This window comes from Anaerobacillus alkalidiazotrophicus (assembly GCF_001866055.1).
The window spans coordinates 57672-115342 of sequence record NZ_MLQS01000014.1; the positions used below are offsets into that span (position 1 = coordinate 57672).

Genomic DNA, 57671 nt, shown 5'->3' on the forward strand with positions numbered 1-57671 from the left:
ACCTACATTAACGACGGTATTAAACGAAGATAGTCATGTCTCTGCTTTAGTAAAACCTCAATTTGAAGCAGGTCGTGATGAAGTTGGAAAAAAGGGAATTGTCAGAGATGAACGAGTTCATAAACAAGTATTGGAAGAGACTATTAACTTCTCTTTAAATACTGGTTATGATGCACTAGGTCTTTCTTATTCGCCGATTAAGGGTGGTGAAGGAAATATAGAATTCTTGTTGCACCTTTATTGGAGTGGTAAAAAAGAACAAGGGGAAAATAAAATTCCTTCTATTGACGATATTGTCATATCAGCACATAAAAAGTTGAAAGAATAAAACATGAAAGGGTATACTGCATTAGTCAGTATATTCTTTTTTGCATTATACAATATTTTCATTTTATGCCCGTTCTCTTGGGCATGCAGATACGCACGGTTCCTCCTATTCTGATCGATTACTCTTCCGTTGTGCTCCATTCTCTGTTTATTTGTGCGTTCATGCAGTAGTGCACAATCGATTCTCCTAAACTGTTCCTAAACAGTGCTTGAATGAACAGCCTACCGATAATTGGTAAGAATTAATTTACACTCTTAAGGGGCAAGCAAGGCCCCCACCTCAAAACTTAAGAAAATCGAGAAGTTTAGGTGGGGGATAAACTGCCCCTAAAGGTCCGATATAGAATAACTTTCATCAGTGAAAGCTGGTGATTAGTTATTCTTATGCCCGTGGTATAAGTTGAACTAACAATCCGTGGGGGGTGAAAGAAAACCCCCACGGATTGAAGTTTAGCTTTATACAATGTTTTCCTAGATTATTTCATTGTATAATGTATAAAAATAAGTTAATATACAATTAGTTAATATATAGAATAAGGCTAAATAAATGGTTTACACTTTTTGGAGGAGATGTAATGAATAAAGGGCAACGTCATATTAAAATTCGAGAAATTATTGCTAATAATGAAATTGAAACTCAGGATGATTTAGTGGACAATCTAAAAAATGCTGGTTATAACGTTACACAGGCTACTGTTTCAAGAGATATTAAAGAATTGCACCTTGTAAAAGTACCGATGTTAGATGGTAGATATAAATACAGCTTGCCAGCAGACCAACGGTTTAATCCTTTACAAAAACTAAAGCGTTCGTTAATGGACTGCTTTGTGAGTATAGATCAAACTAATAATTTGATCGTGATGAAAACTTTACCAGGTAATGCTAATGCTGTAGGGGCTTTAATTGATAATTTGGATTGGAATGAAATTTTAGGAACAATTTGTGGTGACGATACAATCTTGATTATTTGTCGAACAAATGAAGACTGCCCTGTACTTGTTAAGCGTTTTTTAGAAATGCTCTAGGGTGAGATGTAACCAAGGAAGTGAATGATGTGTTAATTGAGCTATCGATTAAAAATTTTGCCATTATTGAAGATTTAACAATACCTTTTGAAAAAGGTCTTACTGTATTAACTGGTGAGACAGGTGCTGGGAAGTCAATAATTATTGATGCCATTAGTTTACTTGTCGGGGGAAGAGGATCTTCAGAATTTGTACGTCATGGAGCAAATCGTTCGGAAATTCAGGGTCTATTTTTTATTGAAGATCAAACTCATTATATATACAGTAAGGCACAGCAGTTAGGGATTGAAATAAATGAGGATCAAATGGTTATATTACAAAGAGATATAACAGCTCAAGGTAAAACCATTTGTAGGATTAATGGTAAGTTGGTAACTCTCGCAATTTTGCGTGAAATTGGACAAACATTGGTTGATATTCATGGCCAACATGAACATCAACATTTAATGCAAGTCGATCGTCATCTATCATTACTTGATCAATTTGCAGATGAAAAAATAAATAATGCCATTATGGAATATAAAGAAATTTATAAAACCTTTGTCTCGTTAACTAACCAAGTGAAGCAATTTTCCGAAAACGAACAACAGCTAGCTCATCGTTTGGACTTACTACAATATCAACTTAATGAAATTGAAAAAGCAAACTTGACTCCTGGTGAAGACAATACGCTTTATGAAGAGCGGTTGAAACTTTCTAATGGTGAAAAGCTTTATAAAATGATTTTTGATAGTTACCATAGTTTATATGGTGATGGGAAAGGTTTAGATTGGGTAATGCTCGCCATGAATAATGTTGAGGAAGCGGCTTCAATTGATAAGGAATTAACTTCACTCAAAGAAACGGTTGATAATTGTTATTATTTATTAGAAGAAGCATCTTATTCATTAAGAGATTATTATGAGTCAATTGAATTTGATCCTAATCGATTAAATTTTATTGAGTCTAGACTTAATGAAATATTGCAGCTAAAACGTAAATATGGGGAAAGTGTATCAGAAATATTAGAATATGCTTCTAAAATTGAAGAAGAAATTGACTCTCTGCTCCATAGAGAGGAGAAAATTGAAAAACTTGAAAGTCAATTAGAGAGTATTATTCAAGATCTTTTTATTGAGGCTAAAAATTTGACGCAATTAAGAAGAGAAGCAGCAATTGACCTCACTGAACAAATATCTCGTCAATTAAAAGACCTGTATATGGAAAAAACAAAGTTTCACATACAATTTACGGATAGGACAGCCACTGATAAGGATCCAATGATAGATGGGAAAAATATCTATTTTAATGAGGACGGGATAGATAAGATTGAATTTTTACTATCTACGAATCCTGGAGAACCATTAAAGCCTTTAGCAAAAATTGCTTCAGGAGGAGAAATTTCGCGTATAATGCTAGCATTAAAATCAATTTTTTCTACCCAGCATGGTGTAACTTCACTCATTTTTGATGAGGTTGATACTGGGGTTAGCGGGCGTGTAGCCCAGGCAATAGCTGAAAAAATCTATAATGTTTCAACAAAGTCACAAGTACTATGTATTACTCACTTACCACAAGTTGCTGCTATGGCAAATACGCATTTATATATATCTAAAGAACAATCAGATGATAAAACAGTGACAAAAGTTGCTTCCTTGCAAGAAAAGGAACAAATTGAGGAAGTTGCACGAATGTTATCTGGAGTTAAAACAACCGACTTAACAAGAGAAAATGCTAAAGAACTTTTAAGTCAAGCTAATAAAAAGAAATTTATCTTGAAAAGCTAACCAATTAAGGTTAGCTTTTTTTATTGTTTGTTAGTTATAAATGTAGTGTTAAGAGGTAACATTAATATTACAGCCAATCATGGAGGTGTAGGTTAGGAGCGAGGAGAGTGAAGGGAAAAAATGGTGGAAAAAAGAAAGATTATAGGTGTAATTCTCCTTGTTTTCGTTATAAGTATCGGATTTTACAAACCGATCCAAAAATACGTCAGTATCCCAAAGGAGTTGGTACTTATTGAAGGCCAACAAGAGGATTTGCAAAAAGCGTTTCCTGTATTTAATCTTTCCTCACAAAGTGATTTTGTAAAAGTAAATGAGGATACATTTACAGTAGAAGGTGCTAAGCAAGGTGATGCTAACGTGACAGTTACAGTGGGAGGGGCTCCTGTAAAAAATGTCAATGTAAAAGTATTAAAAGATATAAGGGTAATTCCGGGTGGACAATCAATAGGTGTCAAGTTAAATACATTAGGAGTGTTAGTCGTTGGTCACCATTTAGTTGACAGTAAAGATGGTGAAAAGTCTCCAGGAGAAATTGCTGAAATTGAAGTAGGCGATATTATTACTAAAATTAACGGCAAGAAAATAGAAAATATGACACAAGTAACTCCGTTTGTTCAAGAAGCTGGTGAAAAGAAAGAACCATTAAAGTTAGAGATAATGCGTGAAAACGAAATACTAAAAAAAGAACTTACTCCAATAAAGGCTAAAGGAGAAAGCTCATATCGGCTTGGTTTATACATTAGAGATTCAGCAGCTGGTGTAGGAACACTTACTTTCTTTCACCCAAATACCAATAAATATGGGGCATTAGGCCATGTAATTTCTGACATGGATACCCAAAAACCAATTATTGTAAACGATGGGCAAATTGTTAGTTCATTAGTTACATCAATTGAAAAAGGTAGTAATGGTGATCCAGGAGAAAAGCTAGCACGCTTTACTAATGACAGAAAAGTATTAGGGACCATTACGAAGAATAGTCCATTTGGAATATTTGGCGAATTACATGATCCAATAAAAAATAATGTTTTAGATCAAGCGATGCCAATAACGTTATCGCATCAAGTAAAAGAAGGGCCAGCGCAGATTTTAACTGTTGTAGAAGGTGAAGAAGTTAGAAAATTTGATATAGAAATTGTGAGTTCAGTTCCACAAAAATTTCCTGCAACTAAAGGTATGGTAATCAAAGTAACGGATCCAGAACTTTTAGAAGCGACAGGTGGGATCATTCAAGGAATGAGTGGTAGTCCTATTATTCAGGATGGTAAGGTAGTTGGAGCAGTAACACATGTGTTTGTTAATGATCCAACTAGTGGTTATGCTTGCCATGTTGAGTGGATGCTGCAAGAAGCAGGAATTGACATTTATAATAACGAAAAGGCAAAGGCGAGTTGAATCCAACTCGATCTAAGCCTTTTTTTTGTGGGAAAATGACTGAACCACCCTTAATATATAATAATTGTAATTTTTATTCCATTATTGCTGAATAACATGGTATTATATACGTAAGTAGTAAAGAATTTTCGACAAATCAGCATTTTGATTATTGTCAAGTATCGAATAAGGTCGAAAAGGTAAGAAAAACAGAGATTTTTCTATAAAAAATGAGAATTTTAATATTTTTTTCAAAATTTAAAGGTATTTTTACCTTGGTGTCGAAATGGTTGAGTGGATGATAACAAAGAATAAACTTATATATCAGGGAGGAACAATCAGTGCAAATAATAAAAGTTTGTATTGCGGATGATAATCGTGAGTTGGTCGGTTTACTTGAAGAATATATTTCAAGCCAAAGTGACATGGAAGTAGCAGGTGTGGCATATAATGGACAAGAATGTTTAACGTTAGTACAACAAGAACAACCGGATGTGCTTATTCTAGATATAATAATGCCGCATCTTGATGGATTAGCTGTGTTAGAAAGATTAAGTCAACAAGGTTTAGCTAAGAAACCAAACATAATAATGTTAACTGCTTTTGGTCAGGAGGACGTAACTAAGAAAGCGGTAGAATTAGGGGCTTCTTACTATATTCTAAAACCATTTGATATGGATACTTTAATTAATAAAGTGAAAGAGGTTTGCGGTAGTGGTCAACCGATCTTACCACAAAAAAACTCTTCTTCATTCAATGTTGCTAGAAAGGAACCTAAACAATTTAATTTAGATGCTAGTATAACTAGTATTATTCATGAAATTGGTGTTCCGGCACATATCAAAGGTTATATGTACCTTCGTGAAGCGATTACAATGGTTTATAATGACATAGAATTATTAGGTTCTATAACAAAAGTACTTTATCCAGATATAGCGAAAAAATTTAATACTACTTCTAGTCGAGTTGAACGTGCCATTCGTCATGCAATTGAGGTTGCGTGGAGCCGTGGTAATATAGAGTCTATATCTAATTTGTTTGGCTATACTGTAAGTCATACAAAAGCAAAACCTACCAACTCCGAGTTTATCGCAATGGTTGCGGATAAATTAAGAATTGAGCATAAAGTGAGCTGATATAAAAAAGTATTATTTGCGACAGGTTCCGTAAATAATACTTTTTTTGTTCAAAGGTAAGAAAGAATAAAATTTCTAACTTGGCAACTGTCTAGCGCAAGCGCCCTATCGACTAGAAAGCTTCCTTCGTCTCGTCTACGATAAGTCGAGAACGAAAGTCTAACGACTTTCGACTCAGTCCAGCTTATTACGTCTAGAGCTGCGGCGCTTGCGCTTTTCTTATTAAAGCACAACTATTATATTTGAGCTCCGAACCTTTTTGAAAGAACGAATGTTTAATATAAGTAATAATAATTATTGTTTTTTCATTTGCTATTGTTCTTTTTATTTATGTGAAAATTAAGTAAATTCTGTATTAGACAATTATATAACAGGTAAATGATAGATATATAACAGTAAGAGAATTTTAGGGAATATCCTCCAATAAAAATTATGAAAAAAAATTATAAAACAGTAATATTTCACGTTTTTGTCATATACATTTGAATGAAAACAGTATATAATATAACTAACGAACACGGTAATACAGCAACTGGACCTTCAGTGGAACAGGATATGGGGGGCCTGTATTAACCGGTTGTCTACTACAAAGAAGTTTTAGTTATCTAACTTTTTTTTTAGATGAGAATGTGAAAAAAATCACAACACTTTAAAAAAAGTTTTTGAACAGAGAGGGAGATGGAAATGGAAGCTATGAAAGAAAAATTGGAAGCTTGGAAAGGTTTTAACGTTGGCGAGTGGACAGAAAAAATTGATGTAAGAGATTTCATTAACAAAAACTGGGATCCTTATGCTGGTGATGATACTTTTTTAGTTGGACCAACTAAAACGACAAAAGAGCTTTGGGATCAAGTATTAGAATTAATGAAAAAAGAGCGTGAAAATGGGGGAGTACTAGATGTAGATACATCAACAATCTCTACAATTACTGCTCATGCTCCTGGATACATTGATAAAGATAAAGAAACAATTGTAGGTTTACAAACAGATGCTCCTTTAAAACGTTCGATTCAACCAACTGGTGGAATTCGTATGATGGTTTCAGGTTGTGAGGCATATGGTTTTAAATTAGATCCTGAAATCGAAAAAATTTATACAGACTATCGTAAAACACACAATCAAGGTGTATTTGATGCTTATACAAGTGAAATGTTAGCGGCTCGTAAATCGGGGATCATTACTGGTCTTCCAGATGCATACGGACGCGGTAGAATTATTGGTGACTATCGTCGTGTAGCACTTTACGGTATTGATTTTTTAGTTGAAGATAAAAAAGCAGTGAAGAAAAGCTTCGAAAAAGGTGCGATGACTGCAGATACTATTCGTGATCGTGAAGAAGTTTCTGAACAAATTCGTTCACTTCAAGAATTAAAACAAATGGCAGCATCTTACGGTTTCGATATTTCAAAGCCTGCTACAACTGCTAAAGAAGCATTCCAATGGGTATATTTTGGTTACTTAGCTGCTATCAAAGAGCAAAATGGAGCAGCAATGAGTTTAGGTCGTGTATCTACTTTCTTAGATATTTATATTGAAAGAGATTTAAAAGCTGGAATTTTAACTGAAGAGGAAGCACAAGAAATTGTTGATCATTTTGTTATGAAACTTCGTTTAGTAAAATTCTTAAGAACGCCTGACTATGATGAGTTATTTAGTGGAGATCCTACTTGGGTTACAGAATCTTTAGGTGGTATGTCTACAGATGGACGCCCGTTAGTAACGAAAAACTCATTCCGTTTCTTATATACCTTAGTAAACTTAGGACCAGCGCCTGAACCAAACTTAACTGTACTTTGGTCAACAGGGTTACCTGAAGGGTTTAAAAATTTCTGTTCAAAAATGTCAATTATGACAAGTTCTATCCAGTACGAAAATGATGACATTATGAGACCAGAATATGGTGATGACTACGGTATTGCCTGCTGCGTATCTCCAATGCGTATCGGGAAGCAAATGCAATTCTTTGGTGCTCGTGCAAACTTAGCAAAAGCTTTACTCTATACAATTAATGGTGGAGTGGATGAAAAGTCAAAAGCCCAAGTTGGACCGAAATTTGAACCAATTACTTCAGAGTATCTTGAGTATGATGAGTTAGTTGAAAAGTTTGATAAAGTCCAAGATTGGTTAGCAGAGCTTTATATTAATTCATTAAACGTTATTCACTATATGCATGACAAATATAGCTATGAAAGAATTGAAATGGCTCTTCATGACCAAAATATTTTACGTACAATGGCTTGCGGTATCGCTGGATTATCAGTAGTAGCTGATGCTCTAAGTGCAGTAAAACATGCAAAAGTTAAAGTGATCCGTGATGAGGATGGAATTGCAGTAGATTATGAAATCGAAGGCGATTTCCCTAAATACGGTAATAACGATCCACTTGTTGATGACATTGCTACTAATACTGTGAAAAACTTTATGGAAAAATTACGTCAGCACCAAACTTACCGTGGTGCATTACAAACTCAATCAGTTTTAACAATTACTTCTAACGTAGTTTATGGTAAGAAAACTGGTAATACACCAGACGGAAGAAAAGCTGGTGAGCCATTCGCACCAGGTGCAAATCCAATGCACGGTCGTGATCAAAAAGGTGCATTAGCATCGTTAAACTCTGTGGCAAAAATTCCTTTCGAACATTGTCAAGATGGAATTTCATGCACATTCTCAATTGTACCGAAAGCTCTTGGTAAAGATGAAGAATCTAGAGTTAAAAATTTATCAGCAATACTAGACGGTTATGCATCACAAACAGGCCATCACATTAATGTTAACGTGTTTGATCGTGAGCAATTATTAGATGCTATGGAGCATCCTGAGAAATACCCTCAGTTAACTATTCGTGTGTCCGGCTATGCTGTAAACTTTATTAAATTAACGAGAGAACAGCAAATTGATGTTATTAACCGTACTTTCCACGAAAGTATGTGATCTAAATGATAGGAAGAATCCATTCAGTTGAATCTTGCGGAACTGTTGACGGACCTGGTTTACGTTTCATTGTATTTCTCCAAGGTTGCAGTTTACGTTGTGCATATTGTCATAACCCTGATACATGGAAGCTTAGTGGTGGGATTGAAAAGAGTGTTGACGAGTTATTAGAAGAGGCTAAAGGGTATTTACCGTTTATGAAAGCATCCAACGGTGGTGTTACTTTAAGTGGTGGGGAACCTTTAATGCAACCTGACTTTGTTTTAGAATTTTTTAAAAAATGCAAAGAAGCAGGTATTCATACAACTTTAGATACTTCTGGTTCCGTTAAACCTAAAAATATTGATGATATTCTTAAAGTGACAGATCTTGTACTCCTTGATATTAAGCATATTAAAGAGGAAAAACATAAAGAAATAACAGGTTTGTCGAATAAGAATACGCTAGAATTTGCAAAGCTTCTTGATCAAAAGGGTATTCCAGTTTGGATTAGACACGTTCTTGTTCCTGGTTTGTCTAATGATGACAAAGATTTAAGTGAATTAGGTGACTTCTTAGGAACTCTTTCAAATATTGAAAAGGTTGATATACTACCTTATCATAAGATGGGAGAGTATAAATGGGAGCAGCTTGGGTTAACAAATACTCTTGTAAATGTCATGCCACCAAAGCAAGCTGACGTTGATAAAGCATACAACTTGTTAACGAAATCGAATAAAGTAGTATCAGTTTAAATTATGAGAAAGAGCATAGCCTGAATGGCTATGCTCTTTCTCATGTTAATTTACTTTATTTACTAAATATCATACCGGGGTTGAGCCATTAAGATATTATATCTAGTTGGATTACTTTCAACTAGATATAGTGTATGTGTAACTTGAGTAGAGAGTAGATAAAATTCCCTCATATTTAAAAGTTATAAATAATAGTAACAATAGGATGAAAAAACAGAAAATGAGCAATACTAATAATGGAAAATTTTATAAGTAGAATAGTATCTTTAATGGAGTGGAATGAATGTTTCCTTTTGAGAAGATTAAAGGCCTTGCGTATCAAGATGAAAAAACAAAACGGTTAGTGAAAAGGTTAAAAAGAAATAGTATTGCTGTTATTGATCACCAAGATATTGATGTTACTGCTGCACAAATGCTAATTGATTGTGGGGTTAAAGCAGTAGTAAATTTAAGCAATTCAATGACTGGAATTTTTATGCATGATGGTGTTGAGGTTTTACTAAATGCAAAAATACCAGTATTTGACGTTATGGAAGGCTCATTAGATATTAGTGTTGAAGGAAGGTTTTTATTAATTAAAGAAAATTGTTTATTTGTGGATAGTAATGGAACTTGGGAAGAAATATGCACGTTAAAGCTATATAATTCCTTAATTGTTAAATCGTTGAAAGAAAAAGCGAATTTACTTTTTCCAGAGCAATTTAAAGCTTTTGTTGGTAATTCCTTATACTATGGAGAGAAGGAGCTAGACGTTTTTGTTCGGGAGGTAAAAAAATTACCTATATTAAGACAGTTATTTAATAAAGAAGTTTTGGTTGTTGCTAGAGGTTCAAATTACGAAAGGGATTTAAAAGTACTAAAACCTATTTTAAAAAGAAAAAAGCTTATTACAATTGCGGTAGATGGTGGAGCAGATGGCTTACTCAAAAATGGTATAAAACCTGATTATATCATTGGTGATATGGACTCTGTTTCTGAAAAAGCATTGAAAAGTGGTGCCGTACTAATTGTACATACTTATTGTGATGGAAGAGCACCTGGAGAAGCACGAGTTAGATTGTTACAAATACCTTATGAAAAATTGACGTTTATAGGTACAAGTGAGGATATAGCAATTATTTTTGCGCATTGTTCTGGTGCAAATAAGATTTATACTCTTGGTACAAGAGTGGGAATGAATGAGTTTCTTGAAAAAGGTAGGATAGGTATGGGGTCTAGTCTTTTAACAAGAATGAAAGTTGGACATGCACTTGTAGAATTAAAAGGAATTCATACTTTACTAGAAACTAAAGAAGATAAAACATTAAATCGTGTGATGTTGCTTCCTGCCTTTTTAGTATTAGTTATGCTCAGTATTAGTCAAAGGTTTGAGTTGTTTTTATCATTAGTTTTTCAGTGGTGGAGCGGGAGGTAAATTATATGAACAAAGTCCATTTCATGCATCTGTTTACAATTTGTGTGTATTTAGTAATTGGCATTTCTATCGGACTGGCATTTGATAAAGATTGGTTAAAAGAAGAACAAATGACATATGTCCAGCAATTGAAAAATGAAAATGCACTTCTTCAAGAAGAAAAGGAGGCTTGGGTTAATTATGTAGAAGATGAAATTAATCAAATTAAAATTTTTGCTAAGGCAGATAAAGAGAATTTGCAAGATTTAATGAACGTTTTTTCAAATATAGGTATAAAATTAGAAGAATTACCAGAAACCATGGGAATTTATCAGCAAAATGGAATTATAGTATCGTTAGGTGAAGAACTTGAAGAAACATATGGGTTACCTCATCTATCACTTGAAAAAATACCTAATCATGAGACTGATTTAACAATTATGTATTTATCTTTATTGCGCCTTAAAGAGGAGTTATCTAATGAAATCGTTAACTAGTGTTGTAGTACCGGCTTATAACGAAGAAGATTTGATAAAAATAACGTTAGCGACATTGAAGCGCTGTTCTTGGGTAGATCAGTTAATAGTTGTAGATGATGGTAGTACCGATAGAACAGCTTTAATTGCTAAGAATTATTGTGATCAAGTAATTAGTTTTAAACAAAATAAAGGAAAGGCATGTGCGTTAAAAGAAGGGTGGAAAGCTTCGTTAAACGATGTTGTTATATCTCTAGATGCAGATTTAGGAATAACAGCACGGGAAGGAGAGAAACTCGTAGAAAAACTTTTGTCTTCTAAACTTGATTGTGTTATTGCCCGGCTACCGCTACAGCAAAAAAGTGGATTTGGAATGATGAAACATCGTGCACAAAAACTGATTTTTTCACAAACTGGTAGATGGTTTAATGCCCCTTTATCAGGTCAAAGGGCTATAAGGAAAAGTTGGCTTCCGTTATTGTTAGATAAAAGCTATGTAGGATATGGAGTAGAAATGGCAATGACCATTGATTTATTAAAAGCAGGGGCTGAGGTTGAAGAGGTTGAGGTTAACTTTTGTCATAGAGCTACTGGTAAAGATGTTCGAGGTTTTATTCATCGTGGTAAACAGTGGATTGATATGGAAAAAACCTTAAGGAAAATGAGATGACATGGTGATTGCAATTATTATAAACTTTATAATTTTGTTTGTTACAGCTAGGCTATTTGTCAAATTAGGTTGGACAGTTGTTAATTATAAAGGGGACAAAGTACCTTATAATATTGGATTGTGTGTTTTCATTTCATTGTTTTTACTTTTAGTCCTAAAGCAAAGCATTTCTTTGCTTGCTTTAATATATTTAGCAACTCTTTGGTTGACGGGGTTTATTGATGATTGTTTTGGGACAAAGTACCCAAAAGGATTGAAAGGTCATATTAGTTTATTTATTAGAAAAGGAAAAATGTCAACGGGGTTATTAAAGTTAGTTGGTACCATTATCATTTCGTTTATTTTTGCGACTTTTATAGATGATAGGACTATTTTAGAGAAAATAATAATATTTTTACTATTGATTATGACGCCGCACGTTATGAATTTATTTGATACTCGACCATTACGAGTATGGAAAGTTATTTTTATACATTTATTTATTTTTCTACCAGCGTTATTCAGATTGTCAGTATCTACTCAAGTTTCAGTTCTGCTTATTTTGTCCTCCTTCCTATATTATGAAGGAACTAAGAGGGGTATGTTAGGTGATAATGGTGCCACTCTATTAGGTGGGGGAATTAGTTTAGGGGCAATATACCATTTATCTTTTTTTTTACAATGTATCCTAGTACTTGCTTATATTTCTATTATACTAATTACTGAAAGAATTTCATTAACTGAGTGGATTGAGAGTAATCCGATCTTGAGTAGGATAGATCGATGGGGTGTGTCTTAACAAAGGAAGCGCTAAAATATAGGTGTCTTCCTTTTTTCATATGTCAAGAGTTTCTTTATTACATTGAGGTTAATAATTTCATTAATTTTTCAAACTATATCTATTTGATAACGCAACGACCAAGTAGATCTAGTGCCTTATACACTTAAAATTTCTATTGTGAAATTCATTAATTTCTAAAAAGTGTTTCATTTTTGTTTGTTATTAACTACATAGTGTATAGTAACTAGTGAGAACTATTATTTGTGATAGGGGAAGAATTGAATTAAATGACATGCGACGAAATGAATGGTATGGTAAAACTTAGGAAGTACAAAATAAAATTGTGAACAAAAATTTATTTTATCTTATCGATAAAGGGAATTTATTTATAGGTCATGAATTATGTAAGGTAGGTTTGTAATTGGATATTTATTGTTAGAATGGAGGATTTTTTTTGGTTTTAGATTCATTTATGCAAGAGGCAACAGGGGATCCATCGAAAGTAGTTGCTGTAGCATCGGCTGACAATGAAGAAGTAATAGAAGCAGTTGTCAAAGCTCTCAAAAGTAAGTTAGCAACCTTTTTACTATACGGACAGAAAGAAAAGATTAACTCGTTTCTTTCTGGTAAAAAATTAGATTCTACATATATGAATAATATTCAAGTTGTCGATGCCGAAAGTGTGGACGATGCGGCAAAATTTGCTGTTCAAGCAGTCAATGAAGGTAAGGCTGATATATTGATGAAAGGGATGGTTTCGACCTCTGTGATATTAAAAGAAGTCTTAAATAAAGATTATGGTTTACGGAATGGGAGATTACTTTCTCACATTGCGGTTTTTCAGATCGATAATTTTGAAAGACTAATTTTTGTTACAGATGCTGCGATGAATATAGTACCAGACATACAGCAAAAGGTTGAGATCATCAACAACTCTGTTCGTTTTGTAAGGAAATTGGGTATAGATAACCCAAAGGTCGCTGTTATTTCAGCGGTTGAAACAGTTAATCCTAATATGTCTGCAACTGTAGACGGTGCTTTACTTTCAAAAATGAATACAAGAGGACAAATAAAAAACTGTATAGTTGATGGACCGTTAGCTTTAGATAATGCGATCTCGTTACAAGCGGCAAAACTGAAAGGTATAGAGGGGGAAGTTGCTGGTAAGGCTGACATCATCATGGTTCCAAGTGTTGATGTTGGCAATGTGCTATACAAGTCATTAGTATACTTTTCAAAGGCAAAGGTTGGTGCTGTTATTTTAGGAGCTAAAGTTCCAATCGTGTTAACATCTAGATCAGATTCTACGGAAAGCAAGTTATATTCACTAGCCTTGGCAGTTCGTTCCGTTAGGTAGGAAATTATCGACTTAGTTTTGATAAAGTTAAACGTAGATCATTTTAATGTTAGAAAAGTATCTAGCTCAAAGTCTCAAGCCACAACAAAAAGCTTTCCTCGCCTCGTCTACCACAAGTCGAGATACTAATTTACATAAAATTCAAGTAATTAACAGTACAACAGGGAAAGAAGTTCAAGCATATAGTAGCTTATTTTATTTTTTTACAATAGTATGAATTCCATAATTATCAAAATTTAGCCAAATAAATCTCTTGATGGGGATAATGAATTATGAAATCCATTAAATTTTAGGGAATAAATTGTTTTGGAGGTAGTTTATGTGTTAAAAGAATATCGAATTTTAGCTATAAATCCAGGTTCTACCTCTACCAAAATAGCAGTTTATATTAATGATTGTTGTATTTTTGAAAAGAACATAAGACATGATACAACTTTGTTAAGTTCATTTAACAAAACTATCGATCAATTTTTATTCCGTAAAGAGATTATTTTAGAAACGATAGAAAAAGAAAAGTTTGATCTGTCACAATTAAATGCTGTTATAGGGAGAGGTGGATTGCTCCGGCCGATTGAAAGTGGGACATATGAAGTTAACGAAGAAATGTTAAATGATCTACGTTTAGGTTATTCAGGAGAACATGCTTCAAACTTAGGTGGGATTTTAGCATATGAGATAGCTTCACTGTTTAACATTCCATCATATATTGTTGATCCAGTTGTTGTCGATGAAATGGATAGAATTGCTAAGGTATCAGGATTTTCTCTTTTTGAAAGAAAAAGCATTTTTCATGCCTTAAATCAAAAGGCTGTAGCAAAAAGGGTCGCCAAAGATTTAAATAAAGATTATAAAGACCTTAATTTATTAGTTGCCCATATGGGTGGTGGAATTACCGTAGGAGTTCATAAAGGTGGACGAGTAATTGATGTGAATAATGGTTTGAATGGAGAAGGTCCATTTTCTCCGGAGCGGTCCGGAACGATACCTGCAGGTGATTTAGTTTCTTTGTGTTTTTCTGGACAATATACGGAAAATGAGATGATGAAGAAAATTGTTGGGCAAGGTGGTCTAGTTGGGTACTTGGGTACAAATGATGCCACACAAGTAGAAAGTATGATACAAGCTGGTAATAAAAGAGCAAAACTAGTTTTTGAAGCTATGAGTTATCAAGTAGCAAAAGAAATTGGTGCTGCTAGTGCTGTTTTAAAAGGTGAAGTTGATTATATTGTATTAACAGGTGGTTTAGCATTTAGTAGGAAATTCGTAAAAGACATATCCAATCGTGTTAGTTGGATTGCGAACGTTATTGTTCAACCAGGCGAAAATGAAATGCGGGCATTAGTAGAAGGTGGATTAAGAATTCTTCGTGGAGAGGAATTGGTAAAAGTTTACCCTACTGAAACATTAATACGAAGAAAAAAGGAGAGGTAGAAAAAGTGGCGAAAGAGTATGATTTAGTAATATTAGGAGCAGGTACAGGTGGTTATGTGGCAGCTATTAAAGCATCTCAATTAGGATTGAGAGTTGCTGTTGTAGAAAAAGGAAAACTAGGTGGTACTTGTCTTCACCATGGATGTATACCTAGTAAGGCACTCCTTAGAAGTGCAGAAGTATATTCAACTATGAAACATTCTGAAGATTTCGGAGTTACAGCTAAAGATATCACACTACATTTTGATAAAGTTCAACAAAGAAAGGAAAAAATTATTGATAATCTTTATAAAGGTGTCCAACACCTAATGAAAAAAGGAAAAATTGATGTATATGAAGGTATAGGGCGTATTTTAGGTCCATCAATTTTTTCGCCGACACCAGGTACAATTTCAGTGGAGATGAATGACGGTAAAGAAAATGAAATGCTTATTCCTAAAAATGTAATAATAGCTACTGGATCGAGACCTAAGTCTATGCCTGGAGTTGAAATCGATGGTAAGTATGTACTTTCAAGTAATGAGGCGTTACAAATGGATGAGCTTCCTAAATCAATGATCATTGTTGGAGGCGGTGTTATTGGAGTTGAATGGGCTTCAATGTTAAATGATTTCGGAGTTCAAGTTGTCATTCTTGAGTATTCTGATCGAATATTACCGACAGAGGACCACGAAATTTCAAAGGAAGCAGCACGAGCATTAAAGAAGAAAGGCGTAAAAATAGTTACAGGAGCAAAGGTGCTTTTTGAAACGATCGAAAAAAGTGATATTATTTCCGTACAAGCACAGCGCAATGGGGAAACAAAATTGTTTACAGCTGAAAAGTTACTTGTTTCTGTTGGTAGACAGGCAAACATTGAAGGAATAGGAATAGAAAACACTGATATAGTGATAGAAAAGGGTGTTATTAAAACAAACGAATTTTATCAAACAAAAGAATCCCACATATATGCTATTGGAGATGTCATTGGTGGTTTGCAATTAGCTCATGTAGCATCACATGAAGGTATTATAGCAGTAGAGCATATAGCAAACCAAAACCCTTCAGTTATTGATTATGATCTTATAGCAAAGTGTGTATATAGTTCACCTGAAGTTGCAAGTATTGGCTTAACAGAAAACGAAGCTAAAGATAAAGGGTATAAAGTGAAAACCGGAAAGTTTTTATTTAAAGCAATTGGAAAAGCGTTGGTCTTTGGAAAAACTGATGGTTTCGTAAAACTTGTAGTTGATGATAGTACAGAAGATTTATTAGGAGTTCATATGATTGGGCCCCATGTCACAGACATGATTTCAGAAGCTAGTTTGGCTAAAGTATTAGATGCCACTCATTGGGAAGTTGCAAATACTATACATCCCCATCCGACTCTCTCAGAAGCAATCGGTGAAGCGGCCTTAGCTGTTGATGGTAAAGCCATACATGGATAAATAATATGAATTTTAGGTGGTATTTCTTAAATTCAATAATAAGGGGGGCTTATAATGACAGAAAACCGCCACACTCAATTGGGGTTAACAGACACTGATGTAATTGAAATATATGAAAAGATGTTATTAGCAAGAAAAATAGATGAAAGAATGTGGTTGTTAAACCGTGCAGGAAAAATCCCGTTCGTTGTTTCTTGTCAAGGACAGGAAGCTGCTCAAGTTGGGGCAGCTTTTGCCTTAAATAAGGAAAAAGATTACATATTACCTTATTATCGAGACATGGGAGTCGTATTGATTTTTGGCATGACTGCTCGTGATCTTATGTTATCGGCTTTTGCTAAAGCTGAAGATCCTAATTCAGGTGGAAGACAGATGCCAGGGCATTTTGGTCAAAAGAAGAATCGAATTGTAACTGGATCTTCACCAGTTACAACACAAGTTCCTCATGCGGTCGGTATAGCTTTAGCGGGAAAAATGCAGCAGAAAGACTTTGTAACATTTACAACATTTGGGGAGGGTTCTTCAAATCAAGGAGATTTTCATGAAGGGGCAAACTTTGCTGCTGTTCATAAACTACCAGTTATATTAATGTGTGAAAATAATAAGTACGCTATCTCGGTTCCGATTCATAAACAGTTAGCATGTGAAAAGGTGTCTGATCGTGCAATTGGTTATGGAATGCCAGGAGTAACTGTAGACGGCAATGATCCTTTGGAAGTTTATAAGGCTGTAAAAGAAGCAGCTGATCGTGGTAGAAGAGGAGAAGGGCCAACTTTGATTGAAGCAGTAACATATCGCCTAACACCTCATTCAAGTGATGATGATGACCTGGTTTATCGCTCTAGAGAAGAGGTTGAAGAAGCAAAAAAGAAAGATGCAATCATCACTTTTAAACTTTATTTGAAAAAGTTAAATATATTAACAGATGAAAAAGAAGTAGAACTTAATGAACGTATTACCAATCTGGTAAATGATGCAACTGAGTATGCTGAAAATGCACCTTATGCACTTGCTGAAGACGCACTGAAATACGTTTATGCTGAGGAGGAATAATCAATGCCTATCATATCTTATATCGATGCCGTTACACTAGCCATAAAAGAGGAAATGGAACGAGATGATAAGGTTTTTGTTCTTGGTGAAGATGTTGGTGCTCGAGGTGGAGTTTTTAGAGCGACAAATGGGCTTTACGAGCAGTTTGGTGAGCAAAGAGTAATTGATACACCACTAGCAGAATCTGCTATCGTTGGTGTAGGTATAGGTGCTGCGATGTACGGGATGAGACCAATAGCAGAGATACAATTTGCTGATTTTATTATGCCTGCAGTAAATCAAATCGTTTCTGAAGCAGCGAAAATTCGTTATCGTTCTAATAATGATTGGAGTTGTCCACTTGTTATTAGAGCTCCTTATGGCGGAGGTGTTCATGGGGCGCTATATCATTCTCAATCTGTAGAGGCAATGTTTAGTGGCATACCTGGGCTAAAAATTGTAATGCCATCTACACCGTATGATGTAAAAGGTTTGCTGAAATCGGCTATTCGTGATAATGACCCAGTATTATTTTTTGAACATAAACGTGCATATCGATTAATAAAAGGTGAAGTGCCAAGTGAAGATTATACTCTCCCAATCGGAAAAGCTGATGTTAAGCGAAATGGTGATGATCTTACTGTCATTACATATGGATTAGCTGTTCACTTTTCTTTACAAGCTGCTGAAAGATTAGCTAAAGATGGAATATCAGTTCATATCATAGATTTAAGAACTGTTTATCCTTTAGATAAAGAAGCGATCATAGAAGCTGCTAGTAAGACAGGGAAAGTTCTTCTTGTTACAGAAGATAATAAAGAAGGTAGTGTTATGAGTGAAGTAGCGGCAATTATTGCTGAGGACTGCTTATTTGATTTAGATGCACCAATCAAGCGTTTAGCTGGACCAGATGTGCCAGCTATGCCATATGCACCTACTATGGAAAAGTTTTTTATGATTAATCCTGAAAAAATCGAAAAAGCAATGCGTGATTTAGCAGAGTTTTAATGAGGGAGGTATACAAAGTGATCTCAGAAATAAAAATGCCTCAGCTAGGTGAGAGTGTAACGGAAGGTACAATTAGTAAATGGCTTGTGAAAAAAGGAGATAAAGTTAACAAGTATGATCCTTTAGCTGAAGTGATGACTGATAAAGTAAATGCAGAAATTCCTTCCACTTTTTCAGGAACGATTAAAGAGCTAATTGCAAAAGAAGACGAGACAATTGAAGTCGGTGGTGTAATTTGTACAATAGAGGGAGATAAAGTAGTAGAAACTATTTCAAAAACTACTTCTATAGATAAAAAAACGAATTTAGATCGTACTAATACTAGTGAAAAGAGACGTTACTCCCCAGCTGTTCTTCGCCTTGCTAGTGAGCATAATATTGATTTGCTATCGGTAACGGGTACAGGCCGTGGAGGGCGGATAACTAGAAAAGATATTCAAACAATAATAGAAAATGGGGATTTATCCCATGTAGAAATAACTGAACCAGTACAAGAAAAAATAACAAGTAATGAAATAAATGATGAAAAATTGGATATACAGCCATGGGCAACTACCGTGGTAGGTGATATAGAAATCCCAGTTACAGGTGTTCGTAAAGCTATTGCAGCAAATATGGTGAAAAGTAAAAATGAGGCACCGCATGCATGGACAATGGTAGAAGTGGATGTAACTAACCTCGTTAATTTTCGCAATGAAATTAAAGAATCTTTTAAACAAAAGGAAGGGTATAATTTAACATATTTACCATTCTTTATAAAAGTAGTGGTAGAAGCGTTAAAGGAATTTCCTCAATTAAACTCACTATGGGGCGGAGATAAAATTATTCAAAAGAAAGATGTTAATATCGCGATAGCAGTTGCTACTGATGATGCTCTATATGTACCTGTTATTAAACATGCTGATGAAAAGTCAATAAAAGGACTAGCTGGGGAGATAAATGCACTTGCAAGTAAGGTTAGAAATAAAGCAGTTACGAGCAATGATATGCAAGGTGGAACGTTTACGATTAATAATACAGGTTCGTTCGGTTCAATACTTTCAGCTCCCATTATCAATCATCCCCAGGCTGCGATATTATCTATCGAAGCCATCGTTAAACGACCAGTTATTTTGCATAATGATGCCATTGCTATTAGACATATGGTCAATTTATGTTTATCGCTAGATCATCGCGTTTTAGATGGTTTGATATGTGGACGGTTTTTAGCCAGGGTAAAAGAAAAGTTAGAAAAATTATCAAAGGAAAATATAAAGGTATATTAACAATCAATATTGTTTAATCTAACGTGAACTAGTCCGTTTTTCAACTAGATAGTTTGATTTATCTCACTCTTAAGGGGCAGTAAGACCCCTGATTCAAAACTAAAGAAAATCGAAAAGTTTAGGTTGGGGATTAACTACCTCTAAAGATCCGATATAGAATAACTAATCATCAGTGAAAGCTGATGATAGTTATTCTTAGGCTTGTGGTATAAGTCAAACTAACAATCAGTGGAGGATGAAGGAACCCCGACTAAAGTTTGGCTATAAAAACACTCAGTTGTGTTGTACTAGAAAAATTTTCTAGCATGACGCAACTTTTTTGTTAAGAAAACTATGATGGTAAAATAAAAACTTTATTTACATGGTTTATATAGATATGGGAAAGATAGTAACTGTTAGATTTGTAAAGAAGAAAGGAATGTTTTGAATGAAATGTCGAAAGAAGTTACTCCTTTTATTAATGATAACATCCATACTAGTTTCATTTACATCATTACCTATTGTTAATGCAAATGAAGACGTAAACGAAGAAGCTAGTTCGCAAGTAGGGAAAATAGGATTTGAACAACGAGTGATCCGAGCGCATTTTAATTTTTATTATCAGCTTCTAGCAGAAAAGTATGCTCCAAAGCATGTAAAAGTATGGAATAATGTTATGCAGGATAGAGATGCTCTGATTAAAAAGTTCAAAGAATTAAAGAAAGATGGAATAGAACTAGATAATTTTTACGATGAGACATGGTTGAAAGAACATAACGAAATTCAACACCAGTTTTTAGAGGCAGTTGAAAAAAGGGATGATGAAATCCTTAAAGTAATTGTTCCACAAATTATAGATCACCAAAAGCAGCTTAATTCTATTCTAAAGAAACGATTGAAAGAGCTTAAATAGGTATTTAATGGAGACAAAGAATTTGTCTCCATTGTTTTTTTTATAAAATAAGTTCTATTTTGGAGAATGAAAGTATAAATAAAACTATAGGCTTTGCAATGAAGCTATAGTTTTATAAAATGAGGGTTTAAGTTTTACAAATCGTAACATTTACGATATAATCCTTTTGTTAATAAAACGTAATCGTTACGAAAGGGGATCGACATGAAAATTAAATCAAGCTTATTTGCAATTATGTTAGTGTTGTCTACATTTTTGGTAGCCTGCGGTGCAAATCAAGAGCAACCTGAAGAAAGTGCAGAAGAAAATATAGAAGTTGTAGGAGAGGTTTTACAAGTCTACACAACAATTTTTCCACTTATGGATTTTGCCGAAAAAATTGGAGGAGAGTTTGTAGAGGTAAAAAGTATAGTTCCAGTTGGTGCAGATGCTCATACGTTTGAACCTACTGCCAAAACAATGGTTGATGTATCAAACGCAGATTTATATATATATAATGGAGCAGGTATTGAAGGGTTTGCTGATGCAGCAGCAGAAGTTTTAAAAACTGGAAGTGTCAAAATTTTAAGAGCGGTAGATGGAATCGACCTTATTGATTTTGATCACGACCACGATCATAATCACGAAGAAGAAGATCACAGCCATGACCACGGCCATGGTCACGAAGAAGAAGATCATAGCCATGACCACGACCATGGTCACGAAGAAGAAGATCACAGCCACGACCACGACCATGGTCACGAAGAAGAAGATCACAGTCACGACCATGATCAAAGTCATGAAGAAGAAGATCACGGTCATTCGCATGGCGAAGAGGATCCGCATGTATGGTTAGATCCAATACGTTCTATCCAATTAGCTGAAAATATTAAAAATGCACTAGTTGAATTAATGCCTGAAGCAGCTGATGAATTTGAAAGTAACTTTAAAATTTTAACAGAACAATTTGAAACATTAGATCAAAAGTTTAAAGCCATGCTAACAGAAATATCAAAAGATACTATTATTGTATCTCATGCTGGTTATGGTTACTGGACTGATCGTTACGGTATAAGGCAAATTGGGGTTTCTGGTATTTCACCTACGAATGAACCTTCTATCCGTCAAGTACAAGATGTCATTGAATATGCTGAGGAAAATAATATAGGTTTTATTTTATTTGAACAAAATATACCAACTAACATCGCTGAAGCTGTTCGTTCCCAAGTAGGGGCAGAAGCTTTATGGATTCATAATTTAGAAGCACTAGTACAAGAAGATGTAGATAACAATGAAGACTACTTTAGTCTTATGGAGAGGAACATTGAAGTACTAAAAACAGCTTTACAATAATATAGAAAAGCTCATCGTTTTGATGAGCTTTTCTCATATAATCAGAATTTATAAATTTCTAACTTGGAAACTGTCTAACTTTTGCTGTGTTGAGGTCGGTCCTATTCCATACTTCTGGTATGTAGAAAATAAAATAGTTAATATTAATAATGCTTTTTATTTTGTAAAATGAGGTAAGAAGTGTACAATATAAACATAGTGTTAATATTCTAAAAGAGGTGAGACTTTTGCAATTTAGTTTTTATAATGATGTTATTATTGGTGCAAGAAAAGAAATGGTTGATGCCGGTTATACTGAATTGAAGACTCCTGAAGAGGTAGATGAAATTTTAGGAAAAGAGGGAACTTCGTTAGTTTACATTAATTCCGTTTGTGGGTGTGCTGGTGGTATTGCTAGACCATCTGCTGCTTATATGGCTAATTACGAGAAGAAACCTAATCATTTTGTTACTGTGTTTGCGGGTCAAGATAAAGAAGCAACGGAAAGAGCAAGAACTTATTTTAAAGGGTATGCACCGTCTTCACCATCATTTGCAATTATAAAAAATGGGGAAGTTAAAGCAATGGTTGAAAGACATGAAATTGAAGGTCATGAGCCAGTTGAAGTAGTACAGAAGCTTGAAAAATATTTTGATGAATTTTTATAATTAAGTAAAAGGCTTTCACAATAAAATGTGAAGGCCTTTTACTTAATTATAAAACCAGAATTAATAAATTTCTAACGTAGAAACTGTCTAGCTTCAGCGCCTACGAGCTCGGTCACTTCAGTCAAGCAACGGACTTCAATTACTGCTTGAGATCCTTCGTCGATTAGCTTCATGCAGCTTTGCTTCGAGGAAGTTTGCTACGAAGCTATGCTAGAAGACGCAGAAGCACGTAAACGTAAGAAGCCAAAGAGCAGCTTTGCTCTTGAGCAAACGGAGTGGCACAGGAGCAGCTGCTCGTGACCAAGGCGCTTGCGCTTTTCTTGAGAAAAGCTTTAATATTATAGTTATAAGACTATAAAAATAATTCGATTCTATCAATAAGTACTTGAAGTGGTGATTTTGTAATGCTATAATCTTTTCTTATAATAATGTAGATTCATGGAGTTAGTTAGCGATCTACTCTTAAAAAGGAGAGTGCAGCATGATGCAAGAATTATATGAAAAAATTCATTTATATTTGAATATGAATGAGGAAATTTCTTTTGATGAATTTGATGAATTTTATAAGAAAGTAATTAAATACTATAGCGAAAATGTAGAAAGTTTTACTGAAGAAGATATTTGGAAAGGTTTATTTATTGTTGAGAATGTTATGTCGAATGCAGAAAGCCGATCCAAAGAAGTGAAAGGTGCAAAGCAAAAAAAGTATAAAAAGATTGCAGAGCGTTCTTCGTTATGGGCACAAAATTTTGCTGGAAAATTATACAGTAAAGGATACACAGAAGAACAATTAAACGAGCGTTTTGAACGTATGTTTGACGATTATGAAAAAAAAGAAGCATAAAATGGCGGAATGGGAGTATTTCTCATTCCACCTGTTTTTCTTGTTGACATTTCTGAAAAGGGATGTTATATTTATTTAGCGTCACAATAAGCGCCTATAGTGAAATGGATATCACACGAGATTTCGGCTCTCGGATTCTGGGTTCGAATCCTGGTGGGCGCGCCATATACATATAATCAAAAACTTTAGGAGAACTCCTAAAGTTTTTTGTTTATCCCACTCTTAAGGGGCAGTAAGACCCCCACTGATTGAAGTTCAGCTTTATACAGCAGTTACATTATAAGTGTTATTAATTACTACTATAATAAATGAATGACAACTACAGATTTGAAGCCATTAAGAGACTATATCTAGTTTAGGAGTCCGAACTAAAATATGGTGCGACTGGATTAATGAGATTATAAAATTCATTCATTAATGAAAAAAATATTAAAATTAACACATACTAACTACAACAAAAAAGTTAAATGTAATAAAAGACTGTTGACATTTTTTTAGAGCGTGTTATTATACAAAAGGGTGAATAATCATTAATAAAAAGTAATAAATTTTTTTAGAAAAATATGGGGGTATAGAAAAAATGAAAAAGATATTATCATTTGCATTGAGTTGTGTATTGTCCATCGGAGTATTAGCTGCATGTGGTGGTCAGGCTGATGAAGAGAAAGTAACGTTAGTAATGGGTACTTCAGCAGATTATCCACCTTACGAATTTATCGATACTGCTGTAAGTGATGAAATCATAGGCTTTGACATTGATATTGCGAACTATATTGCTGATCAGTTAGGTTTTGAATTAGAAATACAAGATATGGATTTTAACGGATTAGTTCCGGCACTTACAAACAATCGTATTGATTTTGTATTAGCAGGAATGACTCCTACTCCAGAACGACTTGAAAACGTGGATTTTTCTGATATTTACTATGTAGCAGAACAAACAATCGTATTTAATGCTGAAAAAGGTTATACAAGCTTAGAGGATTTAGAGGGTAAAAAGCTTGGCGTTCAATTAGGTTCTATTCAAGTAGAATTGGCTAATGAGATTGCTGAAGAAATTGGTGGGATAGAAATATTAGAACGTAATCGAATTACTGACTTAATTCAAGAAATAAAGACTGGTCGAATTGACGCTGCCATTATTGAAGATACTGTTGGTAAAGGGCATATTGAAGCAAACCCTGAGTTAACTTCATTTGTAATTGTTGAGGAAAATGAAGCTGGTTCAGCAATTGCGTTTCCAAAAGGAAGCGAATTAAAGGATGAGTTTAATAAAGTTTTACAAGAAATGGTTGATAATGGTGAAATGGATAGACTAATCATGAAATGGTTTTATGGTGAAGAGTAAAGAAATTTTTAAATAAGAGAGGAATGAGACAGGCATGAATTTGGATTTCTCCCAAATCGTGCCTTCTATCCCTTATATAATAAAAGGGATATGGGTCACGTTACAAATTGTAAGTGTATCGCTTATATTTGGATTTATAATAGGGACTATTTTATCAATTATGAAAATTGGTAAATTTGCACCTCTTAGATGGATAGCAGATGCTTATACATCAGTTTTTCGTGGGACGCCGTTAATTTTGCAATTATTTTTAATCTACTTTGCTACCCCACAGGTTATAGGATATGATATTTCTGCCTTTCAGGCGGCAGTTTTAACTTTCGGTTTAAATTCAGCTGCGTACGTTTCTGAAATCATTCGTGCGGGTATTCAAGCAGTGGATAAAGGGCAAAAAGAAGCAGCTCAAGCATTAGGTGTTCCATACACGCCAATGCTTTTAAATATCATTTTGCCTCAAGCAATAAAAAATATTTTGCCAGCATTAGTGAATGAATTTATCACATTAACGAAAGAATCTGCAATTATCTCAACTATTGGGGTACTAGACATTATGAGGAGAGCTCAAATTGTCCAAGCTAATCTCTATAGACCTTTTGAACCGTTAATATTTGCTGCATTAATATACTATATTATGGTCATGGCACTTACACTGTTAGGTAGACTTCTAGAGAGGAGGTTAAGCCGCAGTGATTAAAGTAAACAATCTCTATAAGTCATTTGGTCAACTAGACGTTTTGAAGAATATCAGTACTGAAATTTCAAAGGGAGATGTCGTAGCTGTTATTGGTCCATCAGGGAGTGGAAAATCAACGTTCCTGCGTTGTTTAAATTTACTTGAAGTACCATCAGCGGGGCAAATTTGGATAGATGATCAAGAAATTACCGATCCAAAGACGAATATCATGAAGGTTCGTCAGAAAATTGGAATGGTGTTTCAGCATTTTCATCTTTTTCCGCATATGAGTACGCTAGAAAATATTACGTATGCACCTATGAAAGTTAAAGGGGTGGATTCTGCAACTGCTAAACAAAATGCGATTGACCTTTTACGAAAAGTTGGATTAGAGGAAAAAGCAAATGAATTTCCTTCAAGGTTATCCGGGGGTCAAAAACAAAGGGTGGCAATTGCACGAGCACTGGCAATGGAGCCAGAAGTAATGCTATTTGATGAACCAACCTCTGCGTTGGATCCTGAAATGGTAAAAGAGGTTTTGGACGTAATGAAATCCTTAGCTCTTAGTGGTATGACAATGGCTATTGTTACTCATGAAATGGGTTTTGCTAGAGAAGTGGCTGATAGGGTTTTCTTCTTAGAGGGTGGTAAGTTACTAGAAGATACGCCACCTGAACAATTTTTCTCGAATCCACAAACCGAAAGAGCAAAAGAGTTTTTAAATAAAATATTATAATTCAAGGAGTGACTTAGTCATTCCTTTTTTATTTTATTTAAATTTCGTGTAAAATAGGAATTATTACATAGAATGGAAGGAATTTTTATGTTTAAAATTGGTTACAGGACGTTAAAAACAGCTATTGGTGCTGCTGCAGCGATCGCTATTGCTCAATGGTTAGACTTAATTTTTTACGCTTCAGCAGGAATTATTACAATATTATGTGTTCAGAAAACTAAACGTAGCTCTCTTCAAATATCTTGGCAACGGTTTTTGGCATGTGCTATCGGAATGGCTTTTGCAGTTATTATATTTGAAATCTTAGGTTATAATCCGGTGTCAGTTGCTTTATTGCTTATCATATTTATCCCAACTGTCGTATTTTTAAAAGCCCATGAAGGTATAGCGACTAGCTCTGTTATCATCTTTCATCTATATATATTTGGGGAAATAACAGTTCCTATTGTACTTAATGAGCTTGCTCTAATTACTATAGGTATTGGAATTGCCTTATTAATGAATGTTTACATTCCAAGTGTTGAAGGTGAACTTGAAAAAATTCAAAGAGAAATTGAGGAGAATTATAAAAAGATTTTCCAACAATTTACTGTTTATTTAAAAGATGGAGATAGTAATTGGGATGGACGAGAGATTACCGAAACCGCAAAATTATTAAAAAGAGGAAAAGATATAGCTTTACAAAATGTTGAAAATCACTTATTACGGTACGATGATCAGTATTATCATTATTTTAGTATGAGAGAAAAACAATTTGATGTAATTGAACGAATGTTGCCATTGATTTCTTCATTAGATCATACAGTGGTACAAGGGAAGAAAATTGCTGATTATTTAAGAGAATTAAGTGAAAATGTAAAACCAGGATTTGGCCCAGTCGATTATTTAGAACGCTTATATGAACTTCAAGATGAATTAAAAGAAATGGAGTTACCAAAGGATCGTGAAGAATTTGAGATTAGATCAGCATTATTTTCTTTCGTTAAAGAGATTGAGCAGTATTTAATAATAAAAAGGCATTTTCGTAATGAAGGAAGTAAATAAAACATATTCTTCCCTTATTAAACAAATACTAAGGTTAAAAACTCCGGGGGTAGAAATTATGTTTATGAAGCTTCTGGTTGTATGTATGATGGTAATCTCACCGATTTGGCCATTGGGTAAAAATCCATTAATTGGAGATCCGTATATTATTGTAAATAAGTCCACGAATGAGATGGCATTCATTGCTGATGGTCAGGTGGTAAAGGTGTATGAAGTAGCTACTGGTAGTTTAGCAACATTAACTCCAGAGGGTGAATATAATATTGTGGTAAAAGCCATTAATCCATATTATCGCAAGAAGGATATTGCTGGTGGTTCAAAAGAAAATCCTTTAGGCACCAGATGGATAGGATTTGATGCAGAACAAACTGACGGACGTATATACGGCATACATGGGACTAATGATTCTTCAACAATCGGTGGGTATATAACAGGTGGGTGTGTTCGTATGTATAACGAGGATGTTGAAGAACTGTTTACAAAAGTGCCACTTGGGACAAAAGTGTTTATTACAAAAGCCAGTACAGATTTTAATTCTATAGCAATAGAAAAAGGTGTTATTAGTGAATAGGGCTAAATCATAATTATAGAAGAAAGAGCTCAAATAAATTGATTGTAAAAATATAGAATATAAAAAAGGCTGATTTCTATCAGCCTTTTTTACTTCAATTTTTAGAAAAGGGCAGCTGCTCCAGTAAATAAAGTTCCTAGAAGCATAGTTGCAATCATAATATATAATACAATTTTACGATATTTTCGGGGCATATTAATAACCTCCCAAATAAGTTCTCAATATTATTTTACTTTGAATACAGAAATAATACAAGCCTCCCACCAAAAACGTAGCGGATACTCGGTGTAACAAACAAAATTTCTAATCATCCTGCTCTTCGTTGGCGTAAGAACTTGAAATGGTGATACTTAGTTTTAAAGGAAGCTAGGACAAACACTTAAGTTGAGCTTTGTTTGTTTTGTTATAAGTTGGATACGTTTTTATAAAATAGTGTTAATTTACCGATGGTATTTTCAATGATACAATATTTTTATAAACAGATATGAATATGGAGGCATTTATTAATGATAAATAAAGACCGTTTAATTGCTGAATTTTTAGAATTGGTAAAAGTGGATTCAGAGACGAAATTTGAAAGACAAATTGCTGATGTATTAAAAGAAAAATTTTCTTCACTAGGAGTAGAAGTGATTGAGGATGATACGACTGAAAAATCAGGGCATGGTGCTGGAAATTTAATTTGTACATTAAAAGGAAATCAAGATGGTATTGATCCGATATATTTTACAGCACATATGGATACGGTTGTTCCTGGAAATGGTGTAAATCCAATTATAGAGAATGGTTACATAAAAACAGACGGTACGACAATTTTAGGTGCAGATGATAAAGCTGGACTTGCTGCTATGTTAGAGGCAATAAAGGTTTTAAAAGAGAATAATATGAGTCATGGAAACATTCAATTTATCATTACAGTCGGTGAAGAGTCTGGCTTGAAAGGTTCTAAAGAATTAGATCCAAGCTTGATAAAGGCAAAGTTTGGATACGCATTAGATAGTGATGGTAAGGTGGGTAACATTATTATTGCAGCACCAACACAAGCGAAGGTTCAAGCCACAATCTTAGGTAAGACTGCACATGCTGGTGTTGCGCCTGAAAAAGGCGTATCAGCGATTACTATTGCTGCAAAATCGATTGCCAAAATGCCACTAGGACGTATTGATCATGAAACAACCGCAAATATTGGTCGTTTTGAGGGTGGAAGTCAAACAAATATTGTGTGCGATCGAGTTCATATATTAGCAGAGGCACGCTCTCTCGTACCAGAAAAAATGACTGCGCAAGTCAAAAAAATGAAAGAAGCATTTGAAACAGTTGCTACTGAAATGGGTGGACAAGCAGAAGTAGAAATTGATGTTATGTATCCGGGTTTTAAGTTCGGTGAAGGTGACCATGTTGTAGAGGTGGCAAAAAAAGCAATTAAGGGGATTAATCGAGAAGCCAAATTACAAACAAGCGGTGGTGGTAGTGATGCAAATGTTATTGCTGGGTTTGGGATTCCAACGGTTAATCTAGCTGTAGGATATGAAGATATTCACACTACGAATGAAAAGATGCCTATTGAAGAATTAGCAAAAACTGCAGAACTAGTCGTGGCTATTATTAATGAGGTAGCTAACAACAACTAACTATTCACTTACCGATTAAAAAGTTTACCTATGGTTCTAAAGTGGGGTAAATTTTTTAGTCGGTTTTTTTCGCTTAAGTAGATATATGGATGTATACATGTGTAGTAAAAACGTTGTTTTTTTACAAAAATTTACTAAAATACTACCATTTTTTGGTTTTGTTATGGTAAAATATATAAAAATTGGAAGTTTAATAGATGATGGAAAGAGGAACATGAATGAAGACTACAAAGAATTTACATTCTATATTAAATTTATTGCGAGGAACTTCAAAGGTTGTTGAGGAGGATTGGCAAAAAGTAGCGCACTTAGCTGGTCTAACACAAGCAGAACAACACACTTTGTGGATTATATATTTCGAAGAGCGTGCATCGATAACCAAAATTGCAAACTATGGGTTGTGGGATCGTTCAACTGTTATGCAGGTCGTAAAAAGACTGAAAGAAAAAGGATTAGTAACTATTGAAAAAGATGAGAAAGATTTAAGGGTTACATATGTAATATTAACGGAAGAAGGGAGAAAGCGACAACTAGCCACGACAAAAGAAGACTATAGTTTGTTTAATTACCTAAATCAATTACGTATTGAAAATGAAGAAGCTTTTAATCAGTTTATAAAAATTTTAGTGAAAATAAATCAACAGTATCATGGTGAAGAATATGTACAATGGGTAGAAAAAACAGCAAAAATTTATGAAGATCAATTTTAACGTCAATTCGTAAGTTTACATCTATTTTAATTTGAATAGCTGTAATATAAAAATAAACAGGCGTGGATACGAACTATTCAGGGGGTTACTTTGATGAATGTTCGTTTTTGGGCTTGCTTTTTTTTTGCTCGTTATGTAAGATAGTAAAGGTTGAAAAAGTGATGTAAGATTTTTTTACTATTGTATAGATTTAAAGATAAATAGATTTGGTTTAGAGATTTAGGAGGACATAATTTATGAAACATTATGATGTAATTGTCGTTGGGGCAGGACCCGCAGGAATTTTCACGGCTTATGAGCTATTAGAGCAAAAAAAGGATTTAAATGTTTTATTTCTAGATAAAGGACACTCCATTTATAATAGACGATGTCCAATTAATGAAAAGAAGATTGAAAAGTGTCCACCACCAAAAGGAAGAAAAGATTTTGCTGGATGTTTACCAGCATGCTCAATTACTGCAGGTTTTGGTGGGGCTGGTGCTTATTCTGATGGTAAGTTTAATATCACAACAGCTTTTGGAGGCTGGATGCAAGATTATTTACCTCCTTCAGAAGTACTTGAATTAATTAAATATGTTGACTCTATCAATTTAAAGCATGGCGCTCCTGAGGAAAGTACAGATCCAACAACATCAGCTGTTAGGGAAATTGAACGTAAAGCAATGGGTGCTGGACTAAAGTTATTACGGGCACAAGTAAGACATTTAGGTACAGAGAAAAACTTAGAAATATTAACGAGTATATATGAATACCTAAAAGATAAAGTCGAAATGAGATTCCGTACTGAGGTAGAAGATATTCTTACAGAAGAGACGAACAATGGTTTTAAAATTTCAGGGATAGTTCTTAAAAATGGAGAAGAGATCGGTGCAGATCAAGTAGTTATTGTTCCAGGTCGTGATGGTTCAGAGTGGTTAGGAAACCTTTTAAGAAAGCGCGACTACAAAATGATAAATAATCAGGTGGATATTGGAGTCCGTGTAGAAACTTCCGATGTAATCATGGAAGAAATTAACCACCATTTATATGAAGCGAAATTTATTTTTAATACATCAGTTGGAACTCAAGTTCGTACGTTTTGCTCGAATCCTTCGGGCCATGTAGTTGTAGAGAATCATAGTGGAATAATGACAGCAAACGGGCATGCATACAAAGACCCAAAACTTGGTAGTGAAAATACAAACTTTGCTCTACTCGTTTCACATACATTTACGGAGCCTTTTGATGAGCCAATTTCATTTGCAAAGGAAGTTTCGAAACGAGCTAACGATTTATCCGATGGGTCTGTAATTGTTCAAAAGTATGGAGATATACTAAAAGGAAGAAGATCTACGGCGAAACGTGTGAAAGAAGGATTTTTAGAGCCAACGTTAAAGGAAGCAGTTCCAGGCGACTTAGGTCTTGTATTGCCGTATAATACAATGAAAAGTCTAATAGAAATGATGGAAGCTCTCGATCACGTAACTCCAGGTATTGCTTCGGAACATACATTATTCTATGGAGTAGAAGCTAAATTTTATTCAGCTAGACCAGTACTAACAAAAGAATTTGAAACACAAATTTCAGGGTTATATGCTGGTGGAGATGGTGGTGGTGTTACACGCGGACTAGCTCAAGCAGGGGCAAATGGAGTTCATATTGCCCGAGCAATAATCAAGAAGCGCGCAGAACGACTAATTCCTGTTTGGAATTAATTTAATAGAATCAATAAATCTCATTATTCTCGCCCCTAAGTTGCTATAGCTAGTTACGTTTAACCGTTCGTATCTAGCAAAAGGTTTAAGCGACTCAGTTTTGGGGATTTTGAAATTCACTCAGTATATTAAGCTTCGTGAAATGAATTTTCGCGAAGCTTTCGTATTTGTTTTTAATGCAATGTAGCAATATACTAAAGGATGAAGTGATATGTCTACACTCGAAATGTTAAATTTGAAGTAAGGTGTGGGAGAATGAAGGAATTTTATCCGAAAGACGGAAAAGTGATTTTGCACGTTGATATGAATAGTTTTTATGCATCGGTAGAAGTAGCTTTTGATCCTACTTTAAAAGGAAAACCATTAGCCATTGCGGGTAATGCGAAAGAAAGACGCGGTATTATCGTAACCAGTAGCTATGAGGCAAGAGCTAAAGGTGTTAAGACAACAATGCCAATTTGGGAAGCGCTGAAACATTGTCCATCTTTAATTGTAATGGAACCAAATTTTGAACGCTATCGTAAAGCATCATTACAAATTTTTCAAGTTCTTAAAGAATATACTCCATTAGTTGAACCTGTTTCAATAGATGAAGGATATATGGATATATCAAGTTGTTACCATTTAGGTACGCCACTACATATTGCACATACGATCCAAACTCGATTGTTGAATGAACTAAGTCTGCCATGTAGTATCGGTATTGCTCCTAATAAGTTTTTAGCAAAAATGGCTAGTGATATGAAAAAGCCTTTAGGTGTGACGGTAATTAGAAAAAGGCAAATTGGAGAAGCGTTATGGCCATTAAAGGTGGGAGAAATGCATGGTATCGGTAAAAAAACAGCGGATAAATTAACAGAAATTGGAATTTTAACAATTGGTGATTTAGCTAAGGCAGATGTAAACACGTTAATAAAATGCTTGGGGATTAACGGAAAAAAACTATTTGAGCGAGCAAACGGTATTGATAACCGCCCTGTTGATCCTGATTCTGTTTATGATTTTAAAAGTATTGGAAATTCTACTACTCTTCCTGTTGATACTACTAATTTGGATAAAATTAAGCTAGTACTTACGAATTTATCGGATTCTGTTGCTAGAAGAATGGGTAGAAAAGAAGTCTGTGCTGAAACGATTCAAATAGCAATACGTTATTCTGATCGTAAGACTGTGACAAGAAGCAAAACAGTTATTAATCCGATAGAGAATCAATCTGATATATTCAGAATTGCTTTACAACTTTTTATGAAACATTGGGATCGAGAGTCTATTCGTCTACTTGGTGTCGCGGCGCACCAATTAATAGAGAAAAAATATGCATATAAACAACTGGACCTATTTAATTTTGAAGAAGATGTGAAAAAATATAAATTAACGAAAACAGTAGATGAGTTACGAAATCGTTTTGGGGAAGAATCGCTCCTTAAAGGTTCACAACTTTCAATGTTGAAGGAAGATAGAATAACTGATAGGAAAAAGAGAGGAACTAGTTTAGAAAAGGATTTCTTTTATGAAAATCGTGATAATAAAATAGATTCTTAATTAAAAAAGGGAGAATGTTCTTTATTTAACAGAACATTGCCTTTTTTTGTATCTAAACAAAAAAATGTAATAAACCGATAAAAGGGATAGATAGCATGGACGTGGGAGAGTGAAACAATAAATGCATATTAATAGTCAGACAATTTCAAATCAATTAAAAACCCATGATAATACCCCTGAATTTCGCCAAGGTGAAATTCATCGTGCGACAGTAAAAGAAAGAAGTTCACAAAATGAGGCGATTCTTCAAATTAGAGGAAGGGACGTACCTGTAAAATTTGAAGGAAATGTACCAAGTAATGAGCGAATTATGATCCAGGTATCTGGTCAATCAGACCAATATGTTCAAGTGAGGGCAATCGCTGATAGTTCTAAAACAAATAGTTCTGCTACTCATTCAGATACAGTAAATATAAACCATGCATTACGTAGCCTAGGAGTTTCAAATCCTTCCCCTGAACTTAGGCAAGCGACACAAATCATTCTAGATAAAGGAGTCGCATTAAATCGAGAATCAGTACAAGAATTACGTACCTTTGTTGAAAAAGAAAAAGGTACATTAGAACAACGGTTAAATACAGTTCAAGCCGTTGCAAATAAACGGTTAGAAGTGACGATAAATCATTTAAGACCAGTTCATGAAGCTTTACATGGTCGACCGTTAAATGAAGTTTTAACAAATATTGTAAAAGAAATCGACCCTAATTTTAATCTTCGTAGAGAACAGACATCAATGGAAAGGCAAGTGAGTGATCAAGTCCGAGATGTTCGAGAACAAGTGCAACGAGAGCCGAATGTCCAACGAGCCGTAGAGCAAGTCCGAAATGAAGTGGTAAATAACCCGCGAGTAGATAGAGAAATTGCACGACAAGTAGACCGTGCGGTAGAAGAATCCCGGATGATGCACCAAAGTGGAAGAGAAGCAGTAGGTCGTGCCCAGTTAGTCCAAGCGTTACAAACAGCCGAACGAGAGATTGTGCGAACAGAAGCAAGGCAAGTAGAAGGTCGAGTACCAGAAAGTCGTCCGGCTGTAGAAAGACAAGTGAGTGAACAAGTACGCGAGGTTAGAGAACAAGTTCAACGAGAGCCGAATGTCCAACGATCGGTAGAACAAGTTCGAAGCGAAGTGGTAAATCATCCGCGAATAGATCGAGAAGTTGCACGCCAAGTGGAACGAACGGTGGAGGAATCTCGTGTGTTGCACCAGAGCGGTCGAGAAGTAGCAGCCCGAGAACGCCTGATTCAAGCGTTACAAACAGCAGAACGAGAGATTGTGCGAACAGAAGCAAGACAAGTAGAAGCCCGAGTGCCAGAAGGTCGTCCGGCTGTAGAAAGACCAGTGAGCGAGCAAGTACGAGAGGTTAGAGAACAAGTTCAACGCGAGCCGAATGTCCAACGAGCCGTAGAGCAAGTTCGAAATGAAGTGGTAAATAACCCGAGGATAGACCGAGAAGTAGCACGACAAGTAGAACGAGCGGTAGAAGAATCCCGGATCATGCACCAAAAGGGAAGACGATCAGCAGGTCGTGCTCAGTTAGTCCAAGCGTTACAAACAGCCGAACGAGAGATTGTGCGAACAGAAGCAAGGCAAGTAGAAGGTCGAGTACCAGAAAGTAGTCCGGCTGTAGAAAGGCAAGTGAGTGAACAAGTACGCGAGGTTAGAGAACAAGTTCAACGCGAGCCGAATGTCCAACGCTCTATTGATCAGGTCAGAAATGAGGTTGCCAATCACCCTCGTTTAAACCACGATCTAGTTCCACAGTTGGAAAAAATTTTAAATGAAGCCCAAAGTTTAAATAGAAATGGTCACGAATCAATAGCTAAAAATCACCTTGTTCAATCACTAGTAAACATAGAGAAAATGCTAAAGAATAATCACCAAACTATGGAAACGCAGCTAAGCTCAGTAGGTAAACGGGATTCTATAAACCAGGTTGAGTTAGTAAACCAAATGAAATCAACTATTCAGAAGGAGGGAGATTTCCAAAAGGTTATTTCTCAACTGCAAAATGATGTTGAAAAAGCTTTATTTGAGCATCCGATAAAAAAACAGATAATAAACTCTTTGGAAGATGCTACAAAATTAAATGAACAAGGTCGTGAATTAGCAGCAAGACAACAATTAATGCAAACTTTTACAACTGTTGAGCAGCAAGTAGCCAATACGGATCAAACAATTCAACTTGAAGCACAACAATACACAATGAATGATAATTTCCAATCTCAGCAACTAAGTAGTAAAAATATGATTGTTCAAACAATTACAGAAAAGTTAGCCCAAGCTCAAGTGGATTTTAAATCATTACAAAGAGAAATTGCAAGGAATTTGGATAATATTCAACGACTGACAGAGGCATTTAAAAGCCAATCGATTAAACAAGTAAAACCATTACTTGAAACGACGATAAAAAAGCTAGATAATACTATTTTAAAAAGTGAAATGATGCTTCTAACAGACATGAAAACAGAAAAGAGACTTATGCAAGCAAGCAGTCAGCTAGCAGAAGCAAAAAAGCTACTTACCAAAGGTAATTATCAAGAAGCTAACAAAATTGTTCAAGAAGTAAAAACAATGGTCGAAAAATTAGAATTTAAACCATCTGAAACAAAAGTGAAACATTTTATTACGAGAGAAGAACAAAACATTCAAAATCGGCCTCCTTCGCAACAAATCATACAACAATTCGATGAAATGACAAGACGAACTGCTGCTACGCAAGATTTTTCAGCACGTCAAGCCTTTGAGTTAGTACGAGGATTAGGCTTAAACAGAGACAATGAAGTAGCTCAAATGCTTGCATCAGGAAGAGAAGGTGATTCAGAACCAAATCAAAATATGAAAACCGCTCTTATGCAATTAATGAAAATGGAAGAGGAACAAGGTAGAGTTTCTCAACAAACAAATCAAGCTTTAGCTAATATTACCGGTCAGCAGTTGCTAAGTAAATCTGATTCAAATAGTAATTTACAGAGTATGTTTTTTAGTCTTCCTTTCTTACTTGAAGATGAAGTTGAAAACTTACAAGTATTTGTAAACTCTAGAAATGAAGGTCAACAAGTAGATTGGGAGAATTGTAATCTTTACTTTTTAATAGAAACTAGAAAATTAGGTGAAGTTGGAATTTTAGTTACTACAACGGACCGCAATCTTTCCTTAACTATTAAAAATGATCAACCTTTCTTTAAAGAGAGAATCGAACCATTGGCTGCATTGTGTAAGGAGAATTTAAAAGATGTTGGTTACAATATTACGAGTATTAACTTCACAAAATTAAATGCAACACCTTCTTCTAATAATGGGCAAGAAAAGGGTCGAGATGAACAGGAAAATATGACGCCGACGTTTACTGAGAAAGGGTTTGATTTTAAAATATGATGATCTCTAAGCATTTCAATCAAAAACAAAGAAGAATGGTTACCGGTCCAACAGCGGCTGTTATTCGTTATGATGAAAATTCAGATAAAGGACCTCAGGTTGTTGCTCAAGGAAAAGGTCATGTTGCTAATCAAATTATTGAGTTAGCAAAGAAAAATAATATCCATATGCAAGAAGATCCTATGCTTGTTGAAAGTCTATTGGATATGGATTTAGGTGATAATATTCCACCACAACTTTATGCAGTTATGGCAGAAATTTTACTTTTAATTGAACAAATGGAGAAAAACTATTAAACTTTGACAAATTTCGTCCGATAGTATGGATAGGTGAATGAAATATAGGGTTGGGAGGGTCATTCGTGACACTTATATCAAAAGAAGCACTTCATAAGAAGTCTCCACAAGAGATTACAACGCTTTTATATGAAGCATGTATAACTAACCTTGAAGAAGCTAAATTAGCTATTCAAGATAAAAATTTTATTTTAGCAAATGAGAAACTCCAAAAATCAAACGATATACTAGAACGTCTTGGTGCGGGGTTAAACTATGAAGCTGGGATAATCGCAGATCAGTTAGATGCGGTTTATAACTATATGGCTGATTGTTTAATAAAAGCAAACCTCAATAAAGATGTTACTATAATAGACGAAGTATTAAAACTATTAATTGAAATTTCATCAGCATGGCGTAAATCTTTAGTAGAAAATAAAAATGTTTTTCCGAAAGCAGCTAAACAAAAAGCAAATGCATATGAGCAACATTCTATCTATGGAGATTAAATAATAAAAGGGAGCTATTAATATGAAAATTAATAACAATATTCAAGCGTTAAACGCATACCGTAACTTAAGTTCAAATCAATTTAATACTTCAAAAAACCTAGAGAAGCTTTCTTCAGGATTAAGAATTAACCGTGCAGCAGATGACGCTGCTGGTCTTGCAATCTCTGAAAAAATGCGTTCACAAATCCGAGGTTTAAAACAAGCCGAAAGAAACGCACTTGATGGTGTATCATTAATTCAAACGGCAGAAGGGGCAATGCAAGAAGTACATTCCATGCTACAGAGGATGCGAGAATTGGCTGTACAGGCAGCGAATGATACCTATGAGACTGAAGATAGAACTGCTATTAAGGCTGAAATGGACCAGTTAATTGATGAAATTGATGCAATTTCTGATAAAACAGAGTTTAACAAAAAGAAATTATTAGATGGTACTTATACAACTAATGGTCTAGAATTTCAGATTGGTCCTAATACCAATCAAAAGGTAACTCTTACAATTGCTAAAATGGATACTGCAGCTACAGGTTTAGATATCGCAAAGGCGAATATTACTGTAAATTCACATGCCAATGCGGTAAGTTCTATTACTCGTATTGATGCAGCAATTACAAAAGTGTCGCAAAACCGTTCTAACTTAGGTGCTATTCAAAATCGTTTAGAACATACAATTAACAATCTACAAACGACTCATGAAAACTTAACAGCTTCTGAATCTCGTATTCGTGATGCTGATATGGCACTTGAAATGACGGAATTTACTCGTAATAACATTATTAACCAAGCAGCAACTGCGATGCTTGCGCAAGCGAACCAATTACCACAAGGTGTACTTCAGTTATTACAATAATTATTTTACTACCTAGAATAAGCTCTTCTTAAAAGAGGTAAGATCCTTATGGTCTTACCTCTTTTTAAAGGTTATTTCCTTAACCGTATTTGCTAATGAAATTATGATATAATCAATAATAATCTAAAGCTAAAGTGGTGAAATGTATGGACGTACAAAGAGTTGGACGTGCTAGTTTAAATAAAGCAGAAGCAAAAAAGACAGGACCTCAAGCCAGTGTCTCTTTCTCGGAATTAATGCAAAAGGGGCGTGATGAACAGGCCTATGCAAAATTGAATAAATTAATGGAAAAAATCGACGATCAAGGGAAAGTATTAGCTGAAAGTCGGACAGTTGATGAATTGCGCAAATACAAGGCTCTCGTTAAGGAGTTTATGGAAGATGCCGTGAACCTGGGACTAAGTCTTGAAGAAAAAAGAGGCTTTAATAGACGTGGACGTACAAAGATTTATAAGATTGTAAAAGAGGTTGATCGGAAACTTCTTGATTTAACGGATGCTGTCTTAAAAAAAGAAAAAAAAGGTTTAGAAATTCTAGATATGGTTGGGGAAATCAAGGGGCTAATTGTAAATATATATGCTTAAAACACTATAATGAGAGGGGACTGCGTCGAACAAAGCAATCCCCTTTCTTACTCTTCTGTTGGCTCGTAAGGTTCAATTTCCTTAAAAATACATGTTTTTGTGACGTCAATTTTTGGGCGGAAATTTTCAAATGCAGCTATTGGATGTACGTCTAACATATTTAATGAATATAATATTTCCTTGTCTACTTTAAGACTATAAATATATTGATCATCAACATGTCCGGTTGCTTTATTTTGAATTTGTGTATAGCCAGAAATGATGATTGTTTCACAAGTTGGTAGTAGTGAAAATACATAAGAGCATAAATATAGTGCAGTCCCACCAATCATAATTGCATAATGTTCACGCATTTCCCTTTGAGATTTTTTTTGTACTTTTAGTTTTCCAGACTTTAATATGGATGCTTTTGTTAATGGAATTTCTTCCATGGTTGGTAAATCAACATCAATGCAAGCGGTGATACTAGATAATATATCAAATGAAACATTGGTATCGAGAGGGAAATCTAGTTCTGCTAGAAAAATTTCAAGCCAAAGCTTCATGTTATTAGCATCACCATTAATAACTTTTTCTACTTGTGATAAACGGTGAATTTTTTCTTCTTCATATTCTTCTTTTGCTTGGTTATACTGCTTCATTTCAATATTAAATTGAGCAGAAGCCTCTATTTGAATTTTTCCCAGAAATTTTTTGCGATTTGTTGGTATAATTAAGCTTAACTTCTCAAGAAAATTTAAATTTTCTTCAAATTCAGCCTTTAATTCTTCAAAAATTTCTTCTTGGTTTGGTAGTAGTACGTGTAAGGAGATAGTTTCTATTGCTAAATCTCTTAGTTGTTCGGGAGAGCGTTTTGGTAGGATTTCTTTATGAAGTTGTAGTAATTTTGTCGTCTGCTCATTGATTTCTTGTTCTTTCTGTTCATAAAGTTTTTGAATATCATCGCGAAATTCCCGTTTAATTTCCTGTTCAATAGTTGCAGGAACTCTCTGATCATCTTCGTCAACAAAAACTAAGGAATAGGATTGTTTGTCATATTTTAAAGAGACTGTTTTAGGCATGTTTTTTACGTCTGTTTGATACCAAGTGTTTGAGGGACGTCCAGTTGATTTGTTTAACTTTGTGCGATAAGACAATCCACTACCTGGAATTCCTACATTACCATATAATCCACGGCGTCCAACCGTCACAGAAGCCCCTTTCCTACCAATTGAGGTACTTACACCTCGTTTACTAATATTTAAACGTAATCCCGGTGCTACTTTTACTCGTTTTTGAAATCGAAAACTCATGCAAAACACTCCTATAATACGTTATATACTTACTATCGTACTAAAAATTCACATAATATTAAAGGGAGTTTTCACAAATTATTCAAAAATATTATTTCGCTCGTTTATATGATAAATAAAAAAGGCTAAAATTTATTAATAGCCTTTTCTAAGATGGTAAGAAAGTATAATTCCTTACTTGGAAAATGTCTAGCTACAGCGCCTTGCGCTTTTCTTGTTTTATGAAGATATATATTTAGTTAATACGTATTATTGTTGTCTATTACCAACCCCGCTCATACGGTTTAGGAGTATCAATAGTTATATCCAATTCTTTTGCAAAAATTCTAGGTAGGTATGGATCACGTAAAAGTGGTCTGGCGATAAAAATTAGGTCTGCCCGCTCATTTTTTAGAATTTCCTCTGCTTTTCTTCCAGCATGTGCTAATTGAATTCCTATTTTTCCACCAAGCTCATGGACATGGTCAACTATACGTTTTAAACCTTCAATATGGGTATCGTCCCAAATTCCAAGATCTTGTTCAGAAATTCTCCCTTGTGGAGTTACAGCCGTTGCTTCAATAATAATTAGCCCTACTTGTCCGATAGCTCGACTACCATAGTGAGTATTAATAGAATTATGAAATTACCTCTAATAAATTCCTGTCTTTAAATATATAAAAAAGAAGGCTTAATCGCCTTCAAAAAATTTTTGTAGATTAATCTAAAGATTTTCTTTGAAATAACTCTTGATTTAAATAAACAAGTAAAGAGCGTCTCGTTAAAATCCCTTTAAGAGAGTCGTTAGAGTCTGTCATACAAATAAATGGATTGTTTATCGAGAGAGCAAGTGCCTTTGCAAATGTGTCTTTCATTTCCATAGTGGCTATTTTTAATTCCATAACGTCAGATACTTTAAAGTCATGGAGGCGGTCTAGTTCAATTCGCTCTAGCCCAAGAATGGAATCTAAAATGAGTGCTTTACTAATAACGCCGTTAAGTTTTGAATCTTTGTCTAATACAGGAATGGCGGTGTAACCAGATTTAACTAGGACTAATAGTGCATGCTCTAAGCTATTGTTTAAATGAACATGTGCTACTTTTTCGATAGGAATGATTAAACTCTTTATAGTTTCATCCAAAAACGTACAATTTTTTAAATCTTCTCTTTTCATAAGTTATCACGATCTTTTCGTCTAGAATTGTTAGAGTGTTGTATTTTTACTAAAAAAGTAGGCACGCACTCTAAGTCTATACTAGAAGTGAATAAAATTTTTGTCAACCTTAATTTGGAAGCGTATTCTTCGTGGTTTTCGGAAATTAAAATAGTAACTCATATTTTTACTAAGGTTTGGGCATACTACTAAAAAACTATTTAGTGGAGTGACTAACATGCATACAAAGAATACTGTGAAATATGTTTGTGAAAAGTATCCCTCAGGTAATACTTATTATTTTAAACAAGAAATTATTACTCATGACTGTTGGGATAACCTAGACTCGTTAGCATGGTCAGCGCCGAGGCCAATCTCTAAAGCTACATACTTGAAGCAAAAAAAAGCAGGGTATAAAACTGAAATGAAATTTATTAATAAATTACCAGCAAAAGTTTATCAGCTTAAAAATAAAAGCCCTCATCAAGGGCAGTGTTTAGTATATGGAGAGAAGTGATTTAATTTTAATTTAGAAAATAAGCCATGTATATTTCGTCTTGGAATTGATTGTTAATACATAATTGATCATTTTAATCCCCTCAATAACAAATCCATATTTTTTATATAACTTTTTTCGCAATTACATTCTCGAAAAAAACAGTTAAGACAACTTTATGAACTTTGTGCTGTTTTGCCTACTCCAAAGTGTATTCCATTTACTATCAATACCTTTTCCTTGACCTTCGTTTGAAAGCCATGTTCGAAAAACAGCAACATGTCGTTTCATTTCTAAGTCTCCACGAATAGACGTGCTATGCCAATAACGTCACGTTCTAATTAATGACGATATCCATATTTTCATATTTATCCCACTCTTAAGGGGTAGTAAGACCCCAACCTCAAAACATAAGAAAATCGAGAAGTTTAGGTGGGGGATTAACTGCCCCTAAAGGTCCGATATAGAATAACTAACAATCAGTGGGGATGAAGGAAAACCCCCACTGATTGAAGTTCAGCTTTATACATTTCATTAATAAAATCTATTTCTGCGTTTGTTGTTCTAACTGTTTCTTTTTGAATAAACTTCCCTTCAGAGACGATCTCTTTAGCCTTGGCAATAATGTTTGCTGCATCTGAAATTCTGCAGGGCGAATTAATACGTTTAAATTATTTTTAGTTTTAAAGGATGAAGTAATTCAGTAGCTATTTTCATTTCATTTATTTACTCTTGCCAAAAGTAATCTGGTTTTTTTTCTATTTTAGTTTCTAAAAGGTGAGAGGCAGGAACAATTTTTATATTATCACTGACATTTTTTATAGCTTCCTTTACACCTTTTACTGTTGCGTCGCCTTTAATACCAACATGGCCGATACCGATTGCTTGACCATTTTTTTCTGCAACTTTAATTAGTTTTTGCATTTGTTTATACACATGTCCGCTAGAAGAACGGGTATCATCTAAAAAAATATCACGTCTTGCCCATGGAACGCCTAGTTCCTCAGCGAGTTGTGGAATTACTGATTTAGGATTCGTACCACTGTCAATAAAATATAAATGATGTTCTTTTGCTGTCTCCATAATTATACGCATGATGTTTTCATCTTCTACAATTAATGAACCCATATGGTTATTTATCCCTTTAGCATGGGGAACACTTTCTATTGCTTCAACGACACGATTTTTCACTTCTTCTAAAGAAAGGTCTTTCGTAATCGGTTTTGGTCCTAGCCATGAAGCCTTACCCTTTTTGGGTTGGAGCGGTAGATGGATCATTACTTCTAAGCCTAAATCGTGTGCTAACTCCGCTTGTAGCTTTGATTGGTCTAAAAAAGGCATGATTGCTACTGTAATAGGAATTTCTGAGTCGAAAAAATCTTTTACTCCTTTAACATTTCCGCCAAAATCATCAATAATAATCGCTACTTTCACTTCCTCACTAATATTTTCAGCAAAAGTGGTTGTTATTGGAAAAAACATTGAATATGTAATAAGAAGCAGTATTGCAATTTTTTTTAAGTTCATAATTTCGCCCCCGTTAATATTTCTCTTAAATAATTTAACCAATTCCAATCTTTTTTATTGTAAAAATAGTAAAAGCGATCTAAAGTTAGATCGCTTTTACGTTCAGCCTATTCTTAAATGTAGGATTAAGTAATAAAACTTTCAATCAGTGCAGGACGAGGAAAACCCCACTGATTGAAAGTTTTATTTTCTTAAGTTAAATGCAGCATTTAATTGACCACGAAGCATTCTTTCTCGAAGTTCTTCTTGTCGAAGTTTCTTTTGTTCCATTTTTCTTATTTCAAATGTTTGTAAACCATCCTCCATCTTATTTGCAATATCTACCAATCGCTCCACGTCTGTAAAGGAAAACTTACGAGTTCCGCCTTTTGAACGATCTGGAAAAATTAACTTCCGCTCCTCGTAGTAGCGAATTTGTCTTTCTGATAAACCCGTTAATTCACTCACTACCCCAATTGTTATCACTTTTTTATCTTTATAGGACGACAAGTTTACCAACTCCTGTCTGTTACTTTTTATGATAAGTTTACTATAGCATTATTTACAGATTATTTTTAAAATTTGTTAGATAATCTATCAAAGAAACGTTTGTTCGTGTTAGGGTTTCTCGAAATATTTCAACACTTATGTTAATTTGGCTACCACTATTTTTGTGAATACTGTTGCTTCAAAGTGTGTCTAGTGATAAAATTTAAAATTATTAATTAATTTCATGGTCCTGAAAAAATTACAATTAGAGGTGAATACGTAATTATGAAGGTTTGTAAGTTTGGTGGAACATCTTTAGCTAGTGCAGAACAAATGAAAAAAGTGGCAAACATTGTTAGAGCAGATATAGAAAGGAAAATTGTTGTTGTTTCAGCACCAGGAAAACGTTTTAAAGAAGATACTAAGGTTACTGATTTATTAATTTCATTAGCCGATACGGTCTTAACAAATGGTGATGTAGAAGAAGCTTTACGCCTAGTTGTTAGTCGATATGAACAAATCGCTAACGAATTAAATTTACCACAGCAAGTTGTTACGATCATTAAGGATGATCTACAATCTAGAATTCAAGCGAAAGAAGAAGGAGACAAAGAGTTTGTAGACTTAATGAAAGCAAGTGGGGAAGACAATTGCGCTAAACTATTTGCATCATATTTACAGTCATTAGGTGTTGATGCACATTATGTTGATCCTAAAGAAGCTGGATTATTAGTAAGTAAAGAGTATGGTAATGCGCAAGTCTTACCAGAAGCTTATGATAATTTAATGGAACTAAGAAACAAGGAAGGTATTTTAGTATTCCCTGGCTTTTTTGGTTATACTCACGAGGGAACTCTTGTAACATTTCCAAGAGGTGGGTCTGACATCACGGGATCTATTGTTGCAGCTGGGGTTAAAGCTGAGCTATATGAAAACTTTACTGATGTTGATTCAGTTTATGCAGCTAATCCTAATGTAGTAAAGAATCCTGTTGAAATTAAAGAATTAACGTATCGTGAAATGCGTGAACTTTCATATGCTGGTTTTTCAGTGTTTCATGATGAAGCATTAATACCAGCATTTAAAAAAGGTATACCAGTGTGTATTAAAAATACAAATAATCCTTCCGCTAAAGGAACGATGATCGTTAGTGAGCGTAATTATATGGTTAATCCAGTTGTAGGTATTGCAAGTGATTCTGGATTTAGCACAATTTATGTTCGTAAATATTTAATGAACCGTGAAGTTGGGTTTGGTCGACATCTGTTACAAATTTTAGAAGATGAAGGACTCTCATATGAACATATGCCATCTGGTATTGATGATACGTCCATTATACTTAGAGGCTCTCAACTGACACCAGAAATCGAAGAAAGAATTGTTAAAAGAATTGAGACTGAGCTACATGTTGATGATGTTCATGTAGAGCATGATTTCGCTATGGTAATGATAGTTGGTGAAGGTATGAGAAAAATGGTGGGTCTAACATCTAAAGCTACAACAGGTTTAGCTAGAGCAGGCGTAAATATTCATATGATTAACCAAGGATCTTCTGAAGTCAGTCTTGTATTCGGAGTAAAGTCGGTCGACGCAGATAAAGCTGTTAGTGAATTATATCTTGACTTCTTTTCAGACGTAAAAAGTCCAGTTCTTTAAAGAACTGGTTTTTTTACTTCAATTTAAAAATAGAATAAATTAGTGATAACGACCTCGAATTACAACCTACTGAGATTTTCCTTTTTCATTGGATAAATTTATTATTAACTGTTTTAACTCTCTTACTTCATTTTTTAATTCTGCTATTTGATCTGGTTCTTCCTCAGTATTAGCAGAGTCAGCTTTTTCCACATTACTTACAATGACACCGATAAATAAGTTGAAAATTACGAAAGTACCAATGAGTACGAAGGAGACAAAATAAATCCACGACCAAGGTAATTCATTGAAAATCGGCCACATGACTCCACTTGCCCATGACTCAAGAGTGACAACTTGAAATAATGTTAGTAAGGAAAGTTGAAGAGAACCAAAATATTCCGGTGCAACATCTGCAAAAAGCATCGTTCCAGTTACGGCAAAAATATAAAAGATAATGCTCATTAACAGCATAATATTCCCAAGTGCCGGTATTGTTAATAATAATGCGTCCACTAATTTTCGAAGGGAAGGTACTACAGAAATGGCCCTGAACACTCGAAGTACACGTAAAATGCGTAATACAGTAATAAAGTGAGCACCAACAAAAATGTGTCCAGCTGCTACAATGATAAAATCAAACCAATTCCAACTGCTTCTGAAAAAATGACTAAGCTTTTTTTCTGCCATGATTCTTAATATGATTTCAAATGTAAAAATCCAAAGCAATACTTTATCTATCGTATTAAAAAGTACTTTATTAGATTTATAAATTGAAGGATATGTCTCCAAGCCAACAATAACCGCATTAATCATAATTAATGTGAGGATTGCTCCTGTGAAATATTTATGGTTTACAAGATTGCTAATTTTTTGTTGTATATTGGGTTGTTTTTGTTCATTTGTCATCAGTTGTGACATCTTTTTCCTCCAATCTTGATGAAAGTTGAAGCACCACTTTTTATTCTACTAAATTTTATTGGTAGATGGAATAATTTTTGAGAGTTTTACAGATTTTCTAGCTGTTGTCATTAAATCTCAATTTAGAAAGTTATCTCGTCGTTGTTCATCAAGGAGCAGAGAAACGTTATATTTAAGCAAAATAAAAAGCGGAAGAGCATTTAGGGTGGATGATAGGAAAAAGCTGCAAGTTTGTATACAAAAAAAGCTGAGTTAACCTCAGCTCTTTTTTATAACCAGAATTTATAAATTTCTAACTTAGGAACTGTCTATCTCCAGGCGCCTTACACTTTTCTAGATATTATTAATATTAAGAATAAAGTTTCCCAAGTTCTGTTGAACGTTCAACAGCTCTCTTAATACATTCTACCATTGCATCTTGAATTTGGTAGCTCTCCAAAGCTTTAAAGCCTGCTTCTGTAGTGCCGCCTGGACTCATTACTTGTTGATAAAGAGTTTTGGAAGGGAGATCTGTTGCTTTTATTCTTTCTGCTGTACCGATAAGTACTTGTGCAATAAGGTGCTTAGCTAAATCTTTATCTAATCCGACTTCACTTGCTCCTTTTTCCATCGCTTCAATTATATAATAAATATAAGCTGGACCTGACCCTGATAAACCAGTTATGGCATCCTGTTTTTCTTCTTCAACAACAACAACTTCACCGATCGCTTCAAATAATTTTTCTGCCACAGTTAGATGTTCACGGGTAGCAAATTCTCCGGAAGAAATGGCAGTTATAGAGGCACCAATAGCTGCAGAAGTATTTGGCATCGTCCTAATTATTGGAGCGTTGTGATCAATAAGTTTAGAAATATATGTTGTTGACACTCCAGCTAATACCGAGATGAACAATTGATTCTTTGATGTGTACGACTTTATATTTTCAATAGTTTCTGCGATATCTTTTGGTTTAATAGCAAAAATAATGATATCCATATTTGGAATTACTTCTTTAGAATTTTTAAACGTTTGTACTTGATAGTTTTCTTCTAAAAAGTTTAATCTTTCCGTGTTTTGTTTATTTGTTACGTAAATTTGTTCTGGTCGTAATAATTTTTTTGCTACAATACCAGAAATCATCGCTTCAGCCATACTACCGGCACCGATAAAGGCAATCTTTTTATCTGTTAACATCTGATCTCTCTCCTTCGTCTTTACCTCTTTACCATTCTGCTTTTCTTTATGAACGTATTTGTCCATTACCTAAGATGATATATTTTGAAGATGTTAAAGTGTCTAGTCCCATTGGGCCTCTTGCATGGAGCTTTTGTGTACTAATACCAATTTCAGCGCCAAAACCGAATTCAAATCCATCTGTAAAGCGAGTTGAAGCATTATGGTAAAGTGCAGCAGCATCTACGAACGTGAAAAATTTATCAACGTTACTTTGTGTTTCTGAAATAACAGCTTCTGTATGTTTAGAACCATATTGATTAATATGATTAATTGCTTCATCAACATTATTAACTATTTTTACAGCTAGCGTTAGATTTAGAAACTCTGTAGCCCAATCTTCCTTGGTAGCAGCGTTCACGCGGTTATCGAGTTGCATTGCTATATCATCACCACGTAATTCAACACCTTTACTTACTAGAGCATCAACTAGAATTGTAAAATGTTGATTTGCCCATTTTTCATGAACAATTATAGTTTCACAAGCGTTACAAACAGATGGACGTTGTGTTTTGGCGTTCACTACAATGTCGATCCCCATACTTTTTTCTGCTGTTTCATCAATATACACGTGACAGTTTCCTACACCTGTTTCTATAACGGGCACAGTAGCTTTTTCTATAACGGTTTGAATAAGGTTTGCCCCCCCACGAGGAATAAGGACGTCTAAGTATTCATTTAGTTTAAACATTTTTTCTGCCGTTTCTCTGCTTGTATCTTCTATCAGTTGAACGGCTTCCTTAGGGATAGAGCTTTTCTCTAAGCCTTTATGGATGACAGTAACTAAAGCTTTATTTGAGTTTATAGCTGAAGAGCTTCCACGTAGTAAAACGGCATTACCTGTTTTTAAACAAAGGCTAGCAGCATCCACTGTTACATTTGGCCTTGCTTCATAAATCATTCCGATAACTCCTAAAGGTACGCGAATTTTTTTAAGGAATAAGCCATTTGGGCGCTCAGTTTCAAAGGTGGTTTCCCCAACAGGATCGTGTAAATCAGTTAGTTGTTCTAAAGCGTTAGCCATATCTGTAATTCTTGCTTCTGTTAAACGAAGCCGGTCTATCAAGCCATCTGAAAGCCCATTTGCTTTTCCTACCTCGATGTCTTTATTGTTTTCTTGTAAAATATAATCCATTTCAGTCACTAATGCTTGACTAATAAATTTTAGTGCTCTGTTTTTCTCTGCTGTTGAAGCGGCACCTAGTAATCCAGTTAATTCGTTTGCTTTTTTTGCTTTAAGTAATAGTTCACTCATCATATTCACTCCTCTAAAATGTAATCCAATGGTCTCGATGTATAGCTTCAGTGTATGGGCAATTTATTTTCTCTTTGGCTTCTTTGCTAGCTTTACCTTTAATGGCACGTAGATCTTCAGAAGAATAATTCACTTGGCCTTTTCCGATGGATTTACCACGACTAGTGATTACTTCTACGACATCACCTTTTTGAAATGTCCCTGAAACTTCTTTAATTCCAATTGGTAATAAACTCTTTCCTTTTGTTAATATTGCATTAGCGGCTCCATCGTCGATAACAATGTTTCCATTAGTATTAGAATGAAGGGCAATCCACTGCTTTTTATTTTTTACTACTTTTTTATTTGCGGTGCCGATATATGTTCCGTCACCTTTCCCTTTTAATATGTCTATCAGCTTTTCTTCATTAACTCCTGTCCCGATAAAGACAGTAACGCCTAATGAAGTCGCTGTTTTTGCAGCTTCAACTTTTGATTTCATACCACCAGTTCCAAGTTTTGAGCCTGTAGCTTTAGCTTCACTTAATAGTTCATCGTTAATGGTAGGAAGGTAATGATATTTCTTTGCATTAGGATTTTTCCGTGGGTCCTCATCGTACAGACCGTTAATATCAGTTAAAATGATTAAGCAATCCGCATGAACAAGTCCTGCTACTAAAGCAGACAACATGTCATTATCTCCAAACGTAAGCTCTTCAACAGAGGTTGAGTCATTTTCGTTTATGATAGGTACTACACCACGGCTAATAAGTTCTGTTAATACAGCATAAGCATTACTGTGCTGTTCTTTGCTCAAAAAGTCATTTCGAGTTAAAAGGAGCTGGGCCACAACGATTTCATGATGACCGAATGCTTCCTCGTAGCCTTGCATAAGTAAGCCTTGCCCAACTGCTGCAGCAGCTTGTTTTCCGGCAATTGTTACAGGCCTTGTAGGATATCCTAACTTTGTAAACCCGGCAGCAACGGCTCCAGATGAGATCAAAATGACGTCATGTCCCTGTTTTTTAAGATTAGCTAAGGCGTTGGCATGTTCAACAAGTTTTTCTTTAGAAAGTCCACCTTGGACGTTAGTTAATGAACTACTGCCAATTTTTACTACAACTCTTTGCTTACTCATAATAACCCCTCTTTTATTGAAAAATGATCTAGGGGAACCCCCCTGTATAAAAATAAAAAACCTTCCATCCTTATAACAAGGACGGAAAGTTTATCCGCGGTACCACCTTAATTGACATCAAATGATGTCCTCTTAGCACCTTTAACGTTGGTGTGACGGTTAGGGATTAACCTAACAGCTCTAGGGTAGGTTCAATAAGTTTTTTCACGATGGAATCTTTCAGCCGCTGAATTCCACTCTCTTTCGTTAAAACGTTATTTACTAGTCCCTTTCAACACTTATATCATTAAATTAGTTTTTTTAATTATCTGACATTTAGCAGTTTAATGTCAATACTTTTTTTTTCTTTATGAATATGAATTATAATAGACATTGATGACAAAGTAAAGAGGGGAAAATGATGGCAAGCTTTATGCTTAAAAACGCAGTTATATATGGAGAAGAAAAGACCTATGAAAATGGATTTGTTGTGGTAGAAGAGGGAGAAATTTCATCAATATGTCATTGTCATGAAAAATTAACTCTTGTTAAAGATGTTATACAACTACCTAATGACTGGAGAGTAGTTCCTGGGTTTATCGACCTTCATATTCATGGTACAAATGGGTGTGATGTAATGGATGAGATGAGTTATTGCCTTGAGACGATGTGTAAATAATTACCTCAAGAAGCACTAGCATATAAAAGTAAAGAATTCAATACTTACGTAAATAGAAAACTAGAGGTGAATAAATTGGCTAAAAATTTACATGATAAAATAGTTGTAATAACAGGTGCATCAAGTGGTATAGGATTAAATTTAGCGATGGATGTAGCAAAACGAGGAGCGGTACCTGTTTTAATTGCTCGTTCTACGGAAAAATTAGAGGCTGCTAGTAAGGAAATTTATCAACATACGGGGATTGAACCCTCGTATTATACACTTGATGTAAGCCAAAATGATGCGATAAAAAAGACTTTCGCTCAAGTAGTAGAAAAGCATAAGAAAATTGATGTACTAATTAACAATGCGGGATATGCTGTTTTTGACAAATTTATAGATGCAAAATTAGACGATATAAAGGGGATGTTCGATGTTAATGTATTTGGGGTAATTGCTTGTACCCAAGCAGTTCTTCCATCAATGCTTGAAAGAAATGAAGGCCATATCATTAATGTTGCATCAATTGCAGGTAAATTAGCAACACCAAAGTCGAGTGTTTATTCCGCTACTAAGCATGCAGTTTTAGCTATTACAAATAGTGTACGAATGGAATTAAAGGATACCAATATTTTTGTAAGTGCTGTTAATCCTGGCCCCATTAAAACAGCTTTCTTTGACCGAGCTGATGCAACAGGAAATTACACGAAAAATGTTGAAAAGCTTATGTTGGAAGCATCTTTTGTTTCCGAGAAAATTATTCAATTAATAGAAAGGCCTAAACGGGAAATTCATTTACCTGGTTGGATGGGATTAGCAACAAGATTTTATCAGGTTTTTCCTGGGTTAGTTGAAAGAGTTGCTGGAAAAAAACTAAATCAGAAGTAATAGCTTTTCTTGTGCAATATTTTCTGTAGCTGTAGCTCTGTGGGTTGAACGAATTTGTCGTTCAGTCCATTTTTTTCAAATTGAAACAGAACGTATATTCGCTTATAATATGAAGTATAATAAGAAAGAATGTACGTTCTGTTTGTGGTGTCAATGTAGAAAGGGGTGATTATTGTGGAAACGGAGATAGATTATAACGTCTACCCGAAACGTACGATCTTTTGTATTGATATGAAAAGCTTTTATGCTAGTTGTTCAGCTATTGAACTTGGATTAGACCCACTAACAAGCTATTTAGCGGTTGTTGGTGATACACAGAGAGATGGGAGTATTGTTTTAGCAGCAACTCCCCGTCTAAAGTCAGAGTTTGGGATTAAAACAGGAAGTCGTCTTTTTGACATTCCAAATGATCCTCAAATTCAAATTGTAAATGCACAAATGTTAATGTACTTAAAGATTTCCACCAAGTTAACGAAATTTTTTAATCGTTATGTGCCTCTTGAAGCAATTCATACGTATAGCGTTGATGAAAGTTTTCTTGATGTGAATGGAACAGAACGTTTGTGGGGTGGAAAGCTAGCTTTAGCAAAGCGAATTCAAGAAGATATGTTAACAGAATTCGGATTAACTTGTTCTATTGGTATTGGGCCAAATATGCTTCTTGCAAAAGTTTGCCTTGATCTAGAAGCAAAAAAAAAGGGAATAGCTGAGTGGACATATGATGAGGTCAAAAAGAAACTTTGGAACGTTTCTCCTTTACGTGAGATGTGGGGAATTGGTTCACGAATGGAAAAACGCTTAAACAGATTAGGAATTTTTTCTGTTGGTCAACTAGCAAATACACCATTAAAGTTACTTGAAAAGAAATTCGGTATTATGGGGAATCAACTTTATTATCATGCTCATGGTGTTGATTTTTCTCTAATAGGTGCTCCTATTTTGGATGGACAAGTTAGCTTTGGAAAAGGTCAGATTTTACTTCGAGACTATAAGGATATTGAGGAAGTAAAATGTGTGATTTTAGAGATGTGTGAAGAAGTTGCTAGGCGTGCAAGAACAGCTAAAAAAGCAGGCAGAACGGTCAACTTGTGCATCGGCTATAGTAAAACTGAGTTAGAGGGTGGGTTTAATAGCTCGTTTACACTTCAAGATCCTACAAATATTACACTTGAACTGTATAAAGTATGTTTAAAGATATTTTCTAAACATTATAATGGGCAAATTGTAAGGAGTATTTCCATTACTCTTTCTAATATAGTAGAAGATGATCAAATTCAACTTAATTTATTAGAACCAAATAAGCCACGTCAAAGGGATTTAGGATATGTAATGGACTTTATTAGGGAAAAATATGGTTCAGATAAGCTACTTCGAGCTGTTTCTTACACAAAAGCGGGAACAACTAAACATCGAAGTAAACTTGTCGGTGGACATAAAGCGTAAGAGGTGAGACCGATAATTAAGGATCGTGGTAATATCAAATGGACATCAATGATGCTTCCTGAGCATGTAACAATGCTTAGGGAGTTAAAAGAAAGTAGTAACTATAAATATAAGCCAGTTTTAGATGAGCAACAATTAGAGGAACTCAATGAAACAATTTGTTACGCAATAGATACGAAAACACCAGTGAGGATCACCTATTTTAGAGATTATGATTTCAAAAATGTTATTGGAGTTATTCGGCATTTTGATATTGCTTTGCAATCTATACGCATAGTAAATGAAGAAAATTTCTATTTAAAATTAGCAATAAAAGACATTATTAATGCAAAAATTATAGAGTAAGTTTTTCTTCATTTTTGTTCAAAAAACTTTAATATATTTCAGCGATTAATCATCGCAAATATTCGAAAAAAATGTTATAGTAATGGTGCAAAAAATTAAATTTAAAACTAAGAATGGGAAGTGAAGACGTGATCGTTCAAGATTTAGTCGAAACAAAAGAGTATTTCACTGAGGAAACCAAAGACGAATTTTTCGTTATTTATGAAAAGTTTGAAAACAGTGATTGTAACTGCGAGGGTGATATGTTAGAAGAAAAAGAATGTGATGATGAGGAAATTGTCCAAATTTTTCATGGCAACCCTAAGTGCAGTGGTTCTTTGCGAAATATTAAGAGCTATCGCGTTGGGCAAGAGTTCGGAACAGTTGAAGAAATTCTTGCGAAAATTAAAGAAGAGCATAGAGAAATTTTTAAGTAATAGTATAAAAGGACGTAATCCGTTTCCTAATTATATATAGTTCGTTTTCACAAATCCTCTCATAGTAAAATGAGGGGATTTCCTTTTGGTCTAGAGTTAAAAAGCGAGTCTAGCTGTCGCAGGTGCACAAGAAGAATAGTAAAAGATTAATTGTTGTTATTAATTTTTTACATAAAAAAATAGAAAAGCTATAATAGGTCTATATTATTTTTAGGCGTAGACCGTTGCTAATAGTTGTTAAGCTTCAATTATACATATTTAAAGGAAGGGGAACGTAAATGATTAAAGTACTATTCGTTTGCTTAGGAAATATATGCCGTTCACCGATGGCAGAAGCAATTTTTAGACAGAAGGTTAAAGAAGTTGGATTGGAAAAAGAAATCATTATAGATTCTGCGGGAACTGGAGATTGGCATATTGGAAAAAGACCTCATGAAGGTACGTTACAAATATTAAAAGAAAACAATATTGACTCATCCAATATAACAGCGAGACAAGTAACGATGAAAGATTTAAGTGATTTTGATTATATAATAGCAATGGATGCACAAAACTTAGGAAATTTAACGAGGATGAGAGGTAGAGATTTTTCAGGTGAAATACAGAGATTATTGGATTACATTCCAAAATCAAAGGTAGTAGATGTGCCCGATCCTTATTTTACAGGGAATTTTCAAGAAGTTTATAACCTAATAGAAGAAGCTTGTACTAAACTTCTTGCATACATTCAGGAAAAAGAACAACTTTAATTAAACAAAGAAGGCATCTGCTAAATAATTTAGTAGATGCCTTCTTTGTTTAGGACTCTTGTAATTCTTGAACATGCACAGTCATTTCTTGATCAGGGTTTTCTCTAGGGTAAACTCGCGCAGTGCCTTCTTGTGAATTAACATTTTGAATCCATATAGAAGCGCCGTTATGTTTAACTTCAATATCTTTAGATGATTCTAAAATCTGTTGAGCACGGTTTGCATTCATATACCAGTTGTCCTCCTTAATGAAAGTCTAACCATAATATTTCATCAATAGAAAGAAACTATTCATTTAGTAAAAAAATAATGTGAGAATACATGCCAATTGAATTGAATGAAGAACGATTAGGCACATAAGTGAATATGTTGTTGTATGGGTCAGAGTGGCCAAAGATTATACAACATTCCCTAGGAGGAGTTGAAATAGATGTGCGGTATTACTGGTTGGGTTGATTGGAACAATGATTTACGAAATGAAGTAAAAACTGTTGGGAAAATGGCCAAAACATTAAGTCAGCGCGGACCAGATGATTCCAGAGTCTGGAGTTCATTACATGCGGCTTTTGGTCATACACGACTGGTTGTTGTTGACCCTGAAGGTGGAAAACAACCAATGACAAAGTCAGCAAAATCTAAGGCTTGTACAATGGCTTACAACGGTGAGCTTTATAATACAGAAGATATTCGAAAAGAACTGCTAGCGCGTGGGCATTCCTTTAAATCTCATTCAGATACAGAGGTTTTACTTACTTCCTTTATTGAGTGGGGAGAAGCGTGTGTTGATTATTTAAATGGTATTTATGCGTTTGCGATTTGGGATGAAAAAAAGGAAGAACTTTTTATTGCTCGTGATCGTTTAGGGGTAAAACCTTTATTTTATCAGGAATTAAATGGAGCATTACTATTTGGTTCCGAATTAAAAGCAATTTTAGCACACCCTAATGTTAAGTCAGAAGTGACAAGGGAAGGATTAGCGGAAGTGTTTGGCTTAGGTCCTTCAAGAACACCGGGGCACGGTGTGTTTCATAATATGAAGGAATTACGTCCAGGTCATGTATTAAAATATAATAAAAATGGATTAAAAATTCAAAGATACTGGAACGTAAAGAGTGAAGTCCATGAAGAAAATGTAGAACAAACTGCAGAAAAAATTAATTGGCTATTAAAAGATACTGTAGAAAGGCAGTTGGTAGCTGACGTGCCTGTAAGTACGTTTCTTTCAGGTGGAGTTGATTCTAGTGCCTTAACAGCATTTGCGGCAAACTATTTTGAGAATGAGGGAAGAGGACCACTTCATACGTACTCCATTGATTATATAGATAATGATAAATATTTTAAAGTAAATGATTTTCAGCCAAACGCAGATGGCCCTTGGATAAAAGAAGTATCTGAATTTTTAGGGACGAAACATCATTCGTGTATAATAACAAATGAAGATTTGGCAGGTTATTTAAAAGAAGCCGTTTACGTTCGCGATTTACCAGGTATGGCTGACATTGATTCATCTTTACTTTGGTTTTGTGAAAAAATCAAAAAAGATGTAACTGTAGGCCTTTCCGGAGAGTGTGCTGATGAAATTTTTGGTGGTTACCCATGGTTTCATCGCGAGGATTTGATGAATCGTGAAAGCTTTCCTTGGATGCATTCCACACTAGAGCGTGAGGCACTATTAACAGAAGAGTGGCGAGAAAAACTTCAGCTGAAAGATTATGTTATGAACCGTTATACAGATACTGTTGCTGAAACCCCTCGCCTAGATGGAGAAAGTAATGAGGATGCGAGGAGGAGAGAACTGTTTTATTTAAACATGGTATGGTTTATGACGACGCTACTTGATCGAAAAGACAGAATGAGTATGGGGGCGAGTCTTGAAGTACGAGTACCTTTTGCTGATCATCGATTAGTAGAGTACGTGTGGAATATTCCTTGGAAAATGAAAAACCTAGAAGGTAGAGAAAAAGGTATTTTACGTAAGGCTCTAGAAGGAGTGTTGCCAAATAGTGTGCTTTATAGAAAAAAGAGTCCATACCCTAAAACTCATAACCCTTTTTACACAAAAGTGGTAAAGAAATGGTTACAAGAAATTGTTGATGATCCCAAATCGCCACTACTTCAGTTTGTAAACGAAAAAAAAGTAAGAGATATTATTGATACAAATGGAGCTGCATTTAAGAAACCATGGTTCGGGCAACTCATGACAGGACCACAACTTATTGCCCACTTAGCGCAAATTGATACGTGGCTTAGAAAATATAAAGTCCAGATAAAAGAATAAAAAGTCAGCTAGTGAAGCAGAAACTTCACTAGCTGTTTTTACTTCTCCATGCCTATCGAGTATCTTTCAAATAGAGAAACGCGAAAAATTTACTACATAATGTAAAATACAGTTTAGACAAAATGCATTTTTTTCGATAAAATAGTGGCTATCGACATAAAATTTAATCATTAAGGAGTAGAGAAATGGAAAAAGTACTTATTTTCGGTCATAAAAACCCAGATACAGACACAATTTGTTCAGCAATTGCTTACGCAGATTTAAAAGTAAAATTAGGATTGGATGCTGAGCCAGTACGTTTAGGAGATGTTAATGACGAAACTCAATTTGCGTTGGACTATTTTAAAGCAGAAGCACCACGTTTAGTTAAAACTGTTGCAAATGAAGTTAATCAGGTAATTTTAGTAGATCATAATGAATTTCAACAAAGTGTAGAGGATATTGAAAAAGTTCGTGTGTTAGAAGTTATTGACCATCAC

56 protein-coding genes, 1 tRNA gene, 1 pseudogene and 1 other annotated feature (2 of these 59 cut by a window edge) are annotated in these 57671 nt (G+C 34.7%); of the genes and pseudogenes, 46 read left to right on the forward strand and 12 right to left on the reverse strand.

The window, feature by feature from the left end; translation table 11 throughout:
- The 27 genes from BKP45_RS09615 to BKP45_RS09745 all read left to right on the forward strand — a co-directional run.
- A protein-coding gene (locus BKP45_RS09615) for a TlyA family RNA methyltransferase (RefSeq protein WP_071389482.1) crosses the window boundary here: on the forward strand, positions 1-328 show its final stretch. 491 nt of this gene lie to the left of the window's left edge; 328 of the gene's 819 nt are visible here — the last part of the coding sequence; the start codon falls outside the window, past its left edge; the stop codon is at positions 326-328.
- 574 nt (positions 329-902) lie between these two features.
- On the forward strand, positions 903-1352 hold the full coding sequence (ahrC, locus tag BKP45_RS09620) for a transcriptional regulator AhrC/ArgR (RefSeq protein WP_071389483.1): 450 nt from the start codon (positions 903-905) through the stop codon (positions 1350-1352).
- Between the two features lie 29 nt (positions 1353-1381).
- A complete protein-coding gene (gene recN / locus BKP45_RS09625; RefSeq protein WP_071389484.1) occupies positions 1382-3118 on the forward strand; it encodes a DNA repair protein RecN in 1737 nt (578 codons plus the stop codon).
- Positions 3119-3238: 120 nt separating this feature from the next.
- On the forward strand, positions 3239-4513 hold the full coding sequence (gene spoIVB / locus BKP45_RS09630; RefSeq protein WP_071389485.1) for a SpoIVB peptidase: 1275 nt from the start codon (positions 3239-3241) through the stop codon (positions 4511-4513).
- A 320-nt stretch (positions 4514-4833) separates the two neighbouring features.
- Positions 4834-5628, forward strand: a complete 795-nt coding sequence (spo0A, locus tag BKP45_RS09635) for a sporulation transcription factor Spo0A (RefSeq protein WP_071389486.1) — start codon at positions 4834-4836, stop codon at positions 5626-5628.
- A 693-nt stretch (positions 5629-6321) separates the two neighbouring features.
- On the forward strand, positions 6322-8562 hold the full coding sequence (pflB, locus tag BKP45_RS09640) for a formate C-acetyltransferase (protein WP_407639592.1): 2241 nt from the start codon (positions 6322-6324) through the stop codon (positions 8560-8562).
- A gap of 5 nt (positions 8563-8567) precedes the next feature.
- Positions 8568-9296: a pyruvate formate-lyase-activating protein gene (gene pflA, locus BKP45_RS09645; protein WP_071389487.1), complete on the forward strand. Its 729-nt coding sequence runs from the start codon at positions 8568-8570 to the stop codon at positions 9294-9296.
- Between the two features lie 283 nt (positions 9297-9579).
- A complete protein-coding gene (steA, locus tag BKP45_RS09650; protein WP_071389488.1) occupies positions 9580-10710 on the forward strand; it encodes a putative cytokinetic ring protein SteA in 1131 nt (376 codons plus the stop codon).
- Between the two features lie 5 nt (positions 10711-10715).
- Positions 10716-11186, forward strand: coding sequence for a hypothetical protein (locus tag BKP45_RS09655; RefSeq protein ID WP_071389489.1), 471 nt, complete (start codon positions 10716-10718; stop codon positions 11184-11186).
- Positions 11170-11835, forward strand: coding sequence for a glycosyltransferase family 2 protein (locus BKP45_RS09660; RefSeq protein ID WP_071389490.1), 666 nt, complete (start codon positions 11170-11172; stop codon positions 11833-11835). Before BKP45_RS09655 ends, BKP45_RS09660 begins: the two co-directional genes overlap by 17 nt.
- Before the next feature lie 4 nt (positions 11836-11839).
- Positions 11840-12613, forward strand: a complete 774-nt coding sequence (locus tag BKP45_RS09665; protein WP_169824089.1) for a hypothetical protein — start codon at positions 11840-11842, stop codon at positions 12611-12613.
- Positions 12614-13049: 436 nt separating this feature from the next.
- Positions 13050-13952 (forward strand): phosphate butyryltransferase, encoded by a 903-nt coding sequence (yqiS, locus tag BKP45_RS09670; protein ID WP_071389492.1) that lies wholly within the window; start codon positions 13050-13052, stop codon positions 13950-13952.
- Between the two features lie 321 nt (positions 13953-14273).
- Entirely contained in the window at positions 14274-15383 is a 1110-nt protein-coding gene (gene buk / locus BKP45_RS09675) for a butyrate kinase (protein ID WP_071389493.1), read from the forward strand.
- Positions 15384-15388: 5 nt separating this feature from the next.
- Positions 15389-16810, forward strand: coding sequence for a dihydrolipoyl dehydrogenase (gene lpdA / locus BKP45_RS09680; protein ID WP_071389494.1), 1422 nt, complete (start codon positions 15389-15391; stop codon positions 16808-16810).
- Between the two features lie 54 nt (positions 16811-16864).
- On the forward strand, positions 16865-17863 hold the full coding sequence (locus BKP45_RS09685; protein WP_071389495.1) for a thiamine pyrophosphate-dependent dehydrogenase E1 component subunit alpha: 999 nt from the start codon (positions 16865-16867) through the stop codon (positions 17861-17863).
- A gap of 3 nt (positions 17864-17866) precedes the next feature.
- Entirely contained in the window at positions 17867-18850 is a 984-nt protein-coding gene (locus tag BKP45_RS09690; RefSeq protein WP_071389496.1) for an alpha-ketoacid dehydrogenase subunit beta, read from the forward strand.
- Positions 18850-20115, forward strand: a complete 1266-nt coding sequence (locus BKP45_RS09695) for a dihydrolipoamide acetyltransferase family protein (protein ID WP_071389497.1) — start codon at positions 18850-18852, stop codon at positions 20113-20115. Before BKP45_RS09690 ends, BKP45_RS09695 begins: the two co-directional genes overlap by 1 nt.
- Before the next feature lie 427 nt (positions 20116-20542).
- Positions 20543-21007 (forward strand): hypothetical protein, encoded by a 465-nt coding sequence (locus BKP45_RS09700; RefSeq protein WP_071389498.1) that lies wholly within the window; start codon positions 20543-20545, stop codon positions 21005-21007.
- A gap of 204 nt (positions 21008-21211) precedes the next feature.
- Complete coding sequence (locus BKP45_RS09705; protein ID WP_071389499.1) at positions 21212-22339, forward strand: metal ABC transporter solute-binding protein, Zn/Mn family; 1128 nt, start codon at positions 21212-21214, stop codon at positions 22337-22339.
- A 227-nt stretch (positions 22340-22566) separates the two neighbouring features.
- Entirely contained in the window at positions 22567-22986 is a 420-nt protein-coding gene (locus tag BKP45_RS09710) for a BrxA/BrxB family bacilliredoxin (RefSeq protein WP_169824090.1), read from the forward strand.
- A 481-nt stretch (positions 22987-23467) separates the two neighbouring features.
- Positions 23468-23830, forward strand: coding sequence for a hypothetical protein (locus tag BKP45_RS09715; protein ID WP_322788162.1), 363 nt, complete (start codon positions 23468-23470; stop codon positions 23828-23830).
- A gap of 90 nt (positions 23831-23920) precedes the next feature.
- A tRNA-Arg gene (locus BKP45_RS09720) sits at positions 23921-23995 on the forward strand.
- A gap of 415 nt (positions 23996-24410) precedes the next feature.
- The gene (locus BKP45_RS09725; protein WP_071389500.1) at positions 24411-25178 is read left to right on the forward strand and encodes a transporter substrate-binding domain-containing protein; all 768 of its coding nucleotides are present in this window, start codon (positions 24411-24413) and stop codon (positions 25176-25178) included.
- 34 nt (positions 25179-25212) lie between these two features.
- Positions 25213-25872, forward strand: coding sequence for an amino acid ABC transporter permease (locus tag BKP45_RS09730; RefSeq protein WP_071389501.1), 660 nt, complete (start codon positions 25213-25215; stop codon positions 25870-25872).
- Positions 25865-26587 (forward strand): amino acid ABC transporter ATP-binding protein, encoded by a 723-nt coding sequence (locus tag BKP45_RS09735; protein ID WP_071389502.1) that lies wholly within the window; start codon positions 25865-25867, stop codon positions 26585-26587. The genes BKP45_RS09730 and BKP45_RS09735 overlap by 8 nt, the downstream gene beginning before the upstream one ends.
- An 87-nt stretch (positions 26588-26674) precedes the next feature.
- Positions 26675-27631 carry an aromatic acid exporter family protein gene (locus BKP45_RS09740; protein ID WP_071389546.1) on the forward strand — a complete coding sequence of 319 codons (957 nt, stop codon included), beginning with the start codon at positions 26675-26677 and terminating at the stop codon, positions 27629-27631.
- Between the two features lie 64 nt (positions 27632-27695).
- Entirely contained in the window at positions 27696-28202 is a 507-nt protein-coding gene (locus tag BKP45_RS09745) for a L,D-transpeptidase (RefSeq protein ID WP_071389547.1), read from the forward strand.
- A gap of 101 nt (positions 28203-28303) precedes the next feature.
- On the opposite strand, the gene prli42 is transcribed toward BKP45_RS09745, so the two are convergent.
- Complete coding sequence (gene prli42, locus BKP45_RS22490) at positions 28304-28396, reverse strand: stressosome-associated protein Prli42 (protein ID WP_169823077.1); 93 nt, start codon at positions 28394-28396, stop codon at positions 28304-28306.
- Positions 28397-28708: 312 nt separating this feature from the next.
- On the opposite strand from prli42, the gene BKP45_RS09750 reads away from it, so the two are divergent.
- From BKP45_RS09750 to BKP45_RS09790, 9 genes are all read left to right on the forward strand, one after another.
- A complete protein-coding gene (locus BKP45_RS09750) occupies positions 28709-29833 on the forward strand; it encodes a M20/M25/M40 family metallo-hydrolase (protein ID WP_071389503.1) in 1125 nt (374 codons plus the stop codon).
- 218 nt (positions 29834-30051) lie between these two features.
- Positions 30052-30543 (forward strand): MarR family transcriptional regulator, encoded by a 492-nt coding sequence (locus tag BKP45_RS09755; protein ID WP_071389504.1) that lies wholly within the window; start codon positions 30052-30054, stop codon positions 30541-30543.
- Between the two features lie 236 nt (positions 30544-30779).
- Positions 30780-32237, forward strand: a complete 1458-nt coding sequence (locus BKP45_RS09760; RefSeq protein WP_071389505.1) for an NAD(P)/FAD-dependent oxidoreductase — start codon at positions 30780-30782, stop codon at positions 32235-32237.
- A 255-nt stretch (positions 32238-32492) separates the two neighbouring features.
- A complete protein-coding gene (locus tag BKP45_RS09765) occupies positions 32493-33779 on the forward strand; it encodes a DNA polymerase IV (RefSeq protein WP_071389506.1) in 1287 nt (428 codons plus the stop codon).
- A 121-nt stretch (positions 33780-33900) separates the two neighbouring features.
- Complete coding sequence (locus tag BKP45_RS09770) at positions 33901-37155, forward strand: hypothetical protein (protein ID WP_071389507.1); 3255 nt, start codon at positions 33901-33903, stop codon at positions 37153-37155.
- Complete coding sequence (locus BKP45_RS09775; protein WP_211272963.1) at positions 37152-37451, forward strand: EscU/YscU/HrcU family type III secretion system export apparatus switch protein; 300 nt, start codon at positions 37152-37154, stop codon at positions 37449-37451. The genes BKP45_RS09770 and BKP45_RS09775 overlap by 4 nt, the downstream gene beginning before the upstream one ends.
- A 65-nt stretch (positions 37452-37516) precedes the next feature.
- On the forward strand, positions 37517-37939 hold the full coding sequence (gene fliS / locus BKP45_RS09780) for a flagellar export chaperone FliS (protein ID WP_071389508.1): 423 nt from the start codon (positions 37517-37519) through the stop codon (positions 37937-37939).
- Between the two features lie 22 nt (positions 37940-37961).
- Positions 37962-38792, forward strand: coding sequence for a flagellin N-terminal helical domain-containing protein (locus BKP45_RS09785; protein WP_071389509.1), 831 nt, complete (start codon positions 37962-37964; stop codon positions 38790-38792).
- Positions 38793-38938: 146 nt separating this feature from the next.
- The gene (locus BKP45_RS09790; RefSeq protein ID WP_071389510.1) at positions 38939-39376 is read left to right on the forward strand and encodes a YaaR family protein; all 438 of its coding nucleotides are present in this window, start codon (positions 38939-38941) and stop codon (positions 39374-39376) included.
- Between the two features lie 47 nt (positions 39377-39423).
- Here the strand turns inward: BKP45_RS09790 and BKP45_RS09795 are convergent, their stop codons facing one another.
- The 3 genes and pseudogenes from BKP45_RS09795 to cbpB all read right to left on the reverse strand — a co-directional run bounded on the left by BKP45_RS09795 (position 39424) and on the right by cbpB (position 41822).
- Positions 39424-40668: a DUF4236 domain-containing protein gene (locus tag BKP45_RS09795; RefSeq protein ID WP_071389511.1), complete on the reverse strand. Its 1245-nt coding sequence runs from the start codon at positions 40666-40668 to the stop codon at positions 39424-39426.
- Between the two features lie 403 nt (positions 40669-41071).
- Positions 41072-41275, reverse strand: a pseudogene (locus tag BKP45_RS22950) (oxidoreductase); the annotation flags it as partial.
- A gap of 91 nt (positions 41276-41366) precedes the next feature.
- The gene (gene cbpB / locus BKP45_RS09800; protein ID WP_071389512.1) at positions 41367-41822 is read right to left on the reverse strand and encodes a cyclic-di-AMP-binding protein CbpB; all 456 of its coding nucleotides are present in this window, start codon (positions 41820-41822) and stop codon (positions 41367-41369) included.
- A gap of 217 nt (positions 41823-42039) precedes the next feature.
- Between cbpB and BKP45_RS09805 the strand changes: the two genes are divergently transcribed.
- Positions 42040-42318 (forward strand): hypothetical protein, encoded by a 279-nt coding sequence (locus BKP45_RS09805; RefSeq protein WP_071389513.1) that lies wholly within the window; start codon positions 42040-42042, stop codon positions 42316-42318.
- 144 nt (positions 42319-42462) lie between these two features.
- Here BKP45_RS09805 and BKP45_RS23295 read toward each other — a convergent pair whose 3' ends face one another.
- From BKP45_RS23295 to BKP45_RS09815, 3 genes are all read right to left on the reverse strand, one after another.
- Complete coding sequence (locus BKP45_RS23295; protein ID WP_281243148.1) at positions 42463-42588, reverse strand: hypothetical protein; 126 nt, start codon at positions 42586-42588, stop codon at positions 42463-42465.
- 435 nt (positions 42589-43023) lie between these two features.
- On the reverse strand, positions 43024-43824 hold the full coding sequence (locus tag BKP45_RS09810; protein ID WP_071389514.1) for a divergent polysaccharide deacetylase family protein: 801 nt from the start codon (positions 43822-43824) through the stop codon (positions 43024-43026).
- A 183-nt stretch (positions 43825-44007) separates the two neighbouring features.
- Positions 44008-44313: a MerR family transcriptional regulator gene (locus BKP45_RS09815; RefSeq protein ID WP_071310033.1), complete on the reverse strand. Its 306-nt coding sequence runs from the start codon at positions 44311-44313 to the stop codon at positions 44008-44010.
- A gap of 264 nt (positions 44314-44577) precedes the next feature.
- Here BKP45_RS09815 and BKP45_RS09820 point away from each other — a divergent pair, with 264 nt between their 5' ends.
- Complete coding sequence (locus BKP45_RS09820; RefSeq protein WP_071310032.1) at positions 44578-45948, forward strand: aspartate kinase; 1371 nt, start codon at positions 44578-44580, stop codon at positions 45946-45948.
- A 66-nt stretch (positions 45949-46014) separates the two neighbouring features.
- Here the strand turns inward: BKP45_RS09820 and BKP45_RS09825 are convergent, their stop codons facing one another.
- The 4 genes from BKP45_RS09825 to proB all read right to left on the reverse strand — a co-directional run bounded on the left by BKP45_RS09825 (position 46015) and on the right by proB (position 50433).
- Positions 46015-46848, reverse strand: coding sequence for an ion transporter (locus tag BKP45_RS09825; protein ID WP_245747418.1), 834 nt, complete (start codon positions 46846-46848; stop codon positions 46015-46017).
- 349 nt (positions 46849-47197) lie between these two features.
- On the reverse strand, positions 47198-48022 hold the full coding sequence (gene proC / locus BKP45_RS09830; RefSeq protein ID WP_071389515.1) for a pyrroline-5-carboxylate reductase: 825 nt from the start codon (positions 48020-48022) through the stop codon (positions 47198-47200).
- A gap of 46 nt (positions 48023-48068) precedes the next feature.
- Positions 48069-49316 carry a glutamate-5-semialdehyde dehydrogenase gene (locus BKP45_RS09835; protein ID WP_071389516.1) on the reverse strand — a complete coding sequence of 416 codons (1248 nt, stop codon included), beginning with the start codon at positions 49314-49316 and terminating at the stop codon, positions 48069-48071.
- A gap of 13 nt (positions 49317-49329) precedes the next feature.
- A complete protein-coding gene (gene proB / locus BKP45_RS09840; protein WP_071389517.1) occupies positions 49330-50433 on the reverse strand; it encodes a glutamate 5-kinase in 1104 nt (367 codons plus the stop codon).
- 74 nt (positions 50434-50507) lie between these two features.
- Positions 50508-50717: a binding site (T-box leader), on the reverse strand.
- 116 nt (positions 50718-50833) lie between these two features.
- On the opposite strand from proB, the gene BKP45_RS09845 reads away from it, so the two are divergent.
- The 6 genes from BKP45_RS09845 to BKP45_RS09870 all read left to right on the forward strand — a co-directional run bounded on the left by BKP45_RS09845 (position 50834) and on the right by BKP45_RS09870 (position 54914).
- Complete coding sequence (locus tag BKP45_RS09845; protein WP_071389518.1) at positions 50834-51091, forward strand: hypothetical protein; 258 nt, start codon at positions 50834-50836, stop codon at positions 51089-51091.
- 75 nt (positions 51092-51166) lie between these two features.
- Positions 51167-51961, forward strand: a complete 795-nt coding sequence (locus BKP45_RS09850; RefSeq protein WP_071389519.1) for an SDR family NAD(P)-dependent oxidoreductase — start codon at positions 51167-51169, stop codon at positions 51959-51961.
- Between the two features lie 231 nt (positions 51962-52192).
- Complete coding sequence (locus BKP45_RS09855; protein WP_071389550.1) at positions 52193-53404, forward strand: Y-family DNA polymerase; 1212 nt, start codon at positions 52193-52195, stop codon at positions 53402-53404.
- 3 nt (positions 53405-53407) lie between these two features.
- Positions 53408-53749, forward strand: a complete 342-nt coding sequence (locus BKP45_RS09860; protein ID WP_084787794.1) for a YolD-like family protein — start codon at positions 53408-53410, stop codon at positions 53747-53749.
- Between the two features lie 128 nt (positions 53750-53877).
- Entirely contained in the window at positions 53878-54165 is a 288-nt protein-coding gene (locus BKP45_RS09865; RefSeq protein WP_071389520.1) for a hypothetical protein, read from the forward strand.
- Between the two features lie 278 nt (positions 54166-54443).
- Entirely contained in the window at positions 54444-54914 is a 471-nt protein-coding gene (locus BKP45_RS09870) for a low molecular weight protein-tyrosine-phosphatase (protein ID WP_071389521.1), read from the forward strand.
- A 49-nt stretch (positions 54915-54963) separates the two neighbouring features.
- Here BKP45_RS09870 and BKP45_RS09875 read toward each other — a convergent pair whose 3' ends face one another.
- Positions 54964-55143, reverse strand: a complete 180-nt coding sequence (locus BKP45_RS09875) for an H-type small acid-soluble spore protein (protein ID WP_071389522.1) — start codon at positions 55141-55143, stop codon at positions 54964-54966.
- A 201-nt stretch (positions 55144-55344) separates the two neighbouring features.
- Between BKP45_RS09875 and asnB the strand changes: the two genes are divergently transcribed.
- Entirely contained in the window at positions 55345-57192 is a 1848-nt protein-coding gene (gene asnB / locus BKP45_RS09880) for an asparagine synthase (glutamine-hydrolyzing) (protein ID WP_071389523.1), read from the forward strand.
- A gap of 185 nt (positions 57193-57377) precedes the next feature.
- Positions 57378-57671 carry the start of a manganese-dependent inorganic pyrophosphatase gene (locus BKP45_RS09885; protein ID WP_071389524.1) on the forward strand. 639 nt of this gene lie beyond the right edge of the window, so only the first 294 of its 933 coding nucleotides appear in the window; it begins with the start codon at positions 57378-57380; its stop codon lies beyond the right edge, outside the window.

What these genes read in the sequence shown, in the direction of transcription:
- cbpB (WP_071389512.1), bottom strand. Translation starts at nt 41,822, where the DNA reads ATGAAAAGAGAAGATTTAAAAAATTGTACGTTTTTGGATGAAACTATA.
- BKP45_RS09715 (WP_322788162.1), top strand. Translation starts at nt 23,468, where the DNA reads ATGATGCAAGAATTATATGAAAAAATTCATTTATATTTGAATATGAAT.
- BKP45_RS09845 (WP_071389518.1), top strand. Translation starts at nt 50,834, where the DNA reads ATGGCAAGCTTTATGCTTAAAAACGCAGTTATATATGGAGAAGAAAAG.
- BKP45_RS09740 (WP_071389546.1), top strand. Translation starts at nt 26,675, where the DNA reads ATGTTTAAAATTGGTTACAGGACGTTAAAAACAGCTATTGGTGCTGCT.
- BKP45_RS09795 (WP_071389511.1), bottom strand. Translation starts at nt 40,668, where the DNA reads ATGAGTTTTCGATTTCAAAAACGAGTAAAAGTAGCACCGGGATTACGT.
- BKP45_RS09775 (WP_211272963.1), top strand. Translation starts at nt 37,152, where the DNA reads ATGATGATCTCTAAGCATTTCAATCAAAAACAAAGAAGAATGGTTACC.
- BKP45_RS09805 (WP_071389513.1), top strand. Translation starts at nt 42,040, where the DNA reads ATGCATACAAAGAATACTGTGAAATATGTTTGTGAAAAGTATCCCTCA.
- BKP45_RS09700 (WP_071389498.1), top strand. Translation starts at nt 20,543, where the DNA reads ATGAAATGTCGAAAGAAGTTACTCCTTTTATTAATGATAACATCCATA.
- BKP45_RS09820 (WP_071310032.1), top strand. Translation starts at nt 44,578, where the DNA reads ATGAAGGTTTGTAAGTTTGGTGGAACATCTTTAGCTAGTGCAGAACAA.
- prli42 (WP_169823077.1), bottom strand. Translation starts at nt 28,396, where the DNA reads ATGCCCCGAAAATATCGTAAAATTGTATTATATATTATGATTGCAACT.
- BKP45_RS23295 (WP_281243148.1), bottom strand. Translation starts at nt 42,588, where the DNA reads ATGAAACGACATGTTGCTGTTTTTCGAACATGGCTTTCAAACGAAGGT.
- BKP45_RS09855 (WP_071389550.1), top strand. Translation starts at nt 52,193, where the DNA reads ATGAAAAGCTTTTATGCTAGTTGTTCAGCTATTGAACTTGGATTAGAC.
- asnB (WP_071389523.1), top strand. Translation starts at nt 55,345, where the DNA reads ATGTGCGGTATTACTGGTTGGGTTGATTGGAACAATGATTTACGAAAT.
- BKP45_RS09695 (WP_071389497.1), top strand. Translation starts at nt 18,850, where the DNA reads ATGAGGGAGGTATACAAAGTGATCTCAGAAATAAAAATGCCTCAGCTA.
- spoIVB (WP_071389485.1), top strand. Translation starts at nt 3,239, where the DNA reads ATGGTGGAAAAAAGAAAGATTATAGGTGTAATTCTCCTTGTTTTCGTT.
- BKP45_RS09730 (WP_071389501.1), top strand. Translation starts at nt 25,213, where the DNA reads ATGAATTTGGATTTCTCCCAAATCGTGCCTTCTATCCCTTATATAATA.
- BKP45_RS09765 (WP_071389506.1), top strand. Translation starts at nt 32,493, where the DNA reads ATGAAGGAATTTTATCCGAAAGACGGAAAAGTGATTTTGCACGTTGAT.
- BKP45_RS09760 (WP_071389505.1), top strand. Translation starts at nt 30,780, where the DNA reads ATGAAACATTATGATGTAATTGTCGTTGGGGCAGGACCCGCAGGAATT.
- pflA (WP_071389487.1), top strand. Translation starts at nt 8,568, where the DNA reads ATGATAGGAAGAATCCATTCAGTTGAATCTTGCGGAACTGTTGACGGA.
- steA (WP_071389488.1), top strand. Translation starts at nt 9,580, where the DNA reads ATGTTTCCTTTTGAGAAGATTAAAGGCCTTGCGTATCAAGATGAAAAA.
- BKP45_RS09690 (WP_071389496.1), top strand. Translation starts at nt 17,867, where the DNA reads ATGCCTATCATATCTTATATCGATGCCGTTACACTAGCCATAAAAGAG.
- BKP45_RS09770 (WP_071389507.1), top strand. Translation starts at nt 33,901, where the DNA reads ATGCATATTAATAGTCAGACAATTTCAAATCAATTAAAAACCCATGAT.
- BKP45_RS09870 (WP_071389521.1), top strand. Translation starts at nt 54,444, where the DNA reads ATGATTAAAGTACTATTCGTTTGCTTAGGAAATATATGCCGTTCACCG.
- BKP45_RS09745 (WP_071389547.1), top strand. Translation starts at nt 27,696, where the DNA reads ATGAAGCTTCTGGTTGTATGTATGATGGTAATCTCACCGATTTGGCCA.
- BKP45_RS09725 (WP_071389500.1), top strand. Translation starts at nt 24,411, where the DNA reads ATGAAAAAGATATTATCATTTGCATTGAGTTGTGTATTGTCCATCGGA.
- BKP45_RS09790 (WP_071389510.1), top strand. Translation starts at nt 38,939, where the DNA reads ATGGACGTACAAAGAGTTGGACGTGCTAGTTTAAATAAAGCAGAAGCA.
- BKP45_RS09755 (WP_071389504.1), top strand. Translation starts at nt 30,052, where the DNA reads ATGAAGACTACAAAGAATTTACATTCTATATTAAATTTATTGCGAGGA.
- BKP45_RS09810 (WP_071389514.1), bottom strand. Translation starts at nt 43,824, where the DNA reads ATGAACTTAAAAAAAATTGCAATACTGCTTCTTATTACATATTCAATG.
- ahrC (WP_071389483.1), top strand. Translation starts at nt 903, where the DNA reads ATGAATAAAGGGCAACGTCATATTAAAATTCGAGAAATTATTGCTAAT.
- BKP45_RS09705 (WP_071389499.1), top strand. Translation starts at nt 21,212, where the DNA reads ATGAAAATTAAATCAAGCTTATTTGCAATTATGTTAGTGTTGTCTACA.
- BKP45_RS09785 (WP_071389509.1), top strand. Translation starts at nt 37,962, where the DNA reads ATGAAAATTAATAACAATATTCAAGCGTTAAACGCATACCGTAACTTA.
- proC (WP_071389515.1), bottom strand. Translation starts at nt 48,022, where the DNA reads ATGTTAACAGATAAAAAGATTGCCTTTATCGGTGCCGGTAGTATGGCT.
- BKP45_RS09825 (WP_245747418.1), bottom strand. Translation starts at nt 46,848, where the DNA reads ATGTCACAACTGATGACAAATGAACAAAAACAACCCAATATACAACAA.
- proB (WP_071389517.1), bottom strand. Translation starts at nt 50,433, where the DNA reads ATGAGTAAGCAAAGAGTTGTAGTAAAAATTGGCAGTAGTTCATTAACT.
- BKP45_RS09660 (WP_071389490.1), top strand. Translation starts at nt 11,170, where the DNA reads ATGAAATCGTTAACTAGTGTTGTAGTACCGGCTTATAACGAAGAAGAT.
- pflB (WP_407639592.1), top strand. Translation starts at nt 6,322, where the DNA reads ATGAAAGAAAAATTGGAAGCTTGGAAAGGTTTTAACGTTGGCGAGTGG.
- BKP45_RS09875 (WP_071389522.1), bottom strand. Translation starts at nt 55,143, where the DNA reads ATGAATGCAAACCGTGCTCAACAGATTTTAGAATCATCTAAAGATATT.
- BKP45_RS09655 (WP_071389489.1), top strand. Translation starts at nt 10,716, where the DNA reads ATGAACAAAGTCCATTTCATGCATCTGTTTACAATTTGTGTGTATTTA.
- BKP45_RS09835 (WP_071389516.1), bottom strand. Translation starts at nt 49,316, where the DNA reads ATGAGTGAACTATTACTTAAAGCAAAAAAAGCAAACGAATTAACTGGA.
- BKP45_RS09685 (WP_071389495.1), top strand. Translation starts at nt 16,865, where the DNA reads ATGACAGAAAACCGCCACACTCAATTGGGGTTAACAGACACTGATGTA.
- BKP45_RS09750 (WP_071389503.1), top strand. Translation starts at nt 28,709, where the DNA reads ATGATAAATAAAGACCGTTTAATTGCTGAATTTTTAGAATTGGTAAAA.